The following is a 57671-nucleotide window of genomic DNA, read 5'->3' as shown; positions in this document are numbered from 1 at the left end:
ACTTCCCATGATTTTTTCATTGAGTGGTTTGCTTTCGTATAAGTCTAATTTTTCAATTTGTGCAGTTTGATAGTTATAGGTTGCTTTATTTCGTGCACGCTCATGTTGTGGAATAGCATCAACAAAAGTGAGTTCAACTTTACCATCTGGCTTTTTAGGGATCGAAACAGTCAGTGTCGAATAGTCACGATTAATTTGAGCATTAAACCCATTCCATGTTTGAGTAAGTACATGTTGAATTTGTTCTGGTTTTAAACCTTCTTTATTCTCATGCTTATTTTCACGGTCTGGTTGTTGATGACCTGTCGTTTGATTTTGCTTTTCGCCACGTTGTTGTGGTTGTTGTTGAGGATTGCCAGAAGCCCCTTGACGTCCTTGACCTTCTCCACCACGTGCCGCTTGCATTTCAGGCTGAGGTCGTTCAACCCCCATTACTTTAAACATACCATTACGCCACCAGTCATACGACCAATACAGCCCAGTACATGCTAAAAGTAAATAAAAGATCACCACCCACGTTCCGACTACAGCATGTAGATCCCAAAGAAAATTACGACCTTTGAGTTTAGGCTTAATGGCAAACCATTGTTTAAAAGAATGCTTTTTCGGCCAGCGTAAATAGAGGCCACTGAGTACAAAGAAAATTAACATCAAGGTACTGGCGCCAGTAATTTGTTTACCGACTTCACCGACAGTTAAGTTACGATGCAGTTGCTGTATAAATTGAAAAAAATCTTTGCCTTTCACTTCTGGAAGAACTTCGGCCGTGTAAGGGTTTACCATCATGGTATAACCTCTACGAGCGCTTTCTTTGACAATATTAATGTTTGAAGCTTCTTCAGCGGCTTTTGCGACAGTAATACTGTTGATCTTCATTTCAGGGTTTTGGGTTTGGAAATGTTGATAAATTTCAGCAGGCGTGAGTTTTGCCTGATTTTCAACTTTTACCGTGTAGCTGTCTGGGTTTAACCATCTTTGAATAGGTTGTTCATAAGAATAGATTGCACCAGTCACTCCCATAATTGAGAGAATTAAACCAGCTGTAATCCCTAGAAACCAGTGAATTTGAAAAAAAGTCTTTTTAAACATGGCAATGCAAAGGGCAGAATATTTTTGATAGCAAATTATAGCTGAATAAATCGGAGAGATAATGAATTTTGCAGATAATATTTATTCTCATTATCATTTTTATTAAAATAACAAAGTACAAAAAACCTCCAAAAATGGAGGCCTTTTAAAATTTTAAATTAAAGTGTCTTGGGTTCACCAACAACTTCTTTTAAATGTTTACGCAGTGTTTCAAATGGAAAATTCTTGCTATCCATACGCTTAGGTAGAATATATGCGCCTTGTTGGCCTTTTACTTTAAAGTTTACCAGTAAGAATTCAGGGGTGTTGTACCATTCATAAATGTCTTTCCAAGCCACGGTTCCAACACCTTCTTGTACACCCATTTGTTGACGCATCACAATACCACTTGGCTGCACCCCTAATTTTACCCCTTTGATTTCCTGAACTGGAAATTCATTCATCTTGCGTTTTACATACCATTCAAGACCGAACTTGCGAACCAAAAGATAGATGGCAACTGCAGCAAGAACCACCCAAAAAATAATGGTTGAATAGTTTTTAATTAAAGCGATGCCAAGTAATGAGAGTACCACTGCTACACCCATGATTGCCCAAGCTTTAATCCCAATTTTATTGGTACTACGCCAAATTGCAAGTTGAGCGCCGCGTTGTTCGGCTTCCGAAACTTCGTACGGAACAGGTTGTAAGGTATAAGCGTAAATATTCTTGGCAGTCATAGTGTCAGTAATGTATGTAAATCTAGTCAGAGTTTAGCACTAAATCTCAAGATTTAGTGCACCTATTGTACCAAATAACGATGCAATTTTGATGCACATTTATAAAGAAGCCAATTCAGTAGATTGATCATCTCGTTCATGGCTTAAATTCTGTTTCAAGCTACTTAGTTGCTTTAAAATACTGAACATTAATGACAATTGTTGAAGAATAATGAGTGATTTAGAGTCTTCTGACTCGGATTGGCTTAAACGGGTACGAATGGCTTTCAACATATTGTGCGCGGTTAAATCAGGCATTTCATCCCGTAATAAAGCCCCAGAGATATCATCTAAAGCTTGATCCAATAAATTAAGTACCTGTTGGTCTTTCACTTGCTCACGATGTGCGCCGAGTGCTGCAATATAGCTAAGAAAGGTATGATTTAAACATAAGAACTCAAAAGCTAAGCTTTTTTGACTTGGGTCAAAATCTGGTTCAGTGGCAAGGGTTGAAATCAGTGAGGCAACATCTGCATCCCGATTATGTGCAGCACGGCGAACAATTCGATACTCTAAACTATTATTGCGTCCCTGATGATATTGAGCGACTACATTTGCCAAATAATTGCATTGAGCTTCCAATGAGCGTTGAATCGTGCGGGGTAAACGACGAAACTTCCAGTCAGGGAAAATAAAGCTGACACCGAACCAGGCGAGGGCACAGCCAATCACTGTATCAATCATACGAGGTAGCGCTGCCTCATAGCCAAGCCCATCCAAGTTAAAATTGATCAGCGCCATGATGGTAATAAAGGCAGTGGCTTGGGCATATTGTTTACTGCGTAAATCAAAAAACAATACACCACTGAGTACGAGTAATAAGAGTTGTCCTTCAATAGAGGGCACAAAATACAAAATTGCATAGCCTAAAATAATGCCGCCTAATGTTCCAATAATCCGTAATCTTAAACGTCGTTTGGTCGCATTAAAGTTCGGTTGGCTGACAAACAGTGCGGTTAATAGAATCCAGTAACCATATTCAATATTGGTGAGTTGCACAAAAACATAGCCAATAAACAAAACAATCGAAACACGAATTGCATGTCTAAAAAGTACAGACTCGGGAGTTAAATTTTGTTTGATTCGAATGACAATATCATCCCAACCTTTGAGGTCATCATCTTTAAGTTGGTTTTCGAAATTTTTACTTTGATCGTATTTTATATGTCGTTCAGTTTCGAGATTTTGTAATTGGGCATCAATCGACTTTAAGTTTTGATAAAGTGCAAACAATGAATTGATCCAAATTAAGTCATAATTTTCTTCTTTTTTGAGTTTATCCAGCGAGTATCTGAGGTTTTTAAAAGCATGCTCAAAACGGACATTATGCTGGTAAGTGGTACGGTGTAAGATACTATCGCTTAGATCCTTACAGGCTTTGCCTTGCAGCGCTAAAATGCGTTGAAAACGAAATAACACATCGCTATGTTCAAACATTTTGGCCAGCTTTTGATAATCAATATGTGCTGAATCGGCCCGTTCATGAATATCTTGTGCAACAAAGTAATATTGTAAACTACGACGTGTATCACGTTGTCCTCGGTCACCCTTTAAACGCGTCAACAAGGCGGTACGCATATCATTAAAAATGCTGATGAGCTGCCCATTTTCCATAGACAAACTAATCATACTGTCTTGATAGCTGGTTGGTGTCATATCGACATCAAACAAATTGGATTTGGAAAATAGAAAATTACCTAATGAGGAAAAACATTGAGACAGCTTGTCTTGAACTTGCCGTACTGGGAACAGTAAAAAACTGATGGTTGAAATAACCCCATACCAAATTGCACCAACCACCAATAGACTTGGCTGGATATACCATTGATCAAATAAATGCACCCCAAGCATGGAATACACAGAAACCACCAGACAGCCATAAGAAATGGTGGCATAGCGACGTCCCAAAGAACCCAATAAAATCCAACCGATACAAGAAACAATCAAACCTAAGGCAAACAGAATAGGGTAAGGAAAGAGCAGGCTCACTGAGGCAGCGGTGATAAAGAATCCGATATAGGTATAGATCAAATTCATGATACGTACAGAGAAGCGATCGTCTATATCACTGAGACCTGCTGCAACCACCCCTAAGGTGAGAGGAATGGTCATTAACTGCTGTCCCAACAGATAAGGTACAAATGCAGTCCCTGTAAAGGCAATGATCATTCTCAAGTTATACATGAAACTTGTGTTGTAGGTTGCTTTTCTGAGTTTTAACAGCCAAGTGTTCAAAGGAAATCCTTGTTAAATCAATAGGGTGTTATTTACTTGGGAAATGCGATTTGGCTTATATGACTTTTCACTTATCTTTGTGACAAATCATACAATGGACAGTGTAAACTTGTCTGCAACATTCCTTATCAAATTATAAACCATCTATGTCTGAAAAAAACGTTGGTCAGCAGTATTCAACGGGCTGGATTATGCTTTTGGCTTTATTTACTTCTTTGGGTCCATTATCCATTGATATGTATTTGCCAGCATTACCACAAATGGCGCAAGATTTTAATGTGACGACCCAGCAAGTCGCCAATACCTTGCCGGCGTATTTTTTTGGTCTTGCTGTTGGTCAATTGATTTATGGTCCAATCAGTGACCGTATTGGGCGTAAGAAACCGCTTTATTTTGGTATGACCTTGTTTGCTTTTGCCAGTTTGTTGTGTGTTTTAGCACCTGATCATTGGTCATTGATTGCCGCACGCGTTTTACAAGCTTTGGGGGGCTGTGTGGGTGTGGTGATGGCACGGGCTGCAATTCGAGACCGTTTAGATGTGCAAGGTTCAGCACAAGCTTTTTCCAGTATGATGATTGTGATGGGGATTGCCCCAATTCTTGCTCCAACCTTGGGTGCCGCCATTCTACAATTCTTTAGTTGGCAAGGTGTCTTTATTGCCTTGTTTGTGATTGGTCTGTTTTGCTTATTTTGTGTACATTTTTTATTTAAGGAAACACTCGCACCAGAACGTAGGCTGCGTCTCAACTTTAAACAAGTTTTTATTTTATATGCTGCTATTTTTAAAGATCGAAGCTTTCGCTTTCCAATGTTGGCAGGTTGCTTTACTGGTGCAGCACTATTTTGTTATATCAGTTCCGCGGCAGCAGTGTTGATGGATGGTTATCATTTAACTCAGCAACAGTTTGCTATTGCCTTTGGTTTTAATGCTTTTGGTATCATTTTACTGTCTTCTATCAATAAGCGTTTAGCCAACAAACTCTCGGTGATCCTGCGGTTAAAAATTGGTGGTTTGATTCAGGTCACAGGCGCATTGATTATTGTCAGCGCAGGTTTCATGTCTGATGCACCATTGGCGATTGTGATGTTGGGCTTATTTTTCTCTGTTTCAGGGATTGGTTTTACTGGACCGAATGCGATGGCATTGGCGATGTCTGAACAAGGCTCAAGAGCAGGAACTGCAAGTGCAATTATGGGCAGTATGCAATTTGCGTGTGGTCTATTGGGTGGTGTGGTATTGAATTTTCTCATATGGAATCATTTATTAAATATGGGAATTTTGATGTTGGCTTTTACTGTGGCTGGATTTATGGCAATTTTAAAAGTGGCTCAACAGTTCAAGATGAAACAAATTTAAGCTTATATCGATACTGAACAAGAGATCGTCTTGTTTATTTACAAGACAAAAGTGAATTTTGTTTTATTGAATCAAAGACGATCTGTATTTTTTATTCAAGTATGAGGAAATTGACAGGTTCTAAGAGATTGTATTGTTAGAACAAGTACGCGATACACATACACGCGGTCAAAGCAGAAACGATAAAAACACAAACGCCAGAAAAACAAAAGCCGACGATTCGAGTGATGAGTAAATCGTCGGCCAAAATACTTCGTTATAAAGATTCAGGCTGCTAAGTTGAATCTTAAGAAGCATAAGTTTTTAGTTTCTCTGAGAGAAGGTCTCCAAATTTCTTTGCGGATGCCGTGCAATCAATTTGGTTGCTGCAGACCTTATACTTATATAACGACAACAGTTTCAAATTGGTTGACAAGAAAATGAAAAAAAGTTGAAAAAAAATTATAATATTGTTCTTTATGCAATCTAGGCTGTCGTCATGGTGTCTTTAAACAAATATTTTTTGTGGTTTTTGCTGCTTTGTTTAGTCTTGACCATGGTTGCAGGTGTGTTAGCAGCATTACTGCCCAATGAAATTGCTGGCGTGTTAACCGCAATACCTTATTTGATTGCGATGATTATCGTGTTATATCGTTTTCTCAAACAACAACGCCGTGCACCTACAGACCAAGAGCGTAAAAAACTGACCCTTGGTTATACTGCAATATTTTGGGGCTATAATTTACTTGGGGTATTTGCGGGCGTTTGGTTTTTTTCTCAAAATGATCCAGAAGTGTGGAAAACTTTTGTGATGTATCTGCAAAATACTCAATTTTTGCTCACTGCATTGATCATGTTGTTGATGTTGGCAATCCCTTTATATTTAATTACCTATTGGTTTTATGGAAAGCAAGCGCAGCGTATGGCAGTTAAAATGTTTGGTCAATGATCTGTTTAAATTGTTGACTTTACTTTGAGAAATCAAAGTCATTGATGAAATCTGTATCAATACAAATAAGCAAAAAATAAATCTTATTTTTAAGCTATGGATATGCTGTTAGTGTACGAACATATCCATAAATTCGCGTAATTCTTGAATCGCAATTTCAATGTCTGTGGTTAACCACGTTGGTTCAAAGATCCCTGCATAATGTTCTAAACGATCTTGAGGAACAACAAGTCGTATCGGGCAGTCTTCTTCAAGTAAACGCCATGGCACGATTGGAACTTCATTATCCAGAAATGGTACGACATTGCGAATATCAATAATCATTGCATTGACACATTCTGGGAACGGCATGACCGACAATTCATCTGTACGGCGACGGAAATACTCTAAATCGCCCCATTTTAGAATATAACTTGGCTTGTTAAATTCAATAATTCCAATGAGATGATCATCTCTTGAGGTATGTGTGAAGCATTGATGCGTGACATCAGTGTCCAAGTCCAACCCGACACTTTGTCGTTGATAAGCCATATCTACAATAGCCAAAAAATGGGGTACATATTATAGCTCATTTATCTATCAAGAACTGCTCGAATTAAAATTTACTTTTGCTTAAAATATTTTTACACACTGATCACAAATAGCCTGTTAGTATAAAAATACATCAATTCGATGGAGGTGGACGTCATGAAACACGATTTCAATAAACCATCTTATGTAACAAGTACTGAAGATATAACGCATAAGAATCGCTTACCCATTTATATGCTTATTCTTGTGGGGTTATTTCTTGTTTCCTTGCTTGTTTACATGATCGCCGATTGGGTTTAATCCCATCTATCATCTATAAAGATTATATTGATCAGACAAACTCTAGCTGCAAAGCTGGAGTTTTTCATTTTTGCATGCTTTTGTTGTATTTATGCAGTTAAATTTGCTCGTTATATAAGCAATAGATAAAGTAGAAGAGTAATTCATCAAGTATCCAATTCAAATAAAGAATGTTGCTTAAAGTCATTTGAGCACGCTCAGATTGTTATAAATCTATAACTTGAGGAAATAAAAATGAATGAAATTTTACAAACAAGGGGGAGATTTGATGCCATGTATTATTGGGATCAATTCCACCCGATTCTCGCCGCTGTTGCCATCCTTATTGTGGGATGGATTATTGCACTGATTGTTGCAGCAGGAATTAAAAAAATCCTAGAAAAACTAGGTACAAATACAAAATTGTCTTCAGCAACAGGTCATCGTTCAAATATTGAAAGTATTCTTTCTCGAATTGTTTTTTGGGTGGTGATGGTGATCGCGGTGATTGGTGCATTAAATGTGCTGAATCTTACCAGCGTAAGCAGCCCATTTAGTTTAATGATTCAGCAATTCTTATTGTTTATTCCACAATTACTGGCTGCCGTGGCCATCGGGTTTATCGGCTGGATTGTGGCAAATCTGGTTAAAGTCGGCTTAAAAAAAGCCTTGGATCGGACTCAACTTGATGAAAAATTAAGTGCCGATGTTGGGGTCAGTCCGATCAGTCAGAATATCGCTGATATTGTGTACTGGCTAATTTTATTGCTGTTCCTACCAATTGTATTATCAATTTTAGGTTTGCAAGGCTTATTGCTTCCAGTGCAGAACATGCTGAATGAGGCAGTCTCTTATATACCAAATATTTTCATTGCGGGTGTCATCGTTTTTGTCGGTTATATCTTGGCAAAAATCCTGCGCGGGATTGTTGAGGGTTTAATCAACAGTCTAAATTTACAAACCCAAATAGAAAAAGTAGGGCTATTTAAAAACTCAAACCAAGGTTTAGCGAAGTTTTTAGGCTCTTTTGTTTTTGCCGTTGTCATGATTACTGCGTTAATTGTGGCTTTTGAAGCACTTGGTATACAGGCTATTTCACAACCAGCAACCGCAATGCTGGGTGAAATCATGTATGCAATTCCACATATTATTGCAGCCGGATTAATTTTAATTGTGGCCTATGTGGTGTCTCGTTTTGTGGGGCGTTTGGTTTCAGAAGTTGTTGCTGGAACAGGTGTTGATGAAATTCCTGCAAAATTAGATTTGCAACGCTTTTTAGGTGACACGAAAGTTTCTTGTATCATTGGTTATCTGATTGTTTTCTTTACCATGTTATTTGCTGTTTCCGAAGCGGCAAATCGACTGGGCTTTGAGCAAGTTAGTCATTTGATTTCAATGTTTATTTACTTTGGTGCCAACATTTTGTTAGGCGCAGTGATTTTGGTGATCGGTTTCTGGTTGGCCAATATCGTGGCGAATGTGGTACAGCGTGGTGAGTACAATAGCTCAAGATGGTTAGGCAACTTGGTTCGTGTTTTGATCATGGGGCTGGTGATTGCAATGGGTTTAAAAGCCATGGGAATTGCCGATTCGATCGTTAATCTTGCTTTTGGCTTAACCTTGGGTTCTGTGGCAGTTGCTTTTGCATTGGCCTTTGGTCTAGGTGGACGTCAACCTGCAGAACGCGTTTTAACGGATTTAATCGATAAAGCCAAGAAAGAGGCAAATCAACCGAATCCATTAAAGCAAGAAAATACTTATTCATCACAGCCAAGTGGCACAGATGCTACGCAAGTAACCGCGGATACCCCTGCGATTGAAAATGAGTACAAGTCACTTACTGATTCATTGAAACAGGACAAAGATGACCCGAATTAACATTTAAATTCTTTTAAAGATCGATCAGGATTGATGCTTGATCGATCTTTTTATTTTTAGGTCAAAAGTGAGAGGGAATAGAGATGTCTAAGAAAAAGCCAAATAATTTCATTGCACCCATTGTGATTGCAGGAATCACTGTGGGTTTTTTAGCAAGCGCTTATAAATTTGTGTTTGCAAAACCGAAAAAGCAGCCATCAGAAATTGTTAAGCAACAACATGAATCTCAAAACAAATCTCAAGAGTGATTGTGTTCGCAAAGCATGAATTTTATCGGTTTTTTTATAGAAAACAGATAGACATCAGATGATTTATTGTCTAGATTGAATGGGTGAATATGTAGGCAATATAAAACACACTCATCTGATAAATATCATTTTCAAAGGAATTGAAATGAAGATCATCTATTTTTTACACAAAATTCATCAGTCGTTATTTGCAAAAAACCATGATCTAAAGTCGATGGATTTGGCGATTCAACGTGTGACCCAGAAGCAGCAAATTCAGAATCAACTTATCTTATTTAAAACAGATTATCTGGAATAAGCTTTCTATTAGACTTCTTTCATAAGTTCGTTTTAAAACCATAAAACAACATAAAAGTGTCCTCATCCTAGCCTTCTCCCAGCGAGAGAAGGCGCTTTCAATACCCAAATGATTCACTCCACATGATCATTTTTTGATTTATAAAAGATCTTTATTGATCAATTTAAATTAGACATATTCTGAAGCTGCATGTGCTGAAGCCCATGCCCACTGGAAATTAAACCCGCCTAAATGACCAGTTACATCTAAGATCTCACCTATAAAAAATAAACCTTTTTGTTTTTTACTTTCCATGGTTTTTGATGAAACTTCAGTGGTGTCAACACCGCCTAAAGTGACTTCTGCAGTCCGATAGCCTTCAGTACCAGAGGGTTTGACTTCAAATTGCTGTAGTTTATTGGCAATCGTTTCAAGTTTTTCATCACTTAATTGCCCAATCGCCGTTTCAGCCCACTCGGACCAAATGAGATTTTGTAGTTCAATCACCACACTTTTCGGTAAAAGTTCAGTCAGTAAGGTTCTGATTAACACCTTGGGTTGGCTTTGCTTTTTGCGCTTTAAAAAATCAAACAGCTCAAGACTTGGTAAAAAGTTAATATGGAATGCTTGTCCTGCATTCCAATAATTTGAAAGTTGTAATGAGCTTGGACCACTTAAACCACGATGTGTAAACAACAATGCTTCAGTAAATGCAATCAGTTCGTTAGATAGTGTTGCTTCAACTGCATTGCCGCTTAAACGAGTGGTAACTTCTTTAAATTGATCTGAAAAAGTGAAGGGAACTAAACCTGCGCGTGTAGGATAGATGTGGTGACCAAATTGTTTGGCAATTTCATAGCCGATGCCAGAGCCACCCAATGTTGGAATAGATAAGCCACCTGATGCAACAACAACAGATTCAGCCTGAAAATAGCCTAAATTGGTGGCGACTTGAAAAGTCTGTTCGTCAACCGTGTTGATCGCTTTGACTTCACAACTGGTTTTAATCTCAACATGATGTGTTTTTTCACATTCGTTGAGCAGCATGCTTAAGATTTCTTTTGCGCCATTTAAGGTAAACAGTTGTCCATGTTTGCGTTCTTCATAGTCAATGCCATATTCACAGACCATCCCAATAAAGTCCCAATTGGTATAACGCGTCAGGGCAGAGATGACAAAATGTGGGTTATGTGAAATAAAATTTTCAGGCTCAACATAAAGATTGGTGAAGTTACATTTACCACCACCTGACATGAGGATTTTTTTACCAATTTTATTGGCTTTCTCAACCACTAAGACTTTACGACCTCGAGCAGCTGCTTTTGCCGCAAGCATTAAACCTGAAGCACCCGCGCCGAGGACAATCACATCATATTGGTTAGAAGACATATCACACTCATGGAAACTTTGAGCAGGGGATTATAGACAAATTTAAAGTAATTTTCAGGACAATTATAAACTGATGAGATTTAGCTACGTCCTTGCAAGCCACCACTGTGCAGGATCAAAATTTTTGCATTTTCTTCAAAGTAACCTTTTGAAATTAAGTCAAAAATTCCATAAAACATTTTTCCAGTATAAATCTGTTCAAGCGGAATGTGATATTGTTGCTCAAAGTTGTTTATAAAGCTAAGTAATTCAGCAGTGGTTTTGGCATAGCCCCCAAAACAATAATCATCCAGTATTTTCCAATTGCTTTTATGGGTGAGTTGACTGACATCTTGTTGTAAAAAATCACCTTTAAGTGCTGAAAATCCTAAAATTTCCTGCTGTGGTGAACTGGCGTTAATCAGCCCAGTGATTGTGCCACCTGTTCCTACCGCACAGCAAATCACATCATAATGATTTAAATCTTCTGTCGTTAAAATTTCCTGACAACCTTGTATAGCAAGCTCATTGGTTCCACCTTCAGGAATAATATAAGTGTTTGGATAATGTTGTGTTAATTCATCGATCCAGTCATGATTATTTTTTTGTCTATATTTTTCACGTGAAACAAAAACTAGCTGCATGCCCAACTGCTGTGCTGTCGTTAGAGTAGGGTTGAGCGGTTTATGCGCTAACTCCTCGCCCCGAATAATCCCGATGCTTTTAAATCCAAATAACTGTGCTGCATAGGCTGTGGCAGCGATATGATTGGAATACGCACCACCGAAAGTCAGAATGTGTTTTAGGCCAAGCTGACGTGCTTCAATCAAATTATATTTGAGTTTAAAAAATTTATTGCCAGAAATTTGTGGATGGATTAGATCAAGCCGTTTAACTGTAAGTTGAACAGATCCAGCAAAATCTAAACTTTGGTAGGGAATAGTTTGGGCAATATGATCAAACATGCTGATTTTTTAACTGAATGGGGGTATATGAGTAGCTTTGCTTTGAATTAAGCCTGTTCAAGATATTCTAATCAAACATGTAAAGCAAGACAGGTTTGATTGAGTTTCATGTCTATTATTGGGGATAAATTTCTAGGCTTTAACTCAAGCCTTTTTAACTCAAGCTTTTCACTTAGGCGGATCATTGAGTGTTGGTATCGACAGAAGTCACCACAGACATCCCCGGTCGTAAAAATTCTAAACCTTTTTGATTGGGATCAATAGCAATCCGCACAGAAATACGCTGTACGACCTTGGTAAAATTACCTGTGGTGTTGTCAGGCTTAAGCACACTAAACTCAGCACCTGCAGCAGGTGAAATCTGTTCAATACGGCCAGTAAATTTTTGATGTTTCATAGCATCTACCGTAAATGTTGCTTTTTGCCCGATGTGCATATCAGCAATTTGTGTTTCTTTGAAATTGGCAATCACCCAGGTTTGTTGCGGAATTAGATACATTAACTGGGTACCAGCTGCAACATATTGTCCCACACGAGGAGTAACTTCGCCCAACTGTCCATCCATCGGTGCTGCAATCACGCTGTAGTCTTTTGTCGTTACCGCTTGATCAAATTGTGCCTTGGCATTGGTGACTTGTGCTTTTAAGCCCGATTGAGCCACTTGAGCTGTTTTTAACACTTCTTGAGCAACCAATACATTGGCTTCCGCTTGTTTGAGTAAGGCTAAATTATTTTTTACATCCGCAGCCGCTTTGTCTTGTTCTGTTTTAGAGGTTGCGCCAGTATTTCCCAATTGTTGATAACGATTGAGTTGTGCTGTTGAAAGTTCATAACTTGCTTTGGCTTGTTCAACTTTGGCTTGTGCAGCCACAATATCTGCTTTGCGTTGTTCAATCGCTTGGGTTTGATTGGCTAAAGTGGTATTGGCCTGATCAACACCTGCTTCAGCTTGAGTCACTTTCTGATCATAGGTTGTGGTATCAATATGCATTAACGGCTGCCCCTTTTTGACATGGTCAAAATCAGTCACCAATACATCTTTGACATAACCATTGATTTGAGAAGATAAAACTGTGGTTCTGCCTTTGATATAACTATTGTCGGTGGATTCTATGCTGCTATCAAAAGGGCCAATTTTCCATGCGCGCATAATCACAGCAATCCCCACCAACAAGACCAAGAGCATCAACAGCAATGTTCTTTTTGCAGTTGGGATAAGCTTACTGGATGGTGGTGGCGCTGCTGCTGTTGCAGGTGCTTGTGGTGGTGTAACTGCTGCTTGCTCTGTTGGTTTTTGATCTTGCGACATAAGAATTCTCAAATATTTTTTAATACATAGCGTGACATCATGGATCATCTGATTTCGGAATAGCCTGAGATCTGTCTAACTGCTATTGAGGACCTGTTGCTGTTTTTTGAGTTGATAGCGTGTCCAAGCAATATTAAAACTACTCCAAATCAACAGTAAAATGGCGAAAATTCCATTTAATGCAATCACATCATTATAGGCACGCACTTGCGCTTCTCGTGTCACAATCTGGTTTAAATTGCGATAAGCTTGGTTCTGTTCGAGTGATGCATCTAAAGTATATTTATTGGCTGCTTGCTGATAGGCTGCAAGTCGTTGCACCACCAATGGATCAGTGGGTGACAAGTCACTGACAATTTCAGCCCGATAATTTTGGGTGCGTAATTGTTGATAGGTTGAAAAGAATGAATTTCCAATTAAACCACCAAAGCTTTGTGTTGCAGAGAACAACACCACAAAAGTGACCATGTGTGATGGGCCTTTTTGTAAGGCGTTAATAATCCCTGTCAGCAACAATGGTCCGATAAACATACCACTGGCAAAGCCAACGATAAATTGGCTGCGGTAAAAGTTTTCTGGTCGTACATCACTGGTGAGGTGATAGTCTAAAGCGCAGGCGATAAGAACCAAGACCACAGCACCGACCAAGTGCCATGAGATGCGCTCTCTTTTAAAGGTCATGGCGCTAAAAACAGTGCCGAGCACAATGCCAAGAAAAATCACGCTATACAAGGTAACGAACTGATCAGGTCCCATGCCCATAGTTTTTAAAAAGTTAACAGCCGCGTAACTTTGCTCAGACATGAGCAAGCGAATCGCCAACGCACCAAACACAAATTTAAGTGTGGTGGCTGAACCTAGCCAACGGGTAATGATAAGCGGATTGACACGGTAATGTTCATAAGTCAGTCCGATAATAATAAGACAGAATCCTGCAATTAAGGCATACCCTAACCATTTGACTTCAAACCACCAAAGGATTGGGCCTTGGGTCAGGACGATACATAGCAGGGCAAAGCCAGGTGCGAGTAAGGCAAAAGTAAAGAAATCCTGTTTTTCAAAGACTTCGATTCTTAAGCTACGCGGCAGTTTTAAAGAAACCACCATAGCCAAACAACATATCGCTAAACCCAACTCAAAGGTATAGAGCACAATCCAGTCATTTACATCGACCAGAGATGGGGAAATGATCCATGCCAGTGGAATACCCAATTGTTGAAAGCCCAGCGCGAGATAAATTCCTCGCCCAAAGTTTTCTCGTTTAAAGGCCTGCATGATGTAGTACATGCCTAAAGAACTCAGGGGGGCGGCAACCAAACCGCTGATCACACGGACAAACAATGCCATTTCAAAGGTGTGCACAAAGATATGCAGCACCAACACACAAATAAAAAGCACTAAACCAATTTCAGAAAAAAGCCGTAACCCATATTGTTGCCGAGCTTTAAATAGAATCATGTTGGAACTAATATTTGCCATCACATAAGCTGCGGGAATCCATGCAGCCTCTGAAGGCGTTAGCGAGTATTCACCCTGAATAAGTGGTAAATTTGCGGTAATAAAACCATTACTTAAACTACCTGAGATCGCAACAAACAGGCCAATAAAAAAATAAATCAGCTTCTTATGTGTTGGATGTGCAATAGCCGCAGGCGAGCCTGGTAATGTTGGACGTTCTTCAGGTGTCCAATCTGGGGCAGGTTCAAGTAAACGTGGCGATTTATCCATAATTGCCTCAATTATGCCTTGATGCCATCAATCAGTAAGTCAACTGCACGAGTGGCCAGTTGAACCTGTTCTTCATCGGTTAGTCCTTGAAAGGAAGCTCTTAGAATACCGGTAATTAGCGCATAATCTTTTGGGGTGAGATCTGGTCGGCAAATATGATGGGCAATGGCTTGATCAATCAGCGGTTGAAGAATTGCGTCACGCCGTTGATAAATATCCACCATACTTGGGTCATTACGATCAATCACACGCCAATATTCCATCAATGCGGTGAGATAAGGCAGATTCTCGACATGATTACGAATTAACCGAATCAAACCGTCAGGATATTCTGAAAAGCTTTTTGCCCGTTCATCTAGACGAGTTAATGCTTGTTCCATCAAGGCGATGACTAACTCACGGCGATCTTGAAAATTACGATAAAAGGTTGCTCGTCCAACGCCAGCTTCATCAATCACGAGCTGTAATGGCGCACGAATCCCTTGTTTACGGAATATTTTCAGTGCAGCATTGAGCAAATCTTCGCGATTTTGTGCCGCTTGTTTTTGACGTATACGCATAGGGAAAATTGCATTAAATTTTATTCTGATATTTAACGGACATTTTTGTCCGTTGTAAATTGCTAACTCTGTGGATTTTTGTAAATAGCAGCTTTAAAGTGAATGAGATTGGTTAGAATGACTTAGGTCAATGATTAATAAATCGTATAAATAGGTTTAGATTTCTAAATATTTACCCTTTAAAATAAAACAATAAGTGTGCTGAAATTGTGAAAATTTTTAAAAATATTGTTATTTCGATCTGCTGCATCAGTGTATTGGTGTTAAATGCCTGTACGCCATCTGAGAAAAAAGCAGATCAGGCCGCATCTTCAAGAAAATCATCAGATCATCAGATTGAACAACAATTCAAGCTTTGGAAGGCGCAACAAGACCCCCAATTATTGGCAGATTATTATCAGTTTATGTCGCAGTATTTAAAACATCCGCCTAGTCTGATGGAGCTGACAACCAGCCGAAACTATATGCCAGAACAGTGTTACTCAAAACGTTTTGCCATTCCACCTAAAGCCTTTTGGAAAAATGTGGTGAGTAGTTTGCAATTGGTGGAAAAGTTAAATCGAAATGAATATTTTAAAACATATACGATTTCAGCAATCTATCGTGCCCCTGAATTAAATAAATGCATAGGTGGGGCGGAAAAAAGTAAGCATTTAAGTAATTATGCCGTTGATTTTCATGTGCTATCACCCAAAGAAACCATTAAAAAAGATCGCGAATTATTGCTTAAAAAAATGTGTCATTTTTGGCAAGTGGAAGGCAAAAGTTATAAAATGGGTTTAGGTGTTTATGGTAATAATCGCTATCATATTGATACCCAAGGATATCGTACTTGGGGTAAGGACTTTAAATCGAAAAGTTCGCCGTGTCTAAAAAGTTAAAATTGTATTTTTGAGCAAGAATTGAACTTGAATCTATATTAAAAAATGTTGAGAGATTGGGAACGTTATGTATGTTGAACATAGGGGCTGCTGACAATTCGTCTATGTTTGCGACTACGTGTGTTTTTTAGACGATACTAGGCGCGAAATACGAAATTTAGTCATTCTAAATGAGTAGTTTGTAACGACGTAACGTCAAAAACACGCTAGTCCCGAAGGGTTGTGGCTAAAATTATCTCAGCCTACGTTATGAAACTCGAAAATAGTCTCGCTATTCTCTTCGTTTCCTGCCTTGACTGCTCAATTTTAACCTACAACGCAAGCCATTTATGAAATGTCTACAGACCCTAATAAAGGGTTGTTTATTTGCTCTGCCTTTTTTCAGTAGTTATTCTGCTTTTGCGCAAGCTGATGCTGCTGTCGAAGTTGACCCTGAATACGAAGTATTGGGGCGTGCAGGAAAACTGAAAATTCAAAAAGAGTCTTGCACTCAGTATGGTTCTAGTTGTGACTATGTACTCTATGATGCTAAAGGAAAGAAGCAGGTATTAATGGAAAAATGGAGTAAAACCGCAAATGTTTATCAATTTAATCCAAATTTAATGGGTTTTTTGTTGGGGCTAACAGGAAGTGAGTATAATCTCACTGTGATTAACGATAAAAATCAACAAAAAGATTATGGCAGTTTTCTTGCGATGAATGGGCAGCAAAGTTGTTTTGTAACTTTTGAATCGAATTTAAAAAATATGCCAAATTCATTGGTATTTTATAGTATTCCTGATTTTCGGGTACGTTTAGTGCTCAACAACAAAGTGCCACAGTTTAAAAAGCTGAACTATCCTGCAACGGCAAATTTTGAGGATAATGGTGATTTTTCATTTAACTATAATATCAAGATCGGAAACGAGATGGGGGTACAGGATGTTATCATTCAAAACCCTTGTCAGTCTGATTATCGGGTGATCATGAGTTAATATAAATAAAATAAAGTTATTAATTTTATTAAAATTCATCATTTTTATTTTTGAATTGAGTTGTCTATTGTCGTTTTATTCAACAAGAGGACACGACAATGACCACTCAACAGCAAGTTAATCAGGCACAATATCAAAATAAATCAGAAGCATACTTAAATAGCCAAGTACATGCACAAGGCATTGAGTTTGAAAAAATGCAAAATTTAATCCAACAGCATCAATTCAAACGAGTTTTGGATCTAGGCTGCGGTGGTGGGCATGTCACTTATCAGATTGCAGCATTCATTGAGCAAGTAATTGCCTATGATATTACGCCTGAAATGGTCAATCTTGTGACCATGCAATCTCAACAAAAGGGATTCGATCATGTCATAGGGAAGGTTGGTGCAGCAGAGCAATTGGATTTTCCTGTTGAGCATTTTGATTGTGTGATCAGTCGTTATTCTGCGCATCATTGGCAAAGTATCACTCAAGCAATTCATGAAATTTATCGTGTATTACGTGCTGATGGCAAAGTGATCCTGTTTGATATTATTGGCAACTCTAACCCTATTTTAGACACCTTTATTCAGACCATAGAAACCATTCGTGATCCAAGCCATGTTCGAAATTATAGTTTGGCGGAATGGGTACAAATCGTAGAACAAGCAGGCTTTAAGGTAGAAACCATTGAAAAGCAAAGTTTAAAGTTAAATTTTCAAAGTTGGGTGGAGCGTATGCAAACACCAGTAGAGGGCATCAATACCATTCGCTATTTGCAGTCCAAAGCCGCTGATCAAGTACAACAGTATTATCAGATTCAGCAAGATGGCACATTTACCAGTGAAGCTGTATATTTGGTATTGAGTAAAACTTGATTAGAAATCTGATGTCAAAAAAAATAATCAATACAATATTTCCGATATTATTTAGCATGATGGTCTATTCCAGCAGTAGTTATGCTGAGCAGATTCATCGAATAGTGGCCAAGATAGGGCAATTTTCAGTCATTCAGCAAACATGTGATGAAGATGCAAATTATCATTGTGATTTTGTACTCTATGAAGGCGATGACTATAGATTACCTTTGGTCATGGACTGGGAGCGTGGTTTAAATGTTGAAAACCAAACCGAGGATTTCTTGCATTTAAGCTATGGCTATACCTTTAATGTTCATCATAGTCTTTTCATCTCGAAGGCGGGGATCGTTCAGGCTTTAGACAACGTTGTTGCTGTGGATGAAAACACTGAGTGTATCGCCCGATTTGAATTAAAAAATGCGCCTACGATTATTTTCCAAAAAGTATTTACTGCAAAAGTTTTAAATAAAATTCAATTTCAACCAGAGCAATACTCTAAAATTGAGTCTGTAAGCGTAGATGCTTTTCAATATTTTAGTGACATGGAATTTGATGGAAATGGTGGCTTTCACTATCGTTACAAAAATAAAAATGGTGAAGATCAAACTGTTTTAATGATAGATCCTTGTGAGGTATAGCAACTTTCTATAGAGATAGACACCTTTTGAAATAAAAAATAGCTGTATTTTTAATCAGAACTGTTATGCTCGAACTATAAATAAAACAAAAAATGGAGGAGATGCCATGAAAAAGCTATCCATCAGTTTGAGTGTAATACTTGCAGTATTTTTGGTTGGGTGTGAAAAGAAACCACCTACACCAACAAAAACTGAAGTTCGTTCAATCCATATCGCTGGTATGCCTGTGTATGAAAAAGACTATCGTCTCAGTGTTCGTTCAGTGGATTCACAACCCTGATTTTTATTCAAAATATAAAAACGAGTGCATCAAAAGAGGATGCACTCGTTTGGTTTTAATTCAATTTAACTCAGTTGATTTTAAATGAATTAATGAAAAACAGTTTCTAAAGCTTTTAGTCCGACTTTAGGATCAAGTAATCCATTATAGATATCAGGAATTTCACGTTCTACGTCAAAGAACTCATAAATTGCAATCATGGCACCACGAACAGAATATTCAACTGTAAAAACCACATCATCTTCAATTTCAACAAATTGTCCCAAGAATGCGAAGTTTTGTGAGCCTTGTGGAATAACCTGTGGGCGGTCACCAGGCTTACGGCAAGCAAATAAAGCTGATGCATAAGGCATCATGGCTGTTGTTACAATAGTGTTTGCTAGAACATGTTCAAGAATGTCATCAAAGCCGAGTTGTAGAATCAGTTCAGTGAGTATTTCATTGCCTGTTGCTTGTGACATCGGTTTTTTGATGTAGTCACCTGTTTGATCAATTTGGAAACCATAGCCCCAGAGGGTAAAGGTGCCTTCTGGTAAATTTGCAAAATGCGGTTGAGCTGGCACCACAATCGATAAATGCCAACCAGATTCAAACCAAGTCATCAGTGCCCCAGTACCTGGCTGGTTGCCTGTGTAATCAATGATGCGATTTAACAGAACATCGTCTTTCATGGTGAGTGTAAAAGACTCCCATTTATGTTCATCAATGTTGCCATAAAAGGTCATTGGTCGGCCAAAGTCCAGTGCTTTTTTCGCAAGGGTTTCCCATAAGGTCCAACCATGATCAAGTCGATCACGAATAAGCGCTGGAATATCATCATTCCCTGCATAACGAGAATCTGCTGTAATTGAACCTAAAGTAAATATTGCAAGATCATTCTCTTGAAGGTTGATTTGCTCAGTACCTTCAGGAAGGTTGACATACAAGCGTGTTGCACGACGTTCTAGGGTTACATCATCGGTTTGAAAGTCTGCATCTGTCACATAATTACCAAAACGAACATCTACGCCTTGTTCAAGCAACCAACGTTGTAGCGGCAAAATCATGGAATCATATTGGTTGTATTTGGTTCTTTTTACCCCAGCGAGGGTATGAATACGTGGTAACTCTTGGATAAAACGTAAGAAATAGCGACGAAGTTCTGCTGCACTGTGCCATTTTTGGAAGGCAAATGTCGTACGCCACATACGCCAAAAGTTTGTTTCAAAGAAGGTCTCATCGAAAAATTCATCAATACGGCGGCTGCCAATTTTTTCTTCTTTCGCCGCCAATAAGTGTAACATTTGCGCACGATGGCGTGTATTTAAACCCAGTTTAGCGGCATCTGAAATCACATGCTGCGCATCAATTAAACGGGCTTGTGCATGGGTTTTGACTTGTTGATTGAACTCACGACATTCTTCACGAACAGAAATTTCAGGATTTTCTAAGGATGGAATACTCGAAAATAAGTCCCAAAGACATAAATATGTTTCATCTGTCAGCATCCGCCCACCACGGGTAACCCATGCTTGTGCAGCATGTGGCATGTGACCGCCATCCATTGAACCACCTGAGACATCTAACTCTTCGAGAATGTGAATATTTTTAGCTGGTACTTTGGCATCACGTATGGCAAATGCGGCAGCTGCCATTCCAGCAATTCCACCGCCAATGATCCACAAATGTGCTTGGCTTGCATCTAAGCGGTTGGTTTTATTGTTGTGCATTTTTTACCCCTGAGTATAAATGTTGATTTTGGATAATTTAAAACCATAGTTTTATTATGGTTTTTTTATAGCCTATAAATACATGAAAATGGAAGTTAATTTTTGTGATTAATGTGGTCTATTTTATGGCTTTTTAGGATATTTTATATACCTTGATGATTTTGTTGATATAATTAAGATATTGAAAAATAAATTTTTTATTGAGTTTTTACTCTAAAAATATTTGTTTACTCTGTTTGTGATGATAATACACAAGTGTATTTAAATTTGTGATTGAAATTTTGATGAATTTGCATTGAATAAAAGTGTAATCGCGAAATAATAAAGATTTTTATATCTTCAAAAATCGGTTGTAGCGTAAAATATCTATTCTTAAAAATAGTCTAGGTCGGGGTGTCTCTTGGAATCATTATTGATTTTAGGTTCAATTGCATTGGCATTAATGCTAGGCGCAATTAGCCCTGGTCCTACATTTGTTTATGTGGCTAAAAATTCAATTGCGATTTCTCGTAAACATGGTCTGTTTACCGCTTTAGGGACAGGCACGGGCGCAGCTTTATTTGGTTTTTTAGCTGTAATGGGATTACAGGCAATCTTATTGGCTGTACCTTCTGCATATTTAGCTTTAAAAATTTGTGGTGGTCTATATTTACTTTGGCTGGCTTATAAAATTATTAAACATGCTAAAGATCCTATGGCGCAGGCATCTGACTCATCCACGGTGATGAGTTATCAACAAGCGTTTCGTTTAGGTTTAATTACCCAGTTAAGTAATCCTAAAATTGCGATTATTTTAGCCAGTATTTTTACTGCGCTTTTACCCAAAGAAATTCCAACATATTTTTATTTTGTTTTGCCTATCTTGTGCTTTTTTATCGATGCAGGCTGGTATTCACTGGTTGCAGTGGCGCTTTCAGCGGAAAAACCGCGCCGTGTTTATTTAAAGTTTAAAAAAGTCTTCGATCGAGTCGCAGGCGGTGTCATGACCTTACTTGGTTTAAAGTTAATTTTTGGTATGAAATGATTGTTTTTACGAGTAAAAATAGTCATACATTTTATCAGTAGATTCCATTTGTTAAAAATTAATTAATAGTGTGTTTAGTTTGTGTTGTATATATTCATTATAATGGTTTAGACCTTAGAGAGATGTAATTTTGAAAAAAATATTATTGATTGCTGCCTTAAATGGCTTGGTACTTACAGCTTGTTCTACCACTGAAAGCTCTAAAACCATCCAAGCACCTCAAGTGGCTGTAGCGACTTCAGCGGTTAAATATTCAGGTGCGAAAACAGCAGTTTCGATTGGTAAGTTTGATAACCGCTCAAGTTATATGCGTGGAATCTTCTCTGATAATGTCGATCGTTTAGGCGGTCAAGCAAAAACGATTTTAGAAACGCACTTGCAACAAACAGGATATTTTTCAGTCTTAAATCGAGACAATTTATCAGAGCTGCAACAAGAGGCTGGTTTTGGTAAAGCATCTCAATCCATTAAGGGTGCACGTTATGTGCTCACTGGGGATGTATCTGAATTTGGACGTAAAGAAGTGGGTGACCATCAATTGTTTGGGCTATTAGGGCGTGGTAAAACTCAAATTGCCTATGCAAAAGTCAATATTAATGTTGTTGATGTAAAAACAGCAGAAGTTGTCCATTCTGTGCAGGGTGCAGGTGAATACGCGCTCAGTGAACGCGAAATTTTGGGTTTTGGTTCTACAGCATCTTATGACTCAACCTTAAATGGTAAGGTTTTAGATCTGGCTGTACGCGAAGCAGTTAATCACCTTGTCACAGATATTCAAACAAACAAGTGGTCCGCACAATAGGTTTGAATAAATGAAACGGGTTTTATTATTCTTAAGTTTTTTTACAACGTTAACTTTGGTTGGGTGTGCATCTGGACCACAGTCTTTATATAGCTGGGGCGGATATCTACAGCAAACCTATTTAATGCTGGCGGTTCCAGAAAAAACTTCGCCTCAGCAACAAATTTTAGCGCTTGAAAAAGATGTTGAGAAAGCAAAAGCAAAAAATGCCGCAGTGCCGCCAGGTTTATATGCGCATTTGGGCTTGTTAAATCTGAATATTCAAAATGGCCCACGTGCAATTGAATATTTTGAGTTAGAGCGCCAAATTTATCCTGAGTCAACCGTTTTGATGGATCGTTTATTGAAGAAAATGACCCCTCAATCGACTGAGGTAAATCCCAAATGAAAAATATGAAACAATTATTGGTACTTGGTTTGCTGATGATGCTTTTCACCGGTTGTGCGGTATCACCTAAACAAAATCGTGATTTAGCAGCATATCGTGAGCATATCCCTAAGTCGATTTTGGTACTTCCTCCAATCAATGAGTCTCCTGATACGCGTGCAACCTATGGGTATTGGTCAACAGTAACATTGCCTGTAGCTGAAGCTGGTTATTATGTATTTCCAATTTCTGTTGTTGACACCATGTTTAAAGAGAATGGGGTGACCAATGGCTTTGATGCCCAAGCAATCCCACCACAAAAGTTAAAAGAGATTTTTGGAGCGGATGCTGCGTTATACATTAAAGTTAAAGAGTATGGTTCTAAATATCAGGTGATTCAATCTGTAGCTGCAGTTTCAGTAGAAGCCAAACTTGTAGATTTGCAAACTGGAACATTACTCTGGCAAGGTGAGCAGCGACTTCAGCAAGCCAATGATAATAGCAATGCAGGTTTGATTGGCGCGCTGGTCGGTGCTTTAGTTGATCAAATATCCAATCATTTGTCAGACAAAGCCTATACTTTATCCAGTACTGTAAGCTCGCAATTATATTCACCGAGTCTAAATCAGCAAAAAGGTCTGTTATATGGACCACGATCTCCAAACTTCACCCAAAATGCGGTGAAACCTTAAGCACTGGTACTGTTTGCGAGCATCAAATAAAAACCCCAATTTAAAAATTGGGGTTTTTATGTTTAAAGCATATTGCTGATTAGTGCACCATAGAAATCTTGTCTAAGAAGAATTTGGTTCTTTCATGACGCTCATCCGGCTTATTAAAGAAGTCATCTGTCGCACAGTCTTCTAAAATCTTGCCTTGATCCATGAAAATAACTCGACTTGAGACTTTACGAGCAAAGCCCATCTCATGAGTTACACACATCATGGTCATGCCTTCTTTTGCCAATTGACTCATGACTTCAAGCACTTCACCCACCATTTCAGGGTCTAATGCCGAAGTAGGTTCATCAAATAACATGCACACTGGATCCATACACAGACCACGGGCAATCGCAACACGCTGTTGCTGACCACCAGACAGTTGACCTGGGAACTTATTTTTGTGGGCTGCCAAACCAACGCGATCTAAATATTGCAACGCTTTTTTCTCAGCCTCTGCTTTAGAACGATTTAAAACCTTAAGTTGCCCAATAGTTAAATTATCCAAAACAGTCATATGTGGGAACAATTCAAAGTGTTGGAATACCATTCCCACACGAGAACGGAATTTTGCCAGATCAGTTTTTGAGTCTTTTAACGCTGTTCCATCAACAACAATATTGCCTTCTTGGAACGGTTCTAATGCATTTACAGTTTTAATCAGTGTAGATTTACCAGAACCTGAAGGTCCACAAACCACCACAACTTCACCTTTTTCAATTGAAGTGGTGCAATCTGTAAGAACTTGAAAATCTCCATACCATTTTGAGATATGTTGTATTTCTATCATTGGCATATTGATTCTCCAATTATCGAATTATTGCTATTTTTTGATGTAAACGCTTCACAAGTCGTGAAAGCGCAAAGGAGATACAGAAGTAAACAACTGCTACAATCAGGTAGAAAGTTGCTTTGGTTTCAGCACCGTAGGTATTTGCTAAGGTATTGGCATTGCCCAAGAAGTCTGGCGCACTAATCACGTAAACTAATGATACATCTTGGAAAAGTACGATAGATTGAGTCAAAATGACAGGTAGCATGTTTCTAAAAGCTTGTGGCAACACCACATTGGACATGGTTTGTCCATAGGTGAAACCAAGTGCATAACCTGCATTGACCTGACCTTTAGAAACAGACTGAATCCCTGAACGTACAATTTCTGAAAAGAATGCTGCTTCAAAAATTGCAAAGGTCACCACACTTGAAAACAGTGGGCCATAATAGGTATCTGACTGAAACTCAAAAATCTTTGGCAATAAGAAATAGAAAATGAAGATCACTTGAATCAGTGGTACACCACGGAAGAAATCGACATATACTTTAGCAAAATTACTGGCGACTTTATTGTTGGATAAACGCATCATGGCCAAAGGTGTGCCAATCAGAATCCCGCCAATAATCGATAAAATCGTCACCGTAACGGTAAATTTAAAACCTGCGATCAGCGTTTGAATAACATCTTGATTTTGTAAAATACTAAAATCCATGACTATTTACCCCCCGAGCCTAGACCAGGAACAGCCATACGTTTTTCAATCCAAGCCATGATCAACTTAATGGTATAGGTAATGACTAAGTAAACTGGTGTCGAAAGAATAAGAATAACAATATCTTGGGATGTTTCTTCACGCATGGTTTTGGTATAAGCAAAGAAGTTCAAAACACTCAGTGCATAAAGCACGGCAGAGTTTTTGAAAATATTCATTGCTTCAGAAGTGAGCGTTGGCCAAACAATACGATAAGCGACAGGGAGAATGACATAGCGATAACTTTGGCTTTGATTTAAACCAATTGCAAAAGCTGCATTTTTTTGTCCATTTGAAACCGTATTAATACCTGAACGTACTTGTTCAGCAATACGTGCCGCAGTATATAGACCGAGTGCAAATACCCCAACCACTGCAGGATTGTCATTGAGAATATTTTGCCACCATCCACCATGAACCATCTCTCCACTACCAGTACTTAAGCTGAGTGGCAGTAATTGTGGGAATACAAATGCCCAGAAAAACAGTTGTACGATCAAGGGGATATTTCGGAAAAGTTCGACGTAGCAGGTACCAATAAATGAAAGTGGTTTATTGGGTAATGTACGTAAAATCCCGATGAGAGATCCAAGAAGAAATGCAATGAAAAATGCAGCAATCGCGGTCCAGACCATGGTCCAAACACCTGAGCCTAGAAGTTGTAGCCAGGTTGGTGCATCTGCAACAGGGGAATAACTTTCACCACCAATCGCTTTACAGACAGATTCAGCCCATGCAGCTTTATCAAGACTATATTCATTCGAGGGGAGACAATATGCTGTCCAGTTAAGTGAGCCTACGGACATGTGTGCTCCTTGTATTTTTAATTTTATAAAAATTTATAGACCAGACTTTAAACCTAATCTGATCTATAAACCGTTGTTTTAAACTACGTTATTAGTTAATACCAGCATCCGTAGGATTAGCTTTAAGCTTTAAATATGATGAGCTCATTGGCATATTTAAATTGACATTTTTAGGTGCGATTGGTGATTGGAACCATTTTTTATATAGCGCCGCCATTTGACCATTTTTCCACATTGTTGTTACTGTTTTATCTGCGATTGCTTTATATGCTGCATCGCCTTTCGGTAACATAATGCCATATGGTTCAGAAGAAAGTACTGGACCTACAATTTTAAAGTCTTTTGGATTTGATGATTTTGCAATTAACCCTGCAAGAATATTGTCATCCATCACAAATGCTGCAGCACGGCCAGAAGCGACCATGGCAAATGAGTCTGAGTGGTCTTTACCATAAACGTTGTTTACGTTCACTTTTTCGCCTTTCTCACCCATTTTGATGTATTTGTCAGATGTAGTCCCTTGGGTGGTTACAACTGCTTTACCATTTAAATCTGCAATTGTTTTAATTGGTGCACTGGCTTTAACTGCCATGCGTACTTCTGTTGCATAATAGTTGGTTGAGAAGCTTACCTGTTGTTGGCGTTGAATAGAGTTTGTTGTCGTACCACACTCCATATCGATATTGCCTGCCAACATTTCTGGAATACGCGTAGAAGAGGTAACTGCTTTATATTCAACTTTAAGATTTGGCATCTTGAGCGTTTTTTTCAGCTCATTGGCAAAGTTATTACAAATATCAACAGCGTATCCCATTGGTTTACCACCAATCACATAAGAAATCGGATCAGATGACTCACGGTAACCAATGATCACTTTCCCTGATTGTTTGATCTTTGCTAATGTATCTGCTGCTTGAACCTGTGAAAAAGCACCGCCAGCCATAAGTACACCAAGCGCTGTGGTTAAAACTTTTTTTGATAGTGTTTTTGTAGATAGTGTCATTTGAGTTCTCCATTACATGATTTTTTTGGCAGTTTAAGCCGCTCGTTTCTAAAATTAAGCAGTTATCGTGCCAAACCTTTTCCTTGAAACTACGATTCATCATATTTCTTTATATCATTATTTTTATACTAACTATTCCAATAAGTAAAGGATAAAAATAATAAATTTCACAAACTAGAAATGTGACTGGTCTCACAAAGTGGAACCTATTTTATTTAAATATTTTGAAATAAATAGCCCTAAAGCCATTTATTTTTGCTTATAGGTTTTAAATCTCTATTTATATAATTGATGACTATTTCAACAGATCTGGATCGAAGGTCTTTTTAAAAAATTGAATAAAAAAACGACATAATTAAAATTTATCTTTAATTGATAAATAACAAACATTTTTATGTAACGTATTCATTTTTTTTACTAGTCCTAATCCCTTTCCTGTGATATAAAAAATCAGTAGGCATGAATTTTGCATTGCTTATTCACATAAGATGAAATGAAATAATACAGTGTGGGAATTATGGGTATGAAGTTATCGGTTGGATTAAAAGTTGCAAATTCGTTGTCGCTTACGCCACAACTGCAACAAGCCATTCGATTACTGCAATTATCGAGTTTGGAGCTTGAGCAAGAAATTCAAATTCAACTTGATAGTAATCCTTTGCTTGAAAAAGTTGAAGAAGAGACACATGAAAGCCCTGAAAATGTAAAACAAGAACAACAAGAATATGAGCTTTCAGATTCTTTAAATGCCAACCACTTACCTGATGAACTGCCTGTAGATACAGATTGGGATGATGTCTATACCCATCAATCAACTGCAATGGAGCGCCCTGAGTTTGAGGATCGTGAAGACAATCGTCATTCAGAAGCATCATTAAAAGAACATATGTTGGGGCAAGTCAATTTATTGCATTTTTCTCCAGTGGATAAATTGATTGCGTATTGCATTGTCGATGCTTTAGATGAAAAAGGATTTTTGGCTGCCGATATTGAAGAAATTGTTAGCTCAGTACAGCATCTACTACAACAAATGGATTATGACATTGAAGTTGAAGAGGATGAAGTTCTAGTTGTTTTAAAACATATTCAACGCTTAGAACCGATTGGTATTGGTGCTCGTAGTCTTGCAGAATGTCTTTTTGTGCAAATTGAGGCTTTAGCTACCACCACACTGTTTAGGAAAGAAGCGCTGATGTTGTTGAAACATTATGAGCTTTTGGTCAGTAATGACTTAAATAAACTGATTAAGCAAACGGGTTTAAATGCTGAGTTATTAAAGTCAGCAATTGATTTATTGAAAACCCTTAAACCTTATCCGGGTGCTGAATTTGAGCAAAAAGAATCAGATTATCAAATTCCAGATGTGATGGTGTCCAAGAAAAATGACCATTGGTATGTTCAACTGAACCCAGATATTTTACCAAAACTTCGAATTAACTCATTTTATTCAGGCATGATTAAACGTGCTGATCAAAGTGATGATAATCAATATTTACGCAATCAAATGCTTGAAGCGAAAAACTTTATTAAAAGTGTCGATGAACGTCACAAAACTTTATTAAAAGTCGCAAGTTGCATTGTGCAACATCAACGTGAGTTTTTAGAAATCGGTGCTGAAGGAATGAAACCTTTGGTATTGCGAGATGTTGCAGAAGAAGTTGAATTACATGAGTCAACAGTTTCCCGTGTCACTACCAATAAGTTTTTACTGACACCTCGTGGTCTATTTGAGCTGAAATATTTCTTTTCGAGTCACGTTGGAACCACTTCTGGAGGAGAAGCATCCTCGACGGCCATTCGAGCAAAAATCAAAAAGCTTGTTGCAGATGAAAACCCGCGTAAGCCGTTGTCAGACAATACAATTGCCAATTTATTAAAAGAAGAGGGGATTGATGTGGCACGACGGACAGTCGCAAAATATCGTGAATCGTTACATATTCCGTCTTCATCTGACCGAAAAGTGTTGATCTAAATTTTAAAGTGTGGCTATTCTAATTGTTCATTATGACGAAATAATGAATCGCTTTTTGTCTTTTGGAGTAACTTAAATGATTGCATGATATTGAGCACAGTTTTTTCCTTGGTGAATGCTGTCATGAGATCGTTTGGGTTATGACTTTCATATTCCTATATAAGGAGAGGGATAAAGTTATGCAAATTACAATCCGTGGACATCACTTAAGTATTACACCAGCAATAGAAGAAAATATTCGAGATCGATTTACCCAGATGACCAAGCATATTGATCAGGTCAATAGTATGCAGGTCAAGCTGAGTAAAGATCATCAATTGGATAAAAGATCAAAAAAAGGCAGTGCAAATCATATTGCTGAGGCAATTGTTCGTTTGCCGGGTATAGAGCTTTTCGCCCAAGCGAGCGCTGATGATATGTATAATGCGATTACAAAATTGACAGATAAATTAAAAAGGCAATTAGATAAGCATCGGAAAATGCAGTTGGATTATCAACCAATGGAAATTTTAGCGACATAAAATTGATATTTTAAAAGAGGTTGAAAAGACCTCTTTTTTTTATCTATATTTTTTGTACAAGTTAATGAATTATTTCGGTGAGTTATAGTAAAATATCCGGTTTTTACACTGTCAGTCCTATAAGAGGTCGATGCAATGAATAGTGAACAGCTCACTGAAATCTTAAAAGCAGCTTTTCCTGATGCTGAAGTTGCTGTCAGTGGACAAGCAGGTAAATTTGACCTCCGTATTGTCGACAATCAGTTTGAAGGGAAACGTCCTGTTCCTCGTCAACAAGCTGTTTACGCGCCACTTAATTCTTATATTGCCAGTGGTGAGGTACATGCGGTAACTATTCGTGCAATGACTAAAGAAGAATGGCGCAAAGCCAGTATGTTTGGAGCTTAAGCGTCAATGGATAAATTTGTCATTCAAGGTGGTGTAAAACTCGAAGGTGAAGTTCGTATTTCTGGTGCGAAAAATGCGGCTTTACCTTTATTGGCTGCAATGATTCTTGCAGATACACCGATTACATTAAAAAATGTTCCAGATCTAAAAGACGTTCGTACTTTAGTTAAGCTGATTGGTGGTTTAGGTATCACCATGAGTTATGAGGGCGAAACGGTTATCGCGAATACCTCTACACTGGATAATCAGTTTGCACCTTATGAACTGGTTAAAACCATGCGTGCATCTATTTTGGTGCTCGGGCCACTGTTGGCGCGCTATGGTAGTGCAAAAGTTTCACTTCCTGGTGGTTGTGCAATTGGTTCACGCCCTGTTGATCAGCATTTAAAAGCCTTAGAAGCTTTGGGTGCACAAATTGAGGTCGAAGCAGGTTATGTTCACGCCAAAGTGGATGGCCGTTTAAAAGGCGGTGAAGTCATCTTCGATATGGTGACTGTAGGTGGAACCGAAAATATTTTAACTGCTGCAGTATTGGCAGAGGGTGTTACAACAATTCGTAATGCTGCGCGCGAACCTGAAATTACAGACCTTGCACTAATGCTTATTAAAATGGGTGCAAAAATTGAAGGTTTAGACACAGATACCTTAGTGGTCACTGGTGTTGAAAGTCTCCATGGTTGTGAATATTCAGTGGTTGCTGACCGTATTGAAACCGGTTCATATTTGGCCGCGGCAGCAATTACGGGCGGTAAGGTAAAAACCACACATACTGACCCAAATCTTCTTGAATCTGTTTTAGATAAGTTTGAAGAAATGGGTGCAGAAGTCACACGCGGTGAAGACTGGATCGAATTGGATATGCTGGGGAAACGTCCGAAGGCTGTCAGCTTCCGTACCTTGCCACATCCAGAATTCCCAACGGATATGCAAGCACAGATCATGGCGGTAAATGCCATTGGACGTGGTTTTGCAACAATTTCTGAAACGATTTTTGAAAATCGTTTTATGCATGTACCTGAGTTAGCTCGTATGGGCGCAAATATTCAGGTTGAAGGTAATGATGCTGTTGTGACAGGGGTGGAAAAATTATCTGCTGCACCTGTTATGGCAACTGACCTACGTGCTTCGTTTTCTTTAGTTTTGGCTGCTTTAGCTGCTGAAGGGGAAACTATCATCGATCGTATTTATCATATTGATCGTGGTTATGAAGATATCGAAGCAAAGTTACAAGGTCTAGGTGCCCAAATTAAGCGAGTGAGCGAGTAAGTTAATGAGCGATATGAGAAACGATGATCCTAACTTTGACGTAATGGGCAATTTTGATCATGGTTTAACTTTGGCATTGAGTAAAGGGCGTATTTTAAAAGAAACGTTGCCTTTACTTGAAACTGCTGGAATTAACTTATTGGAAGATCCTGATAAATCTCGTAAGTTAATTTTTCCAACCACACACAAATCCGTTCGTATTTTAATCTTGCGTGCTTCTGATGTGCCAACGTATGTTGAGAATGGCGCCGCGGATATTGGTGTGGCGGGTAAAGATGTGTTGATGGAACATGGCGCTCAAAATGTCTATGAACCATTGGATTTAAAGATTGCCAACTGTAAATTAATGACCGCTGGTAAAGTCGGTATGGTTCGCCCTAAAGGACGTTTAAAAATTGCCACCAAGTATGTAAATTTAACTCGCCAATATTATGCGAGCTTAGGTGAGCAAGTTGATGTGATTAAACTTTACGGCTCAATGGAATTAGCACCATTGGTTGGTTTGGGTGATTATATTGTCGATGTGGTGGATACCGGAAATACTTTGCGTGCCAATGGTCTAGAGCCTTTGGAAGAAATCTGTAAAGTATCTTCGCGTTTAATTGTCAATAAAGCCAGCTTTAAGCGTAAGCAAACTTTATTAAATCCAATTCTTACTCAGCTTGAAAAAGCAGTAGAAGAACGTCAAAAGAGCAATTAATTCATTCATGTTTGTTTGATAAAGATACCGTCTAATTTTAGGCGGTTTTTTTATGCAATTTATGTTAAAAAATAACCATCCATGATTTAAAAAAAAGAGTTTATGAAAACACCTGAACAGCGCAAAGAACAATCTATTTTAAAACTTAAAAAGTATTCAATTCCTTATATTGACTGGTTACCTGTGATCGAAGCTGCTGAAGACGTGCAAGCGCGCAGTGCAGAACAGATTGCAAAACGCGCGATTGCTTGTTTGTGGGTGATTCAAGTCGCATGTGATCTGAATAATGATCAATATGATGATGAAACACAGCTATTTGTATTTGATATTTTGAAGAAAATGCAGGTGCTAGATGCTTTAACCGAGAAAGAACAGGCAATTTTAAATCGTGAGGCTTCAGCGCAAGATATCATCAATATGGTGTGGAAATATGAGGCCTATTGGGTATTGTTATGGGCTTTGGGGATTGTGGATAAATTAAGTTATCCAGCAGATATCGTTGATTGTGATTTTGCCATTCAAGCCGTATCGTCGTGCGATACCTTTGCTGAGTTTATGGCAAAAGTACAGTTGCGGGATAGCGAAGAAATTTTAGATCAGGCTGATTTAATCTATCGTTATGATTGGGCATGTGTAAATGCGCGCTTAAAGCAACAGGATGCACCTGAAAATTTAAATTCATCTATTGTTGTGGAAAGGCATGGTGCATTGAACTGGCTGATTCAGGCTGATAGTGACTGGGATCATCCTGATGTGAGTACCTAAATAAAAATTTGCTGTGTCAAAAGTTTTTTGCAATCAAACTTTCCTATTAAAGTAAGTTGAAATGTTGCGGTGATGTTGCCCACAAGATACTCAAAACAAGGTAAACTAAATCTTTCTTAAACAACCTTGTGGGTAAATTGATGCGACGTTTATCGACTCAAGAGCAGAACTTTAAACAAGTCTTTGCTGACTTGTTAGCTTTTGAAACAGTCAGTGATCCTGAGCTTTTAAAAACAGTAGACCAAATTATTGCAGATGTGCGTCAACATGGCGATGCACATGTACTTAAACTCACTCAACAGTTCGATCGACATCCAGCGCATCAATTTTCAGATTTAGAACTGACACAAGAACAACTTAAAGTTGCATTTGAGGGGTTAACCGTAGAAGTACGTGAAGCTTTGGAATTGGCGGCCAATCGTGTTCGCTCATTCCATCAGGCTCAAAAACAAGACGGTTGGTCCTATGTGGATGAATTAGGAAATACCCTGGGTCAAAAAGTTACCCCTTTAGACCGTGTTGGTATTTACGTTCCAGGTGGTTTGGCTTCTTATCCATCCTCTGTGTTGATGAATGCTTTACCCGCGCACGTGGCTGGGGTAGCAGAAATTATTATGGTGGTACCTGCGCCAAATGGTGATTTAAATCCTTTGGTATTGGCAGCTGCTTATTTAGCGGGTGTAAGTCGTGTCTTTACGATTGGCGGTGCGCAAGCAGTTGCCGCACTTGCTTATGGAACAGAAACGATTCCAGCGGTAGATAAAATTACAGGACCGGGTAACCGTTTCGTTGCTGCCGCAAAACGTGCTGTTTTTGGTCAAGTCGGTATTGACATGATTGCAGGACCTTCTGAAATTTTGGTTTATGCAGAAGGTCACAATGACCCGAAATGGTTGGCGATGGATGTTTTGTCACAAGCTGAACATGACACAGTTGCGCAAGCAATTTTTATTACACCAGATGAACAATTGTTAAATGATGTTGAGCAAGCCATCGAAGAACATTTGGCTGCATTACCCAAAGCTGAAATTGCACGAACTTCGATTGCAAATCGTGGTGCTTTGGTTTTGGTTAAAGATCGCCAAGAAGCCATTGATTTGATTAATCAAGTTGCGCCTGAGCATTTGGAATTGTGCTTAGATGACGCTGAGCAGATGTCAGAAAGTATTCGCCATGCAGGTGCAATCTTTATGGGGCGCTATACACCAGAAGCGATTGGTGATTATTGTGCGGGACCAAACCATGTCCTACCTACTTCTGGTACAGCACGCTTTTCATCACCTTTAGGTGTTTATGATTTTCAAAAACGTTCAAGTTTAATTATGTGTTCTGAGCAAGGGGTAAAATCGCTTGCCAAGGCCGCAGATATTCTTGCACAACAAGAAAATTTAGATGCGCATGCCCGATCAGCAAGATATCGTTATCAGTAATTCACCAATGGCCCAGTATCCGTAAAAAATCCTTCTCCTTGAGGGAGAGGGTGTGGATGAGGGGGTAAAAATTTAACTGACTTAGTTTGGGGATTCTATTGAAATACCCAAACCCTCTCCTAGCGTGAGCGCGCTTATATAAAGTAAGTCAAGTGAGAAAAAATACGAGATAAAAATGCCAAATATTAGCCCTGAGCAAATGCGTTTTTGGAGTCCTGAAGTACGTGAGTTAGAACCGTATGTCCCAGGTGAGCAGCCTAAAATCCAAAACTTATTAAAACTGAATACCAATGAAAACCCATATCCACCATCGCCAAAAGTGGTTGCAGCGGTTCAGTCCGTACTTATAGATTCAGCAGATGTATTGCGACTTTATCCAGATCCAGATGCATCGGCACTCAAACAAGCGATTGCGAAACAACAACATGTAGATGTCGCAAATGTTTTTGTTGGTAATGGGTCTGATGAGGTTTTAGCCCATATTTTTAAAGCATTTTTTGTTCAAGATAAACCGATTCTATACCCAGATATTACCTATAGCTTTTATCCTGTTTATAGTCAGTTTTTTGGAATTTCAACCCAAACTAAAATCTTGCCGTTAAATGATGATTTTGAAATTGATGTGGCTGATTATAAGCAGCCGAATGGTGGGATTATCATTACCAACCCCAATGCACCAACCAGTATTGCATTGGGGCTGTCTGCAGTTGAACAGGTCTTGCAAGCCAATCCAGATTCGGTGGTTGTGATTGATGAAGCATATGTGGATTTTGGTGCTGAGTCAGCTGTACGTCTGGTTGAAAAATACGAAAACTTAGTGGTTTGCCAAACGACTTCAAAATCGCGGTCTTTGGCAGGTTTACGCGTTGGTTTTGCAATTGCACAGCCACATTTGATTGCAGCATTGGAAGCTGTTAAAAATAGTTTTAACTCCTATCCAATTGATCGTTTTGCAATAGCTGCAGCTGTCGCATCATTTGAAGATCAAGAATACTTTGTAGCACAATGTCAAAAAGTTATTGTGAGTCGTGACAAACTGGTGGCAGATTTAGCGGCGCTTGGGTTTAACGTATTGCCATCTTCAGCCAACTTTATTTTTGCGTGTTTACCCTCAAAAGATGCTGGTGAATTGGCGAAAGCGTTGCGTGAACGTGGCATTATTGTTCGCTACTTTAATAAGCCACGGATTGATCAATTCTTACGTATCACTATTGGTACAGATGAACAGAACCAACGACTTGTTGATACTTTAAAACATGAGATTTTAGTCTAGGATTCATGTAGGTTGATGCCATGTATTGAGTAAATCAAGCATGGCAGAAACTTTATCAAAACATTCTTGATATTCTGCATCACAATCTGAAGCGATGGTGATTCCACCGCCTGCCCATAATGACACTTCATCTTGATATTTTTGAATTGAACGAATCAAAATGTTCCAAGAACCGGTTCCATCAAAATTAAAATAGCCCAGTGATCCGCAATAAGCGCCTCTTGGTGCACTTTCGAGTTCTTCAATAATTTGCATCGCACGAATTTTGGGTGCACCAGTAATTGAACCGCCTGGCAATGCTGTAAATAAGACCTCAAATGGATTGACATCTGGTTTTAGGGTGGCAGTCACCTCACTCACCATATGATGTACTTGGTTAAAAGATTCAATATTAAACAGTTTTGGGGTTTTTACTGAGCCAGTTTCAGCGTAGACACTTAAATCATTACGTAATAAGTCCACAATCATGACATTTTCTGCTTGATCTTTTTTAGATTGAATCAAAGCATTTTTTGATTGCGCATCTAAAGTTGGATCGTCATAACGAGGCATTGTCCCTTTAATTGGTCTGGTGATAATTTTACGATCAGTTTCAAAATCAATAAATAACTCAGGTGAGCAGCTCAGTAATTCAAAATCATTGATTTTTAAATAACCCGAATATGGGGCATCTGTGAGTTTCCAAAACTTTTCAGCGGTATCTAAAAGTGAACCGTGTGCCTTTGCAGTGAATTCCTGAGTTAAATTAATTTGATAGCAATCACCCGCTTTTATATATTCTTGGACTTTTGTAAATGCTTGATCGTATTGTGGCTTTGTCCACGTCGCAGTACAGTTTGATACAAGTTTAAAGCTTTGATGAGGTGTGGCTGGTATGGTTAATAAATCTTGTATAAAGTTGAAAAACTCTTCTGCACAGGCTTCTAAACTATAAAAAAAGAATTGCTCATTTTCTCGTTTGATAAATGTTTTATAAACACCCATGTAAAAATTAGGCTGAGATTTGGTTTGAGCATCAACATATTGCTGACTGGCATAGTTATAGTCAATAAAACCCATATATCCACCCTGAAAACTATGCTGTTTCGTGGCTGATTGGGCTGTGAAGTTAAAGAAGTGATTTAAATGAAGATCGCTTTTATCTTTTTGATAATGGGTAAAATGATTTCTTGTATAACGATAAAGTTTTTGTTGGATTGAGATACAGTATTGTTCAGGTGAAAAAGCAATAATATCGTCACCCGCGTTTTTTAAATAGATACAACCGAATAATGAGTCAATACGGTGTAATAAATCTGTAGTGCTATTTGATGAAAAATCTAATAACTTCCGAAACATAGGGAGGATTAACTCAAGTGTGAAAAAGGTTTATAAAGCACTATTCTACCTGAAAATAGTACTTATAAAAGTGTTTACCGTTTATCGGTTTAATTGGGTTTTTGATAAACAGCAGTTGAACAAAAAGTAACATACCGTTAATTTAAAAGGGCAAAACGGACTACTCAAGGATTGGTGTTCTAAGTTGTAAAACAACTAAAAACAACAGGGAACTATGGAGAGTGGTTAAAAATGAAAAAAAATGCTCTTGGGAGAGTACAGATTATGAAATTATTTACTAAACTTGCTTTAGTTTCCGCAGTGGCTATGAGTTCAAACGCAATGGCGATGCAAGCAATGGATGATGCAGCGCTGAGTGCTACTACTGGTCAGGATGGTATCAGTATTGGTATCGATGCAGATAAAATTGAAATTGCAAAACTACATGTTTTTGATGGTGATGGTTTAGCTGCTACAGGTACTCCTGGTGTTACTGCTGGTTCTGGTGGTTCAGGCAAAGCAGGTGCGATTACTTTAAATAACGTGGTTGTAACTAAAACTGGTACAGGTAACTTAGCTGATTTGGTTATTGATACTGATGGTAGTGCTACGGCTGGTGCTACTGGTACACCATTCTTAAATGTTGCTGCTGCAATTAATGCATTAAAAATTGAGTTAGGCAAAATTGAAGTGAATAATGTTACGGGTTCAGCAGGCGCATATAAACCTGATGCTGGATCAGCTGAAATTTTGAGTGGCTTGACTGTGAATGTAGGTTCTACTACAGCAAATATTCAATTGGGTAATACGCCTCAAGGTGCAATGATTAAATTGAATGGTTCGATGATTGGTGGTTTATCAATCAGTAACTTGGCCTTGAAAGATGCTTCTGCTGCGGGTGGCGGTTATATCGTACTGGGTGGCATAAAAGTGACTGACAGTGGTTCAGCTAATTTGGCTTTAGATGCTGATGTTGCTGTTACAACGAAAGGTTTGGCTGTTACGGCAATGAAAAGTACAACAGGTACAGATATTTACCTAACTAAAGTTGTATTGGGTGGTGGTACTGGCTTTGTACCAGGCACACCTGGAACTGTAGGAACAGGAACAGGTTCAGGTTCGATTGGTGATGTTGCGATTACAGGCATGAAATTCTTTAATGGTGGTTCAGCAACAGCAAATGGTGTAAAACTGTCGATTTCTGGTCACTAAGTTTAGAATTAAAATCTTAAAAAAGACGCATGCAAAGCATGCGTCTTTTTTTTACAAAAAACTGAATAAAAAGCGACAAAAGTTGAAAAAAAGACTGTTTTTTTTTCAAAAAACGTTATCTTCATAATCACAGGGACGTAGAGTGTTCACTCTAAAAATAAAATCAGCACTTTAGGCAAAATACTGCCGACACTTGATAGTTAAAATTATGATAGAAATTACTTTAGGTTCGGCATTAATGTATTATTTTGCCAACCACGCCTTAGATGTGAAACCCAAGCCAAAGGATGCGATTTACTACACTGAGCTTGCGGATTCCAGAGATAAATCATTTACACGTAATCATCGTGAAATGGTGCATGTTAAACCTGCCTTAGAAAACCAATTCCGTGGCATCGTACGTCAAGGATATGACTATAGTTGCGGTTCTGCTGCGTTAACAACATTGTTAAATGGCTATGTTGGGACAAATTTAACCGAACAGCAAACCATGGAAGGCTTATTACGGTTTGGAGAATACAACCGGATTATTGAGCGGCGAAGTTTTTCATTGCTGGATATGAAGCGCTTTGTTGCTGCAATTGGATATGAAAGCGGTGGTTATAGAGGTGAGTTCACAGACCTAATTAATCAAAATCAACCGGTGATTGTGCCAATTTCTTATGCGGGTTTTAAACATTTTGTTGTGTTTAAAGCTTATAAAGATGGGCGTGTTTATGTGGCAGATCCAGCCTTGGGGAATATTAGTTTTGATCAAGAGCGATTTAAGCAAATTTGGGAAAATAACACCTTATTTGTGATCAATGCGCCAAAAGATCAACAACGTAACTTGTTGGCACTACAAGATGCAGATATGCGTCATGTCGATGATGCAACAATCAATCGTTATGCTTTAGTTGAAGCGCAATATTCAACAGATTATACCAATAAATTAGCAGATAAGGCTTCGACAATGCGTAAGGTGATTGACCAAGATACCAAGTCTGCAACATACAATCAGCCAATTACATCTTATATGCGACTCTATTATAAACGTAAGTAAAAGATGGATTAAAAAATTACATAACTGAATTGGAATTTTTGGAATAGGAAGAATATGAATAATCAATGGATGAAACGGACTTTACTTGCAGTGAGTATTCAGTTTGCAATTGGAAGTTTATATGCAGCTGAAACAGAGGCAAGTGCGGATGTAGTAGCAGATCAGGCTGCGAGTACAGACAATGCCAGTTCTGCAACCAGCAGTCAAACAGCTCCAGTTGCAGATGTTGCACAGGCTACAGAAGATGTCAAAATTAATAAAGATGAAACAAAATCTTTAGCACCTAAACCAGGTACACAAGCTGCAGAAGCATTGCAGAAGAAAGAAGGTGATGCTTCTCAAGAAACCAATTTACAAGAAGTTTTTACATCCAATGAACGTCAATACTCTTTAATTAAAAAGGGTGAGTTCTCAACTTTTTATGATTTAGATTATTCCTACTATCGTGATTCGCAGTTAAATTTAGGAATTAACGAAGGCACAGCTTACCAGCTCCGTGTTGATGAGGATGCCAGTCATACCATCAGTAATACATTTACCGCACAGTACGGGATACGTGATAATTTAACCTTTACCGCATCTATTCCATTTATTGCTAAATCAGATAGCTTAAAAGATGCCACGGCTGCGGGCCTAGGGGATATTAACTTTGGTGCACGTTGGGAACCGTTCCCGCTGAAAGCAGGGCGTTTACCACTTATTTTATTTGGTAGCTTATCTACCAAGACAGGTGATAGTCCATATGAGATAAACCCAGAAAAAGACCTTTCAACAGGTAAAGGCTATTATTCTGTAGGTGTTGGCGCAAGTACCCGTAAATATATCGATCCTGTTGTATTGTTTGCATCGGTCTCTGCCAATTATGGATTTAAAGAAACTGGCTTAAATCAAGTGCGTGGTGGGGGTAATGCCAATGGTCAAGGTGGTGATCAGACCTATCAACGCGTTTTAGAAGAGTTTGATCCTGGTATGACCGGTGGTTTTTCTTTTGGTTTTGCTTATTCATTTAACTATGATGTTTCAATGACCATGTCATACCAACAATCATTCAATATGAATACTTCGTTTAAGTATAGACCTACAGCAGGACTTGCAGACTCATATAAAGCAGCTGACCAATCTAGCGGGATGTTTTCTATCGCTCTAGGGGTGCGTGTCAATCCAGATACCATTGTCAATGGTACATTGGGGATCGGCTTAACTGAAGACTCACCAGATATTTCACTCGGTTTATCTTTCCCATTGGATATTTTAGGCTTTGGTAAGAAGAAAGCGAACTAAAGGAGTGTGAAGTATGAAAAACATACGTTTGCGCCCATTAGTTACAGCGATTTTATTAACAGGGTGTTCAACTCAAGTATTTGCGGCGTTAGGGCTCAACCTATCGGTAGATATACGTTCACTAACCATGGGGAATGCAGTGACTGCAGATCCGCCTGGGATTAGTGCGATTCATTTTAACCCAGCAGCATTAACTAAACTCAAAGGCTTACAAACTGACGTACAAGGGATTGTTGCAAACTTTGATATACAACGTGAATTTTCTGCGCCGCCTGGTTATAACGTATTTGGTTATTCTGATGATCCATTGATCTGTAATGATGCACCAGATAATCCTTCGGGCCTTTGTACAGATTATAAAGATTCAGTACGTGGTGATGTAGAGTATGCAAGTTTATACATTCCTATTCTAAAGAAAGTCGTGGATTTGGGACCTGGCTGGCCAGTGTTAGCGCCAACGGGAGGTATTTCCTATAACCCTCCTGGCTCAAAACTGACCTATGCAACTGCCGTATATGCACCAATGGTGGCAGGTTTTGGATCAGAAGATGGTAACCCAGGTAACTATATGGGGCAGCAAGTTGCCATTGAGCGTATAACCTATTTGTCTCCATCTATTGCATACCAAGTCAGCGATGAGTTGTCTATTGGTGCTTCGATCGGGATGTCATACAATGCAATGGCATTAAAAACTGATCTAAGATTTCCAAATGAAATGATCGGTGTTCTACGATTAATCGATGAGTCGGTTTGTGGACCTTTTCGAAATAATTCGAATGTGATTACGGATCTCATATTATTTGGTATTTGTAATGCTAATGAGGGAATGGATCCATTTGGCCAATTCGGCAAAATGCAGGTCAGTCTTGAACAGAGTCTAAGTCCAAGTTATAACTTAGGTTTAATGTGGGAACCTACGGATAACTTTGGTTTTGGTATGGTCTATCAAAGCTCCGCCAAAATGCGTATGAAAGGTAAATATTTTATCGATAATGCCAACGCACCACGCGAGCTTATAAAGGGCCTCAACTCTTCAGCAACAGGACAAATTCTTGCGGCGATTTTAGGTTTTCCAGGCTATATCCCGCCGACCGAGTCAGGTTTGATTTCAATGGATTTGGAATATCCTGCTCATTTTCAAACTGGTATAAAATATAAGATTTTACCTGATTTACAGGTAAACTTTGATGTGGGCTGGACTGACTTTAAAGCATGGGAAAAATTTCAGTTTGAATTTGATCGACAAATTTCAGCATTAAAAATTGCCAAATTATTATCCAATCAAGTCACAGATACCTCATTGGCTTTCCCACTAGGCTTTCAATCACCGTGGAGCTGGGGAATTGGTATTGAGTATTCAGCAAATGATCGTCTAAAACTTCGTGCTGGTTATGAACCTCGTGCTAGTGCGATCCCCGATGATAAACGTAATACCATGGTGCCGATTAACAATGCGCAATTATTTGGTTTAGGTTTAGGTTATCGTTTTGATGAAGATAGTGATATTGACTTATCGATCGGTTTCTTGCGTAGCCGAGATAATATTCCAGCAAACAGCAGTAGTTTGGCCAATAAAACAGGGGTGGATAACTTGTTACTCAACCCATATGCTGGTTTAAATGTAAAGACCAATACAAAAGTTACAATTCTAGGGCTTAACTACAGAACGAGATGGTAATGCGTTTGAATGTTGGAAAAAAAACAGTTGTAACTTCTTTGTGGCTAGCTTTAAGTTTTAGTCTAGCCACATCAATTTCTTATGCTGCCAATTTTTATACAATTATTGGCCCTGATGGACATCCGATGATTGTTCAGAAACCTGAAGCAGCTCCAAAAGTAGATGTAAAGCAAAAAAATAAACCAGTACAAGACGTTAAACCAATACAAGAAGTCAAACAAATACAAGAGACTCAAGCTGCCAAGCCTAATGTACCAGTAATAGAAGCTCCAGCCATCGTTAAACAAAGTCAAAAAGAGAGGGCGCCTAAAAATACGCCATCAGCGGTTACTACTGCTCAGCCTGCACGGCAATCCGCTTTAATGGAGCATAAAGCTAAAATTCAAAGCCCTGTTCAGATACCAGATCAGCCTTTACCACCAGCGTCACAGACGAAAGTACCTCAGCTTGTTGTGGAAAAACCGCCACAGCAGCCCGCTGATATTACTCAAAAAACCAATAAGGTTGAGAAACTAGAGAAAATAACGCCAGTAGACCAAACTGCGGTCAAGACCAATAAAGAAGTTGCCCCAAAAAGTACTCAAACGATAGAAGATCAGCATTTCACCGTTATTGATGGTGAACAATATGTCAATAATGAGTATTTAGAAGATCGTGAATTCAATTTAGAAGGTAAAAAAAGATTTTATATGACGCCTGAGATCGGCGCAGTACATGGTCGTTATGAAACCATCGAACGGCAAAAAGGTTTAAGTAAGAGCCTTTTAAATAGTATTCGTGGCAATTCAGAATCGAAAGAAAAAAAGCCAGTTGTTTTATCATCAACCTACTTTCGTTTACCTAAAGATGAGGTTGTTCATAATTTAGAACAAGCGTGTTTTTCGGGTAAAAAAATAACTAAAGCAAAAGATTTATCCATAAAAAATCAAGAAGTTGGCTTGTGGCCAGTTGCACCAATCAAAGAGACTTTTGCTTATGAAGTGGTGAAATTAGATTCTCAAGTGCAAAATATTTTATTAACATCCTATGCATCTTCTTCAAAGCTTCAAAGTTATTATTGGCCTTTGGTGGTATTTTTAGATGGACAAGGTTGTGTCCTCGAAGGTGTAAGTGGTTTTAAAAATGAAGAATCCCACGGCAATAATTTACAATATGCGGCTATGGAAGGCGTTTTAAGAAAACCTGATCAAGCTGTATATCTATTTTTAACACCACTATCCTCAGCATTAGATGTTGAAAATAAGCAATTAACAAATCATGGACAAATTAAGCTGAGTGTAATTCAGTAAGGATGAAGATATGAAAAAAAGATTATTCGCCCCTTTGGTTTTAACAAGTTTAGGCCTGGCACTCGCAGGGTGCGGCGGTGAAAGTGCAACAGTCAATGAAGACCCAAATAAAGGTATTCCAACCTATTCAAATGGTTGTGATGCAGATTCTACAGAAAAATGTTTAGGTTTTTATGTTGACTATCCTGTGGATGGTTTAAATTTTGATTGTAGTACAGATACCAGAAATCATTATGCGACTAAACTAGAAGGTGGTTTGGCACTTGGTGGCTGTTTAATTGGCGATAAAGCAAAATTTTATATAAAAGGTTCTCAATCAGAAAGAAAAATTGTTTTAGGTGATGTTGACTTAGCAAAAGTACGCCCTTTAAAAGTGCGTGGTCAACCTGCAGCAATTGGTTTGATTGATATTGCAACTGCTATGACAGGTAAAGAACCAACCAGTATGACCATGAGTGATGAGACATTTAAAGTAATGGTTGGATTGGTTCGCGTTTTCCAAGCGATTGGGTTGCAGCAGGATGCCAATCAGGTTGGCGATGTACAACCCCTTGAGTTAACAGATAATATTAAAAATAATTTAACAACAGTCAATGCAGATATTGGGGTGGCTGATTTTATCAATGGTAGCTATGTTGAAAAATTAAAACCGTGGGTCAATATTGAAGCGGTCGATGAAGCTTCTGCAGTCGCGACTGCGCAACGCTTGGTTCAACAATCATTGGTAAATATTTATTCAACAAACTTCCTTATTTTCAGTGGTGCAAATGTTGATATTCAGGGCTTTACAGGTAAAAGTGAATTAAGCACCAAGAATGAATCTATCGCCAATATGTATTTAGTCACTGACCGTCAAGGTTATACCTCAGGTTATGCAATGCAATGGGTTGGTGTACCTCAAAAAGTAGAAGGCAGTACAATTGCTGATTCACTGTTAAAGTTTTTATTGCTCAATCAGGTTGTTCCACAAAAACTCAATGTAAATGGTCAACAAGGTTGGATCAATCCACTCACCCGTAAAATTACCTCTCCACTTGTATTTAAAAAAGATCAAAGTTCAACGGATAAACTTGAAATTTTTCAGGGCGCTTTGCTGAATAATACCAATGTCGCTGGTACTGAATATATGTATAAGCGAACAACGGGTGCAACCACGGCACCTGCGGATCCAACGATATATGGGAAATGGCGTCAAACTATAAATGCTGATCAGCTTTCTGGTGGAATCGATATTTATAAAACCAATCCTGCCAATTATTTAGATCGAAAAGTTTTTCTCACTAAAAATACAGTAAAAGCTGGTGAAAAATACTATTTCCCACTGTATGCAAATATTACATTTGCTTTTGATAACAAAGAAGTTAATCCAAATACCCAAACACTCGGTATTGTGATTGATGAAAATGGAGATATCCGCACCAATTTAGGTAAAAATAGTGCGTTAAATTCAGATACATGTGCTGATGTAGATCCAAACACTTATGTTGATAAAGAAACAGGGGTACAACAATATCGTATTGGTACTACGGGTACAGCTTATATAAATGGTAATGTTGAAAAGTCGATTACACTTCGTATGATTTTGGCCAATCCTGTATTTGGTAGTCTTGATGGTGCATTAGCCGGTTTAAATGAAACATTAGTTGTTCGACCAACCAGTGGTACATCAGCAGAAGAAATAGCCAATGCTTCAGTTTCCTCTGGCGGTATTCGCTTAAACCTGCAACGATTAATCAATGAGCAAAATACAAACAATGGTGTCAATATTACCAGTTGGGATGGGGATAAGACGATTACTGCAACATGGGTAAATTTGCATGCATTTTATCAGTCAGTTTATAACAATATAGAGGCCAATAAGGATAAGACCACTCCTGAGCAAAAAGAGCTAGCAAAGCGTTTATCAGGGACTTTAACTGTAAGCTTACCGCAGTGTTATACCATTAAAACCAAGTAATTTATCTTAATTAAAAAAGCCTCAATTCAAGTGATTTGAATTGAGGCTTTTTTTGTGCTCATATTTTTAATGCTCAACCATTGGTCGAAGCAATATCTATTTGTGATTATCCTGTCTGATCTAATCGGGTGCCTAATGTTTCAAGATGCATTGGAAAGGTATTGGTTTTACGGTCTTCAAAATAATGTCTTAATGTGCGCTCTACACTTGGGAAAGCTAAATCGTTCCAAGGAATCTCATGTTCTTCAAATAAACGACTTTCTATGGTTTCTTCACCAGCACCAAATACACCATCTTTTATTTGTGTTTTAAACAAAACATAAACTTGCCCAATCCGTGGAATATTATACATGCAGTAAAGTTGTTCAATTTCAACCTCAGCCTCAGATTCTTCACGTGTTTCGCGTGCTGCACCTTGTTCCATGGTTTCAAAAAGTTCCATATAACCGGCAGGTAAGGTCCATAGTCCATAACGTGGTTCTATTGCACGACGACATAGTAAAACTTTATTTTCCCAGATCGCCAAAGCGCCACAAATCACTTTAGGGTTAACATAATGAATGGTGCCGCAGTGTGTACAAACTTTACGGATTTTTTGATCACCTAAAGGAATTTTTTCTATGGTTGGATGTCCACAAGCACTGCAAAAACTCATAAGCTTCATTAAAAATGTGAGATAACTCAGCATAACTGAAAAATTCTACTTTCGCATCATTTATAGCCTTATCGATAAAATTTCCTATATGATAGAACGAGAACAAAAAAGATAGAGTGAGATCAATGAAGGATGATGAGCTAACCCAAGTGTTGCAAAATCGATTACGTTTTGGCAAAAGAACCTACCCGGCCAATGCCGCAGTACTCATTGCAATTACTCAAGAAGCTGATCCTAAAATTTTACTGACCAGACGCTCTGCCTATTTATCAAATCATGCAGGAGAAGTTTCCTTTCCAGGTGGAAAACGCGATCCAAATGATACCAGTAATATCGTTGTGGCTTTGCGAGAAGCATGGGAAGAAACAGCACTCAATCCCTTTGATGTCAAGCTGATCGGTGATTTACCCATGGAACGGGCTAAAAGTGGAATGACGGTAAAACCTGTTGTTGGATTAATCCCGCCAGATATTCAATTGATTGCTCAGCCAAGTGAAATTGATCGTATATTCTATGCCCCGATTAAAAAAATGATGGAATCACAGCCTATTCCTTATGAGGTGCGTTTGGCACATCAATCGGTTTATTTTCCCAGTCTAAGAATTGAAAATGAAATCATTTGGGGTTTAACCGCCAGAATTCTAATTTCATTATTTAAATATGGTTTGGACTATCAAAAAAACTGGCCATTTTTATTGAATTCTCCATCATTTAAATCACAAATATTCAATAAAAAGTAATGCTGAAAAGCTATGATCAAAGCGAATGGTCTCAAAGTATCTCAAAGGAATGTAATGCCATGATGTATAAATTTAAAGGTTTTGTGCCAAAAGCGTTGCATGCACCTTTTGATGGTTGGATTGCGGATAATGCGACGGTGATTGGTCAGGTCGAACTGGGGCAACAAGTCAGTGTCTGGTTTGGTGCAGTCATTCGTGCTGACAATGCCAAAATTCATATTGGGAATTTTAGTAATGTTCAAGAAAATGCCGTTTTACATACAGATACAGGGATTGAATTAACCGTTGGTGATTATGTAACCATTGGGCATCAAGCCATGTTGCATGGTTGTGCGATAGGCGATAACAGTCTAATTGGTATTAATGCCGTGGTTTTAAATCATGCTGTAATTGGTAAAAATTGTATCATCGGTGCAAATAGTTTGATCCCGGAAGGTAAAGTTATTCCCGATAATTCCTTGGTGGTGGGTTCACCGGGTAAAGTCGTGCGAACTTTGGATGAGAATGCGGAGAATTTATTAAAAATGAGTGCCTTGCACTATGCTGCCCATTACAAGAATTTTATTGATTTAGAAGAATTTAAATTTGATTAAAGTCGTGGTTTTAAAATTATCACTTAAATGCCAAGCACAATGTCTTGGCATTTTTATGGATTATTTTGATCTAATGGATTTTATCTGGCAGGCTTTATCTCTAAGCCCTCGCGCTATTGAAATGAGTGGAGTATCATAGGCAGCATTTTTAACACAGTAAGGTTGTGCATGAAATTGCTGGCATTGGAAACTGCCAATGAGCAGTGTTCCGTTTCGATTGTTGATGAAACTCAAACACTCTATTTTCAACTTGATACGCGAGCAAAAGCACAAACTCAAACCATTTTGCCGATGATTGAGCAAGGTTTTGAGCAAAATCAAATTTCCAGTAAAGACTTGACTGCAATTGCATTTAGTCGTGGACCAGGCTCATTTAGTGGTGTACGTATCAATGCCGCAGTGACTCAAGCTTTAGCCTGGGCAAATGATATTCCTGTGATTCCAGTTTCAACCTTGCAAGCGCTGGCGCAAGCTGCTTATCATCAAGCCCAATTGACTGAAGTCACCGCTGTTTTAGATGCACGTATGCAAGAAGTTTATATGGCAAGTTTTAAGCTTGACCCAAATAACATTATGCAACTTGTAGACGAAGAAAAATTATTAGACTATCAACACGCTGCAGAATATCAAAAATATACCTTGATCGGTTCAGGTTCAGCTTTGGTGAATGTAGAGGCTGTCGCGTTTCAACAGATTACTGCTTCCGCTAACGATATCGCCACAATTGCGCGTCAAAATGCACTGCAAAAACAATGGTTCAGTGCAGAACAAGCTTTACCTGTATATTTACGTGATAATGCATGGAAGAAAATTCCAGAACAAGGTAAACCATAATCGTTTTCGCTTTAATTTTTAGGATTTCATCATGGATCTTTTACTGCTACTCAAAGCAGCCATTATGGGTATTGTTGAAGGTATTACCGAATTCTTACCTATCTCAAGTACAGGGCATTTAATTCTTGCATCCGAGCTCATGAATTTCTGGACCAAAGAAAAGAGTGACTTATTTGTCGTTGCTATTCAAATGGGCGCAATCGCTGCGGTGATTTATGAGTATTGGGGCAAGCTTTGGGGCGCAGCAATCGGTCTATTTTCAGGTGAGCCGAAAGGGCGTCATCTTGGGATCAGTATTATTGCAGCTTCAATTCCAATTATGCTAGTTGGCTTAACTTTTGGTGATATCGTAAAAGAGCTGTTGTTTAATGATATTTCTGTGGCGATTGGTTTAATCGTCGGTGGTTTAATCATTTGGTGGGTTGAAAAAAATCCACCAAAAGTCAATGCGGTGGAAGTGGAAAATATCTCGATTAAAGAAGCGATTTATATTGGTTTAATTCAGGTATTGGCGCTTATTCCAGGGACTTCACGTTCAGGTGCAACCATTATTGGCGGCATGATGCTGGGAGTATCGCGTAAGGCTGCAACAGAATTTTCGTTCTTCCTCGGTATACCTGTCATTGTTGGTGCGGGCTTATTAGATCTTTTTAAAAATTACCATATTTATGAAACAACACAAGATTGGACCGTATTCTTTGTGGGGCTAATTGTTTCTTTTGTTTCTGCTTTAATTTTGATCCGTGTTTTGGTGGCTTATGTTTCTAAGCGTGATTTCATGGTCTTTGCTTGGTATCGTATTGCTTCAGGTTTGTTGATTTTATTGTTTGCATTAACAGGTTGGAAATTATGGTAAGCGAAATTCGCTTATTTACTGAATCCACATTTTTTGAGAAAGCACAGTCCTACCAAACTGTGCTTTCTTTACGTGGTGTCGTGGTAAACATTGCAACGATTGAAAAACTCAATGCACGGTTTTTAAGATTGAACCCTGAACTTGCCTTGTGTGTTGATGAGCAAGGGTTAAGCCTGTGCGCCAATGGCATGAAAATGCAACCTGACTGGAAAGCTGAGATCCCACGTTTAAAACGTGCGAGTTTAAAATCTGAAATGATTGCACGGGCATGTAATATTTCAGAAAAACCAAACTTAATTGATGCAACTGCTGGTCTAGGGCATGACGCATTGTTGATGGCACACTTAGGGGCGAAAGTAACCCTGATTGAACGTCATCCAATTTTATTTACTTTACTGGAAGATTCAAAAAAACAGCTGGAAAACGACCCGTTTTTAGCCAGAGTTGTTGAGCGTATTGATTTGATTTTTTCTGATTCAGCTGAATATTTACAACAATTGATCATCACCCATCAAACTGTCGATGTTGTTTATTTAGATCCGATGTTTCCGCAACGGGATCAAAATCAGCAAGCCATAAAAAAGCAGGCACAAGTGAAAAAGCAAATGCAGCTATTACACATGCTTTTACCTGAAGATGGTGAAATGGATTTAGGCGATCATCTTTTAGTCTTATCACGTCAAATTGCTAAGCGAGTTGTGGTAAAACGTCCTAGACTGGCTGTATTTTTAAATGATCAGGCAACCGATCATCAATGGCAAGGTGATGCTTGTCGTTTTGATGCCTATTTTAACAGCAATCTTATTGAGTAATTTGGTAACTGTTTCAATAATAGTCGAATTATTGATATATAGTTAAATCAAACATTGATAATTTTTTAGCCAAGCCTAAACTAGATAGGCTGATTGAAGCCACTGCCTTAACAGAATCTTTATGATAGATCTTAAACCCTCGATTAACTTTTGGCATGATTTGAAAAGTAACCAACGTGCAGGGATTTGGTTATTCTTAGGTTCGCGAAAGTCTTTACAAATTGTTCGTCCATCGATTCTTCAATTGATTTTTTGGGGACTGTTGGGTGCAGGTGCCAATACACTGTTTAGCTGGTTAGTTGCTGGTGATGGTGGTGTTTTTAATCGGCAGGGTCTAGTCAGCTACGCATTGTGGCCTTTTATTGCCTTGATTGTGGGGATTTTCCTATCACAACGGACCAATAATCCGCGTTTGATGTTGGTTCCAGCACTGTTATGGCTGGTGCTTGATACGCACATCATGTTGTTTCAATGCTTGCTGCAATATTTAGGCAATCAAGATCTGCTGCCTTATTTCACTTATGATGTGATCCCACTGCTGTTTTTTGCTTTGTTTATTTGGCAAAGTCTTGCTGTGGTGTGGGTATTTTCAAGAGAATTACAATGGCCATGGTGGGAACGTGCCTTAATCATGTTTGCTACCGTTGCAACTCTGTTTACTTGGCAAGTTTCGATTAAGGAACAGCCGATTTGGAAAGTAGAAGATGGTCCTCCAACGATCAGTGAAAATGCTTTTTATGCACAAAGCCATTTACTCAATAAGGCATTGGAACAGGTTCAGTTTGGTGAGTTTGCTCAAACGCATTGGTACTTTTTAGGTGTTGCTGGTGCAAGTTATCAAGACGTGTTCAAATTTGAAATAGATCGAATTAAAGAACAATTTGATACCCGCTTTGGAACCTTTGGGCGTTCTGTTGAATTGGTCAATAACCCACAAAGTATTAAAGATACTCCTATTGCATCTAAAACCAGTATCGACCTTGCTTTACGCCGTATTGGCCAACAGATGAATCGCGAAAGTGATGTATTATTTCTTTATATGACTTCTCATGGCTTACCTAATCGTTTTGAACTAGAAAATGAACCGATTAATTTGGATGATGTCGATCCAAAATGGTTAAGAGAAACCCTCGATAAATCGGGTATTCGCTGGAAAGTGATTGTGATTTCAGCCTGTTATTCAGGTAGCTTTGTTTCAGCACTCCAATCACCAGATACTTTGATTATTACTGCTTCAGCAGCAGATCGTGCCTCATTTGGATGTTCAAATGAAGCCGATTATACTTATTTTGGTCGAGCTTTCTTTGATCAGGCAATGCGTGAGCAAGGTTCTCTCAAAGCCGCATTTAAAGAAGCGACTGAAACAGTTGCAAAATGGGAAAATGCACAAGGTTTTGATCCATCTGAGCCGCAATGGGTGATTGGGAAAAATATGGAAATGATGTTACCGCAGTTGGAACAACATTTATTTCCACAACAGGGTGTTATCACTTCTGCACAAACCCAAAATGTAAAATTGGATACGCAACAAAAGCCATGATAAATAACGGCGTTTTAAATGCGAAAGCAAAAGCGCTTTAATTTATATTGAGTTGAATCTATTGATGCTATAAGACGGTAGCCCTAAACAATTTAAAGATCAAAATGTGGAGCGATGCGCTGATGGAACTTTTAAGTAAAAATATCTGTTTTGATGGTGAACAAAGAATTTACCAAACTCAGTCAAATTATTTAAAAGGGGCAACGAAGTTTGCGACATATCTTCCGCCTCAAGCATTAAAAGGGCAGAAATGTCCTGCATTATTCTATTTAGCAGGACTGACCTGTACGGAAGAAACCTTTATCATCAAGGCGCATGCACAGCGCTTGGCATCTCAGCTTGGTTTAATCTTGATTACACCTGATACATCACCTCGTGGTGAACAGGTTGCACAAGGCGATTCATGGGATTTGGGGCAGGGTGCAGGATTCTATCTCAATGCAACTCAAGCACCTTGGGCTGAACATTTTCAGATGGAAAGTTATATTGTAGATGAACTTTATCCATTGCTAATAAAAAACTTACCGATTCAATCTGAAGCTGTGGGAATCTTTGGTCATAGTATGGGCGGGCATGGCGCATTAACGCTGGCTTGGAAATATCCAAATTATTTTAAATCAGTATCTGCATTTGCACCGATTTGTGCACCGACAGAATGTCCTTGGGGTGAAAAGGCTTTTTCTCATTATTTAGGCGCTGATCAGTCTGAGTGGACAAAGCATGATGCGACTCAATTACTGCTTTCTAAAGGTCAGTTATTTGACGAAGTGCTTATCGATCAAGGTATAAAAGATCAGTTTTATAGTCAATTGAATCCCGAGAAATACCAACAAGCTTGTCATAAAGTTGGGCAAAAACTCACCTTAAGATTTCATGAGGGGTATGATCACGGTTATTATTTCATTCAAAGTTTTATTGATGACCATTTACAATTTCACGCTTTGCAACTACAAAAATAATTGAATCGTCTAACAAAAACTGAATTTTGAGTAAAAGTAAATCGTTGTTTGCTTTTACTCTATTTCTTTCAGCGCAGAAAAAATATAAACTGCTTTTTGAGGTTTTTTATTTCATATCATTTTAGATTGTCATCAAATAATTTGAATAAAGAGAAGAATATGCAAGAACAAATACCGCCTCCCTTTCCGAGTCATTTGAGTTTGGAAAAAGGCGCTACACCACCAGAAATACAGCAGCCCGCAGACCAGCAATATCCAAGAATTCACCGTTTTAAATTTCACGGTGATGCGATGGAATATTTTGGTATATGGATTGTGAATATCTTATTGACCATCATTACCTTAAGTTTGTACGCGCCTTGGGCAAAAGTACGTCGTTTACGTTATTTTTATGGTAATACTGAATTCTTTAAAAGACGTTTTGACTTTACTGGTATCCCCACCAAGATTTTAGTTGGACGTTTGATTGCATTGGGTATTTATGCTGCCTTTTCAATTTCCTCGCAGTATTCCATGATTGCGACGGTGGTTGGTTTAGTGGTGCTGTATGCAGCAGTACCGTGGCTGATTCGGGCAACAATGCGCTTTACCGCAAGAAACAGTAAATTCGGCAACAGTCGGTTTTATTTTGCGGGAACCACAAAAGAATCCTACAAAGTCTTTTTTCTGAGTATCTTAATTTATATTTTTAGTTTAGGGATATTTGCTCCTGTTGCGATCTGGTTGTATAAGAAGTACTACATCGATCATTTATATGCAGGGCAGTTGGATTTTAAATTGAATGCTGATTGGTCAGCCTATATGGCGGCAGTTTACATTCCAATTTTTATGTCTTTTGGAATCATGCTGGCATTTGGCATTATCTATTTCGGTATTATCGGTTTTATTGCAGGGTATACGCCAAACTTTTTTATCTTTGGTGTCTTTGCAATGTACGCTGTGGCAGGGTTGTTTATTTATCCATTGATCGCAGCACGTATTTTTATTACCACATGGAACAATACAACGGTTGGAAGCAGCCAATTTAAAACAGATTGTAATCAATGGCGTTATGCATGGATTGTGGCATCAAATTGGCTGGTTAAAATTCTAAGCATTGGTTTAATGTCTGCATGGGCGGCAATTCGTATTCACAAATATCAAGTTGATTCGATGAGTTTAATTTTGCATGATGATCCAGATCAAATGATGAATCTTGCACAGCAAGAGCAAAGTGCTTTAGCTGAAGAAATTAGTGACATCTTCGACATTGATGTTTCTTTATAATGATATGAGTTGAATAATTTATGTCACGACCAATAGAAGTCATTTTCTATGATGGTGTGGTGTCTAAACCACACCATGCCCAACTTTCCGCTCAATCTGAGTCCGAGGTGCTGATTCAGTATGGTGAACGTTTAGAACATCAACGCCGTTATGCATATCGCGATATGGAATTAATTGGCGCACTGGGGCAATTAAATCCTGCGATTGAGCTTAAAGATGATGCTAGGATTGAGTTTCAGGGGGCTTTACCAGAATGGTTTAATTTTGGGACTAAAAATGTTCAGCATTCGATCTGGAAATTAGAACGTTCTCCAAGTTTAATTGTATTCAGTATCATCTTTGTGGTGGCTTTTGTTTTTGCTTTAGTGAAATGGGGTGTTCCAGCAGCATCACATTATGTTGCTTTTCAGCTGCCTGAAAATAGTTTGAATAAATTAGGCGATGAAGCAGAAAAATATGTGTTGAACAATTGGACTAATCCTAGTCATTTGGCACAAGGTCAAAAAGATCAAATTTCCAAGCAATATCTAAGTACTATCGCTGAAGGCAGACCAGCAAAATTGGTCTTCCGTGAAGGTGGGCGATTGGGCGCTAATGCAGTGGCTTTACCTAACAATACGATTATTATCACCGATGAACTGATTGAAATGGCGCATAGTGATCAAGAGATTTTAGGTGTATTGGCACATGAGCAAGGGCATTTGGTGGAACGGCATAGCTTACAACAAGGCTTGACCAGTTTGGGGTTGAGTGTGTTGTATATTGCCATGACGGGAGACAGCTCAGACCTATTGACCTCGTTACCTGCCGCGATGATTGGTGCGAATTATTCACGCAAATTTGAAGCTGAGGCTGATATGTATGCGCTGAAATTGATGGATCGTAAAGGCATTGAAGTGTCTCATTTTGCGAATTTCTTACAACGCTTAAGTGATGAAACTGCACTGGAAGAAAAACCAAAGCAAGCGGGCAAAACAGCTGAAGCTGATAAAAAAACTGACCCAAATAAAAAACAACCTCGAAATGAGTCTAGTGAAAAAGAGAGCTCTTTAGAGATTTTTGATGCCTTGTCTTCACATCCTGCAACTGAAGAACGCATTAAAATGGTTCGTGATTTTGAGAAAAAACAACAGGCTAAACCTTAAATAGTATAGATAAGCGATGTTTATCTATAGATTGTGCAAGGTGGCGGTGACTGGATCTAGGGCTTAATGAAGCCCTTTATTTTTGTATTGTTCTCAAAAGATCAGATTATTCGTTAAAACCCATATCATCAAGTAATAGACAGTCGTTGATTCAACCAGATGATTGCTATGACCTGATAAATGAGCAAGATAAGTAAAACTGTTGCTTTTTAAAACAACCCAATAGGGTAAGTTTGTTATAATGGGAAAAATTTTTATCTTTGCCAGGTTGTTTCATGTCCAAGCCATATCTGATTGCACCTTCAATTTTATCTGCTGATTTTGCCCGTCTGGGTGAAGATGTGGAAAATGTATTGGCAGCTGGTGCAGATGTTGTCCATTTTGATGTTATGGATAACCACTATGTGCCAAACCTAACTTTTGGTGCGGGTATATGTAAGGCATTAAAGAAATATGGGATCAAAGCCCCGATTGATGTGCATCTTATGGTTTCACCTGTTGATCGTATGATTGGTGATTTCTTAGAAGCAGGCGCAGATATTATTACTTTTCATCCTGAAGCAACGCATCATATCGACCGTTCATTGCAATTGATTAAAGATGGTGGTGCTAAAGCAGGTTTGGTGTTTAATCCAGCAACACCTTTGCATTATCTCGACTATGTTTTAGATAAAGTAGATCAAGTGCTTTTAATGAGTGTAAACCCTGGCTTTGGCGGTCAAAAATTTATTCCTACCACTTTGGATAAATTACGTGAGGCACGTAGAATTATTGATGCTTCAGGTCGTGACATTCGTTTAGAAATTGATGGCGGTGTTGGCCCAGCAAATATCCGTGAAATTGCTGAAGCAGGAGCTGATATGTTTGTTGCTGGTTCGGCGATTTTTAGTAAACCTGATTATCAAGCTGTGATTAACGAAATGCGCGCTGAGTTAGCAAAAGTGGGACAAGTTTCGGCTTAAACTTTTCCACAAATGTATTGTGTGAATTGTGGATAACTTTGATGATAACTATATGGATAACCATGTTGATAAGCATATGGATAAGCTGGGTATAGATTAATCAAAGCGTGATCAATCGTTTATGATACATGCAATTTCTGTTTAAAAAGAGCCCAAATGGGCTCTTTTGTTATAAAAATCATCCGCTATTCATCGATTTAATTATTCATTTTTTATTCAAAGTGCAGTTGATGCAAAATTATTCAGTGATATTGGCAATCTTTCCGCACGATATTTGCCAAACTCGTCATTATTGGCTATGCTCTTAGCTCCATCATAGATTAAAACATAGGTTTTAGTTTTGTTTAGACAACTGCACAAACAGCTTTGGTTTGTTTGTCTTATGGTTTTTGCCATAGGCTGGAGCAGTGTGTCTATTGCATCTGTAAATGTGATGCAACATGAGCAAATGATGAATTCATCACTTTTAGATGAACATCAATCAATGATGAAAAACAGTGTTGTACAAGAAATGAAACAGCATTGTGCCGATATACAACAAAAACAAAATGATCAAAACTCGCATCTCAATCATGAGCAACAGCTGCAAAATCTAAAAGATTTCCATAATCAACAGGTTCAATCTCAAGATACGCAGCAGAGCAAATGCCCAGATTGTGCTGCATTCTCATGCCAATCTTCAGTGGTTTGGTTTAATCCTGATATTCCCAAATTGATTGCACCCGATCATCTGCACAATACTCAAGCCTATCAAATCAATTACCAAGCTCAGCACCTCGCAGGGCATTGGCAAGAAATCTTACGTCCTCCAAAAGCTTAATCTGATTTTAGACACTTTTTTATTCAAAGTTGCTTGTTAAAATTTAGGTTAAGTTATGTTTATTCAGTTATCTCAAAAGCGATTAGCTCAAAGCTTGGTTGCGACATTGTGCTTGGTTTCCTCAACTTGGGGAATTGCCGCAATCAAAGAATATCAACTCAGCATTGATGAAGGAATCGTCAATGTAACAGGTAAACCGGTAAAACGAATTACTGTAAATGGCCAGTTTCCCGCACCACTTTTAGAATTTGAAGAAGGTGATGAAGCGGTGATTCGAGTTAAAAATAATTTAAAGAATCAGGATTCATCGATCCATTGGCATGGCCTATTATTGCCCGGCATTATGGATGGTGTACCTGGCTTTAATGGTTATAACGGGATCAAACCCAACGAAGAATTTGTCTATAAGTTTAAAGTTCGTCAGAGTGGAACCTATTGGTATCATGCCCATTCGAAAGGCCAAGAACAGGATGGTTTATATGGTTCTTTAGTGATTTATCCAAAGAATAAAAAACCGCTGGCAGCGCATGAACGCACAGATCGTGATTATGTGGTGATGTTGTCGGATTTTCATGAGCAAACCAGTGACCAGATCCAAAAAAATCTAAAGGTTTCCGCAGAATATTATCAAAATCGACGTGAAACCTTAGGGGATGTTTGGAAACAGTTACAACGTGATGGTCTAAAAGCAACGTGGTCTGATCGCAAAATGTGGAATCAGATGCGTATGTTAAAAACAGATATGTCTGATGTGACAGGTTATACCTTTCTTGTAAACGGAAAAACCCCTGAACAAAATTGGACGGGTCTGTTTAAGCCAAATGAAAAAGTTCGACTGCGCTTTGTGAATGCATCAGCAATGTCGTTCTTTGATGTACGTATCCCTCAGCTAAAAATGACACTGGTCAGTGCAGATGGGCAGCCTGTAAAGCCAGTGAATGTAGATGAGTTTCGTATTGGTACTGCTGAAACCTATGATGTGATTGTTGAACCTAAAACCAATCATTATCAGATTGAGGCTGAGTCTATTGACCGTTCAGGATTTGCAATTGGAACACTCCACAATGAATTAACAGCAAAAAGTGCTGCTATTCATATGCCTGCTGCTCGTCCACGTGCTGTGCTAACTATGGAAGATATGGGAGGTCATGGTGGCGGAGGGATGGATCACTCCAAGATGAGTATGGGTGATATGTCAGGCATGGATCATTCAAAAATGAATGTGAAAGATATGCAAGGCATGGACCATTCCAAAATGAATGCGAATGATATGCAAGGTATAGATCATTCAAAAATGAATGCCAACGAAATGCAAGG

56 protein-coding genes (1 of these 56 cut by a window edge) are annotated in these 57671 nt (G+C 38.6%); 40 read left to right on the top strand and 16 right to left on the bottom strand.

The features are described 5' to 3' along the window. From F981_RS17450 to yccS, 3 genes are all read right to left on the bottom strand, one after another. On the bottom strand, window positions 1–1089 hold the 5' end (the start) of the coding sequence (locus F981_RS17450) for a PepSY domain-containing protein (RefSeq protein ID WP_004723780.1). The gene continues 1560 nt to the left of window position 1, outside the view; 1089 of the gene's 2649 nt are visible here — the first part of the coding sequence; it begins with the start codon at window positions 1087–1089; the stop codon falls past the left edge of the window. Between the two features lie 158 nt (window positions 1090–1247). After that, window positions 1248–1808: an SdpI family protein gene (locus tag F981_RS17445; RefSeq protein WP_004723779.1), complete on the bottom strand. Its 561-nt coding sequence runs from the start codon at window positions 1806–1808 to the stop codon at window positions 1248–1250. Window positions 1809–1907: 99 nt separating this feature from the next. Continuing rightward, window positions 1908–4082: a YccS family putative transporter gene (gene yccS, locus F981_RS17440; protein ID WP_081401077.1), complete on the bottom strand. Its 2175-nt coding sequence runs from the start codon at window positions 4080–4082 to the stop codon at window positions 1908–1910. Between the two features lie 146 nt (window positions 4083–4228). Between yccS and F981_RS17435 the strand changes: the two genes are divergently transcribed. Together F981_RS17435 and F981_RS17430 are read left to right on the top strand one after the other, a co-directional pair. Continuing rightward, a complete protein-coding gene (locus F981_RS17435; RefSeq protein ID WP_004723774.1) occupies window positions 4229–5440 on the top strand; it encodes a multidrug effflux MFS transporter in 1212 nt (403 codons plus the stop codon). A gap of 478 nt (window positions 5441–5918) precedes the next feature. After that, entirely contained in the window at window positions 5919–6368 is a 450-nt protein-coding gene (locus tag F981_RS17430) for an ABZJ_00895 family protein (protein ID WP_004723773.1), read from the top strand. A gap of 108 nt (window positions 6369–6476) precedes the next feature. Here the strand turns inward: F981_RS17430 and F981_RS17425 are convergent, their stop codons facing one another. After that, window positions 6477–6899 (bottom strand): hypothetical protein, encoded by a 423-nt coding sequence (locus F981_RS17425; protein ID WP_004723771.1) that lies wholly within the window; start codon window positions 6897–6899, stop codon window positions 6477–6479. Between the two features lie 534 nt (window positions 6900–7433). Between F981_RS17425 and F981_RS17420 the strand changes: the two genes are divergently transcribed. From F981_RS17420 to F981_RS24005, 3 genes are all read left to right on the top strand, one after another. Beyond that, the gene (locus F981_RS17420; RefSeq protein WP_004723768.1) at window positions 7434–9056 is read left to right on the top strand and encodes a mechanosensitive ion channel; all 1623 of its coding nucleotides are present in this window, start codon (window positions 7434–7436) and stop codon (window positions 9054–9056) included. Between the two features lie 83 nt (window positions 9057–9139). Continuing rightward, window positions 9140–9304, top strand: coding sequence for a hypothetical protein (locus F981_RS24010; protein ID WP_004723765.1), 165 nt, complete (start codon window positions 9140–9142; stop codon window positions 9302–9304). 145 nt (window positions 9305–9449) lie between these two features. After that, window positions 9450–9602 (top strand): hypothetical protein, encoded by a 153-nt coding sequence (locus F981_RS24005; protein ID WP_004723764.1) that lies wholly within the window; start codon window positions 9450–9452, stop codon window positions 9600–9602. A 168-nt stretch (window positions 9603–9770) separates the two neighbouring features. Here F981_RS24005 and F981_RS17415 read toward each other — a convergent pair whose 3' ends face one another. The 5 genes from F981_RS17415 to F981_RS17395 form a co-directional block, all read right to left on the bottom strand. Further along, window positions 9771–10970 carry a BaiN/RdsA family NAD(P)/FAD-dependent oxidoreductase gene (locus tag F981_RS17415; RefSeq protein WP_004723762.1) on the bottom strand — a complete coding sequence of 400 codons (1200 nt, stop codon included), beginning with the start codon at window positions 10968–10970 and terminating at the stop codon, window positions 9771–9773. Window positions 10971–11050: 80 nt separating this feature from the next. Beyond that, complete coding sequence (locus tag F981_RS17410; protein WP_004723760.1) at window positions 11051–11914, bottom strand: 1-aminocyclopropane-1-carboxylate deaminase/D-cysteine desulfhydrase; 864 nt, start codon at window positions 11912–11914, stop codon at window positions 11051–11053. 181 nt (window positions 11915–12095) lie between these two features. Next, complete coding sequence (locus tag F981_RS17405) at window positions 12096–13223, bottom strand: HlyD family secretion protein (protein ID WP_004723758.1); 1128 nt, start codon at window positions 13221–13223, stop codon at window positions 12096–12098. 75 nt (window positions 13224–13298) lie between these two features. Beyond that, complete coding sequence (locus F981_RS17400) at window positions 13299–14951, bottom strand: MFS transporter (RefSeq protein ID WP_004723756.1); 1653 nt, start codon at window positions 14949–14951, stop codon at window positions 13299–13301. A gap of 11 nt (window positions 14952–14962) precedes the next feature. Further along, entirely contained in the window at window positions 14963–15511 is a 549-nt protein-coding gene (locus tag F981_RS17395) for a TetR/AcrR family transcriptional regulator (protein WP_004723754.1), read from the bottom strand. A 209-nt stretch (window positions 15512–15720) separates the two neighbouring features. On the opposite strand from F981_RS17395, the gene F981_RS17390 reads away from it, so the two are divergent. The 5 genes from F981_RS17390 to F981_RS24000 all read left to right on the top strand — a co-directional run bounded on the left by F981_RS17390 (window position 15721) and on the right by F981_RS24000 (window position 19126). Then, window positions 15721–16392 carry a D-Ala-D-Ala carboxypeptidase family metallohydrolase gene (locus tag F981_RS17390; RefSeq protein ID WP_004723753.1) on the top strand — a complete coding sequence of 224 codons (672 nt, stop codon included), beginning with the start codon at window positions 15721–15723 and terminating at the stop codon, window positions 16390–16392. A 329-nt stretch (window positions 16393–16721) separates the two neighbouring features. Further along, window positions 16722–17366, top strand: a complete 645-nt coding sequence (locus F981_RS17385; RefSeq protein WP_004723752.1) for a hypothetical protein — start codon at window positions 16722–16724, stop codon at window positions 17364–17366. A gap of 98 nt (window positions 17367–17464) precedes the next feature. Next, on the top strand, window positions 17465–18226 hold the full coding sequence (locus tag F981_RS17380; protein WP_004723751.1) for a class I SAM-dependent methyltransferase: 762 nt from the start codon (window positions 17465–17467) through the stop codon (window positions 18224–18226). 56 nt (window positions 18227–18282) lie between these two features. After that, a complete protein-coding gene (locus F981_RS17375) occupies window positions 18283–18846 on the top strand; it encodes a hypothetical protein (protein ID WP_004723750.1) in 564 nt (187 codons plus the stop codon). A gap of 106 nt (window positions 18847–18952) precedes the next feature. Beyond that, window positions 18953–19126 (top strand): NF038215 family lipoprotein, encoded by a 174-nt coding sequence (locus F981_RS24000; protein WP_004723748.1) that lies wholly within the window; start codon window positions 18953–18955, stop codon window positions 19124–19126. Between the two features lie 89 nt (window positions 19127–19215). Here F981_RS24000 and F981_RS17370 read toward each other — a convergent pair whose 3' ends face one another. Further along, window positions 19216–20835, bottom strand: a complete 1620-nt coding sequence (locus tag F981_RS17370; RefSeq protein WP_004723746.1) for an oleate hydratase — start codon at window positions 20833–20835, stop codon at window positions 19216–19218. 400 nt (window positions 20836–21235) lie between these two features. Here F981_RS17370 and F981_RS17365 point away from each other — a divergent pair, with 400 nt between their 5' ends. The 4 genes from F981_RS17365 to F981_RS17350 all read left to right on the top strand — a co-directional run bounded on the left by F981_RS17365 (window position 21236) and on the right by F981_RS17350 (window position 23720). Further along, a complete protein-coding gene (locus tag F981_RS17365; RefSeq protein WP_016539406.1) occupies window positions 21236–21859 on the top strand; it encodes a LysE family translocator in 624 nt (207 codons plus the stop codon). A gap of 130 nt (window positions 21860–21989) precedes the next feature. Beyond that, entirely contained in the window at window positions 21990–22661 is a 672-nt protein-coding gene (locus tag F981_RS17360) for a CsgG/HfaB family protein (protein WP_004723743.1), read from the top strand. A gap of 10 nt (window positions 22662–22671) precedes the next feature. Beyond that, window positions 22672–23049: a DUF4810 domain-containing protein gene (locus F981_RS17355; protein WP_004723742.1), complete on the top strand. Its 378-nt coding sequence runs from the start codon at window positions 22672–22674 to the stop codon at window positions 23047–23049. Then, entirely contained in the window at window positions 23046–23720 is a 675-nt protein-coding gene (locus F981_RS17350) for a DUF799 domain-containing protein (protein ID WP_004723741.1), read from the top strand. The genes F981_RS17355 and F981_RS17350 overlap by 4 nt, the downstream gene beginning before the upstream one ends. Before the next feature lie 79 nt (window positions 23721–23799). On the opposite strand, the gene F981_RS17345 is transcribed toward F981_RS17350, so the two are convergent. The 4 genes from F981_RS17345 to F981_RS17330 all read right to left on the bottom strand — a co-directional run bounded on the left by F981_RS17345 (window position 23800) and on the right by F981_RS17330 (window position 27082). Continuing rightward, window positions 23800–24543: an amino acid ABC transporter ATP-binding protein gene (locus tag F981_RS17345; RefSeq protein WP_004723740.1), complete on the bottom strand. Its 744-nt coding sequence runs from the start codon at window positions 24541–24543 to the stop codon at window positions 23800–23802. A 13-nt stretch (window positions 24544–24556) separates the two neighbouring features. After that, window positions 24557–25234 carry an amino acid ABC transporter permease gene (locus F981_RS17340; protein ID WP_004723739.1) on the bottom strand — a complete coding sequence of 226 codons (678 nt, stop codon included), beginning with the start codon at window positions 25232–25234 and terminating at the stop codon, window positions 24557–24559. Between the two features lie 2 nt (window positions 25235–25236). Then, window positions 25237–26079 (bottom strand): amino acid ABC transporter permease, encoded by an 843-nt coding sequence (locus F981_RS17335; protein WP_004723738.1) that lies wholly within the window; start codon window positions 26077–26079, stop codon window positions 25237–25239. 91 nt (window positions 26080–26170) lie between these two features. Next, window positions 26171–27082 (bottom strand): amino acid ABC transporter substrate-binding protein, encoded by a 912-nt coding sequence (locus tag F981_RS17330; protein ID WP_004723734.1) that lies wholly within the window; start codon window positions 27080–27082, stop codon window positions 26171–26173. 523 nt (window positions 27083–27605) lie between these two features. Here F981_RS17330 and F981_RS17325 point away from each other — a divergent pair. The 8 genes from F981_RS17325 (at window position 27606) to hisC (ending at window position 35396) form a co-directional block, all read left to right on the top strand. Then, a complete protein-coding gene (locus F981_RS17325) occupies window positions 27606–29054 on the top strand; it encodes an RNA polymerase factor sigma-54 (RefSeq protein ID WP_004723732.1) in 1449 nt (482 codons plus the stop codon). Between the two features lie 179 nt (window positions 29055–29233). After that, window positions 29234–29575, top strand: coding sequence for a ribosome hibernation-promoting factor, HPF/YfiA family (gene hpf, locus F981_RS17320; protein ID WP_004723731.1), 342 nt, complete (start codon window positions 29234–29236; stop codon window positions 29573–29575). A gap of 135 nt (window positions 29576–29710) precedes the next feature. Beyond that, entirely contained in the window at window positions 29711–29962 is a 252-nt protein-coding gene (ibaG, locus tag F981_RS17315; RefSeq protein WP_004723729.1) for a BolA family iron metabolism protein IbaG, read from the top strand. A gap of 6 nt (window positions 29963–29968) precedes the next feature. After that, window positions 29969–31228, top strand: coding sequence for a UDP-N-acetylglucosamine 1-carboxyvinyltransferase (murA, locus tag F981_RS17310; RefSeq protein ID WP_004723727.1), 1260 nt, complete (start codon window positions 29969–29971; stop codon window positions 31226–31228). A 4-nt stretch (window positions 31229–31232) separates the two neighbouring features. Further along, window positions 31233–31928 (top strand): ATP phosphoribosyltransferase, encoded by a 696-nt coding sequence (hisG, locus tag F981_RS17305; protein ID WP_004723724.1) that lies wholly within the window; start codon window positions 31233–31235, stop codon window positions 31926–31928. Window positions 31929–32030: 102 nt separating this feature from the next. After that, a complete protein-coding gene (locus F981_RS17300; RefSeq protein ID WP_004723721.1) occupies window positions 32031–32693 on the top strand; it encodes a DUF4272 domain-containing protein in 663 nt (220 codons plus the stop codon). A 128-nt stretch (window positions 32694–32821) separates the two neighbouring features. Continuing rightward, a complete protein-coding gene (gene hisD, locus F981_RS17295) occupies window positions 32822–34123 on the top strand; it encodes a histidinol dehydrogenase (RefSeq protein WP_081401076.1) in 1302 nt (433 codons plus the stop codon). Window positions 34124–34298: 175 nt separating this feature from the next. Further along, window positions 34299–35396, top strand: a complete 1098-nt coding sequence (gene hisC / locus F981_RS17290; RefSeq protein ID WP_004723717.1) for a histidinol-phosphate transaminase — start codon at window positions 34299–34301, stop codon at window positions 35394–35396. A 3-nt stretch (window positions 35397–35399) separates the two neighbouring features. On the opposite strand, the gene F981_RS17285 is transcribed toward hisC, so the two are convergent. Next, entirely contained in the window at window positions 35400–36734 is a 1335-nt protein-coding gene (locus F981_RS17285; RefSeq protein WP_004723716.1) for an anthranilate synthase component I family protein, read from the bottom strand. Between the two features lie 264 nt (window positions 36735–36998). Between F981_RS17285 and filA the strand changes: the two genes are divergently transcribed. The 6 genes from filA (at window position 36999) to filF (ending at window position 45172) form a co-directional block, all read left to right on the top strand. Beyond that, window positions 36999–37925 carry a putative pilus system protein FilA gene (gene filA, locus F981_RS17280; RefSeq protein WP_004723714.1) on the top strand — a complete coding sequence of 309 codons (927 nt, stop codon included), beginning with the start codon at window positions 36999–37001 and terminating at the stop codon, window positions 37923–37925. Between the two features lie 208 nt (window positions 37926–38133). After that, a complete protein-coding gene (gene filB / locus F981_RS17275; protein WP_034613839.1) occupies window positions 38134–38967 on the top strand; it encodes a putative pilus system C39 family peptidase FilB in 834 nt (277 codons plus the stop codon). A gap of 54 nt (window positions 38968–39021) precedes the next feature. Further along, window positions 39022–40248 carry a putative pilus system protein FilC gene (gene filC, locus F981_RS17270; RefSeq protein WP_004723711.1) on the top strand — a complete coding sequence of 409 codons (1227 nt, stop codon included), beginning with the start codon at window positions 39022–39024 and terminating at the stop codon, window positions 40246–40248. 13 nt (window positions 40249–40261) lie between these two features. Beyond that, window positions 40262–41926 (top strand): putative pilus system OmpP1/FadL family transporter FilD, encoded by a 1665-nt coding sequence (filD, locus tag F981_RS17265; protein WP_004723709.1) that lies wholly within the window; start codon window positions 40262–40264, stop codon window positions 41924–41926. Then, on the top strand, window positions 41926–43215 hold the full coding sequence (filE, locus tag F981_RS17260; RefSeq protein ID WP_004723708.1) for a putative pilus assembly protein FilE: 1290 nt from the start codon (window positions 41926–41928) through the stop codon (window positions 43213–43215). Before filD ends, filE begins: the two co-directional genes overlap by 1 nt. A 10-nt stretch (window positions 43216–43225) precedes the next feature. After that, complete coding sequence (filF, locus tag F981_RS17255) at window positions 43226–45172, top strand: putative pilus system protein FilF (protein WP_004723705.1); 1947 nt, start codon at window positions 43226–43228, stop codon at window positions 45170–45172. Window positions 45173–45278: 106 nt separating this feature from the next. Here the strand turns inward: filF and F981_RS17250 are convergent, their stop codons facing one another. Next, entirely contained in the window at window positions 45279–45827 is a 549-nt protein-coding gene (locus tag F981_RS17250; RefSeq protein WP_034613876.1) for an NUDIX hydrolase, read from the bottom strand. Between the two features lie 125 nt (window positions 45828–45952). Between F981_RS17250 and F981_RS17245 the strand changes: the two genes are divergently transcribed. The 12 genes from F981_RS17245 to F981_RS23410 form a co-directional block, all read left to right on the top strand. Continuing rightward, a complete protein-coding gene (locus tag F981_RS17245) occupies window positions 45953–46567 on the top strand; it encodes a CoA pyrophosphatase (protein WP_004723702.1) in 615 nt (204 codons plus the stop codon). Window positions 46568–46626: 59 nt separating this feature from the next. Next, window positions 46627–47160, top strand: coding sequence for a gamma carbonic anhydrase family protein (locus F981_RS17240; protein WP_016539404.1), 534 nt, complete (start codon window positions 46627–46629; stop codon window positions 47158–47160). A 168-nt stretch (window positions 47161–47328) separates the two neighbouring features. Further along, entirely contained in the window at window positions 47329–47994 is a 666-nt protein-coding gene (gene tsaB, locus F981_RS17235) for a tRNA (adenosine(37)-N6)-threonylcarbamoyltransferase complex dimerization subunit type 1 TsaB (protein WP_004723700.1), read from the top strand. Between the two features lie 31 nt (window positions 47995–48025). After that, a complete protein-coding gene (locus F981_RS17230) occupies window positions 48026–48850 on the top strand; it encodes an undecaprenyl-diphosphate phosphatase (protein ID WP_004723699.1) in 825 nt (274 codons plus the stop codon). Continuing rightward, on the top strand, window positions 48844–49662 hold the full coding sequence (locus tag F981_RS17225) for a class I SAM-dependent methyltransferase (RefSeq protein WP_004723697.1): 819 nt from the start codon (window positions 48844–48846) through the stop codon (window positions 49660–49662). The genes F981_RS17230 and F981_RS17225 overlap by 7 nt, the downstream gene beginning before the upstream one ends. Window positions 49663–49783: 121 nt before the next feature. After that, the gene (locus F981_RS17220) at window positions 49784–51202 is read left to right on the top strand and encodes a C13 family peptidase (protein ID WP_004723696.1); all 1419 of its coding nucleotides are present in this window, start codon (window positions 49784–49786) and stop codon (window positions 51200–51202) included. Window positions 51203–51324: 122 nt separating this feature from the next. Next, complete coding sequence (gene fghA, locus F981_RS17215) at window positions 51325–52161, top strand: S-formylglutathione hydrolase (RefSeq protein WP_004723693.1); 837 nt, start codon at window positions 51325–51327, stop codon at window positions 52159–52161. A 159-nt stretch (window positions 52162–52320) separates the two neighbouring features. Beyond that, window positions 52321–53427 carry a YjgN family protein gene (locus F981_RS17210; RefSeq protein ID WP_004723692.1) on the top strand — a complete coding sequence of 369 codons (1107 nt, stop codon included), beginning with the start codon at window positions 52321–52323 and terminating at the stop codon, window positions 53425–53427. 20 nt (window positions 53428–53447) lie between these two features. Continuing rightward, complete coding sequence (locus tag F981_RS17205; protein ID WP_004723689.1) at window positions 53448–54572, top strand: M48 family metallopeptidase; 1125 nt, start codon at window positions 53448–53450, stop codon at window positions 54570–54572. Window positions 54573–54847: 275 nt separating this feature from the next. Next, a complete protein-coding gene (rpe, locus tag F981_RS17200; protein ID WP_004723688.1) occupies window positions 54848–55534 on the top strand; it encodes a ribulose-phosphate 3-epimerase in 687 nt (228 codons plus the stop codon). Window positions 55535–55943: 409 nt separating this feature from the next. After that, the gene (locus tag F981_RS17195; RefSeq protein WP_228129042.1) at window positions 55944–56354 is read left to right on the top strand and encodes a hypothetical protein; all 411 of its coding nucleotides are present in this window, start codon (window positions 55944–55946) and stop codon (window positions 56352–56354) included. Window positions 56355–56409: 55 nt separating this feature from the next. Beyond that, window positions 56410–57671: multicopper oxidase domain-containing protein (locus tag F981_RS23410; RefSeq protein ID WP_004723684.1), on the top strand; the 1262-nt coding region annotated here is incomplete at its 3' end.

This window comes from Acinetobacter guillouiae CIP 63.46, assembly GCF_000368145.1.
Classification (GTDB): Bacteria; Pseudomonadota; Gammaproteobacteria; order Pseudomonadales; family Moraxellaceae; genus Acinetobacter; species Acinetobacter guillouiae.
The sequence above is the reverse complement of the archived record's forward strand: the minus strand, read 5'-3'. Positions and strand labels throughout refer to the sequence as shown.

Bases quoted from the DNA above. Each gene is read 5' to 3' on its own strand.
- F981_RS17445 (WP_004723779.1), bottom strand. From the start codon at position 1,808: ATGACTGCCAAGAATATTTACGCTTATACCTTACAACCTGTTCCGTAC.
- F981_RS17435 (WP_004723774.1), top strand. From the start codon at position 4,229: ATGTCTGAAAAAAACGTTGGTCAGCAGTATTCAACGGGCTGGATTATG.
- F981_RS17430 (WP_004723773.1), top strand. From the start codon at position 5,919: ATGGTGTCTTTAAACAAATATTTTTTGTGGTTTTTGCTGCTTTGTTTA.
- F981_RS17425 (WP_004723771.1), bottom strand. From the start codon at position 6,899: ATGGCTTATCAACGACAAAGTGTCGGGTTGGACTTGGACACTGATGTC.
- F981_RS17420 (WP_004723768.1), top strand. From the start codon at position 7,434: ATGAATGAAATTTTACAAACAAGGGGGAGATTTGATGCCATGTATTAT.
- F981_RS24010 (WP_004723765.1), top strand. From the start codon at position 9,140: ATGTCTAAGAAAAAGCCAAATAATTTCATTGCACCCATTGTGATTGCA.
- F981_RS24005 (WP_004723764.1), top strand. From the start codon at position 9,450: ATGAAGATCATCTATTTTTTACACAAAATTCATCAGTCGTTATTTGCA.
- F981_RS17415 (WP_004723762.1), bottom strand. From the start codon at position 10,970: ATGTCTTCTAACCAATATGATGTGATTGTCCTCGGCGCGGGTGCTTCA.
- F981_RS17410 (WP_004723760.1), bottom strand. From the start codon at position 11,914: ATGTTTGATCATATTGCCCAAACTATTCCCTACCAAAGTTTAGATTTT.
- F981_RS17405 (WP_004723758.1), bottom strand. From the start codon at position 13,223: ATGTCGCAAGATCAAAAACCAACAGAGCAAGCAGCAGTTACACCACCA.
- F981_RS17400 (WP_004723756.1), bottom strand. From the start codon at position 14,951: ATGGATAAATCGCCACGTTTACTTGAACCTGCCCCAGATTGGACACCT.
- F981_RS17395 (WP_004723754.1), bottom strand. From the start codon at position 15,511: ATGCGTATACGTCAAAAACAAGCGGCACAAAATCGCGAAGATTTGCTC.
- F981_RS17385 (WP_004723752.1), top strand. From the start codon at position 16,722: ATGAAATGTCTACAGACCCTAATAAAGGGTTGTTTATTTGCTCTGCCT.
- F981_RS17380 (WP_004723751.1), top strand. From the start codon at position 17,465: ATGACCACTCAACAGCAAGTTAATCAGGCACAATATCAAAATAAATCA.
- F981_RS17375 (WP_004723750.1), top strand. From the start codon at position 18,283: ATGATGGTCTATTCCAGCAGTAGTTATGCTGAGCAGATTCATCGAATA.
- F981_RS24000 (WP_004723748.1), top strand. From the start codon at position 18,953: ATGAAAAAGCTATCCATCAGTTTGAGTGTAATACTTGCAGTATTTTTG.
- F981_RS17370 (WP_004723746.1), bottom strand. From the start codon at position 20,835: ATGCACAACAATAAAACCAACCGCTTAGATGCAAGCCAAGCACATTTG.
- F981_RS17355 (WP_004723742.1), top strand. From the start codon at position 22,672: ATGAAACGGGTTTTATTATTCTTAAGTTTTTTTACAACGTTAACTTTG.
- F981_RS17350 (WP_004723741.1), top strand. From the start codon at position 23,046: ATGAAAAATATGAAACAATTATTGGTACTTGGTTTGCTGATGATGCTT.
- F981_RS17345 (WP_004723740.1), bottom strand. From the start codon at position 24,543: ATGCCAATGATAGAAATACAACATATCTCAAAATGGTATGGAGATTTT.
- F981_RS17340 (WP_004723739.1), bottom strand. From the start codon at position 25,234: ATGGATTTTAGTATTTTACAAAATCAAGATGTTATTCAAACGCTGATC.
- F981_RS17335 (WP_004723738.1), bottom strand. From the start codon at position 26,079: ATGTCCGTAGGCTCACTTAACTGGACAGCATATTGTCTCCCCTCGAAT.
- F981_RS17330 (WP_004723734.1), bottom strand. From the start codon at position 27,082: ATGACACTATCTACAAAAACACTATCAAAAAAAGTTTTAACCACAGCG.
- F981_RS17325 (WP_004723732.1), top strand. From the start codon at position 27,606: ATGAAGTTATCGGTTGGATTAAAAGTTGCAAATTCGTTGTCGCTTACG.
- hpf (WP_004723731.1), top strand. From the start codon at position 29,234: ATGCAAATTACAATCCGTGGACATCACTTAAGTATTACACCAGCAATA.
- ibaG (WP_004723729.1), top strand. From the start codon at position 29,711: ATGAATAGTGAACAGCTCACTGAAATCTTAAAAGCAGCTTTTCCTGAT.
- murA (WP_004723727.1), top strand. From the start codon at position 29,969: ATGGATAAATTTGTCATTCAAGGTGGTGTAAAACTCGAAGGTGAAGTT.
- hisG (WP_004723724.1), top strand. From the start codon at position 31,233: ATGAGCGATATGAGAAACGATGATCCTAACTTTGACGTAATGGGCAAT.
- F981_RS17300 (WP_004723721.1), top strand. From the start codon at position 32,031: ATGAAAACACCTGAACAGCGCAAAGAACAATCTATTTTAAAACTTAAA.
- hisC (WP_004723717.1), top strand. From the start codon at position 34,299: ATGCCAAATATTAGCCCTGAGCAAATGCGTTTTTGGAGTCCTGAAGTA.
- F981_RS17285 (WP_004723716.1), bottom strand. From the start codon at position 36,734: ATGTTTCGGAAGTTATTAGATTTTTCATCAAATAGCACTACAGATTTA.
- filA (WP_004723714.1), top strand. From the start codon at position 36,999: ATGAAATTATTTACTAAACTTGCTTTAGTTTCCGCAGTGGCTATGAGT.
- filB (WP_034613839.1), top strand. From the start codon at position 38,134: ATGATAGAAATTACTTTAGGTTCGGCATTAATGTATTATTTTGCCAAC.
- filC (WP_004723711.1), top strand. From the start codon at position 39,022: ATGAATAATCAATGGATGAAACGGACTTTACTTGCAGTGAGTATTCAG.
- filD (WP_004723709.1), top strand. From the start codon at position 40,262: ATGAAAAACATACGTTTGCGCCCATTAGTTACAGCGATTTTATTAACA.
- filE (WP_004723708.1), top strand. From the start codon at position 41,926: ATGCGTTTGAATGTTGGAAAAAAAACAGTTGTAACTTCTTTGTGGCTA.
- filF (WP_004723705.1), top strand. From the start codon at position 43,226: ATGAAAAAAAGATTATTCGCCCCTTTGGTTTTAACAAGTTTAGGCCTG.
- F981_RS17250 (WP_034613876.1), bottom strand. From the start codon at position 45,827: ATGAGTTTTTGCAGTGCTTGTGGACATCCAACCATAGAAAAAATTCCT.
- F981_RS17245 (WP_004723702.1), top strand. From the start codon at position 45,953: ATGAAGGATGATGAGCTAACCCAAGTGTTGCAAAATCGATTACGTTTT.
- F981_RS17240 (WP_016539404.1), top strand. From the start codon at position 46,627: ATGATGTATAAATTTAAAGGTTTTGTGCCAAAAGCGTTGCATGCACCT.
- tsaB (WP_004723700.1), top strand. From the start codon at position 47,329: ATGAAATTGCTGGCATTGGAAACTGCCAATGAGCAGTGTTCCGTTTCG.
- F981_RS17230 (WP_004723699.1), top strand. From the start codon at position 48,026: ATGGATCTTTTACTGCTACTCAAAGCAGCCATTATGGGTATTGTTGAA.
- F981_RS17225 (WP_004723697.1), top strand. From the start codon at position 48,844: ATGGTAAGCGAAATTCGCTTATTTACTGAATCCACATTTTTTGAGAAA.
- F981_RS17220 (WP_004723696.1), top strand. From the start codon at position 49,784: ATGATAGATCTTAAACCCTCGATTAACTTTTGGCATGATTTGAAAAGT.
- fghA (WP_004723693.1), top strand. From the start codon at position 51,325: ATGGAACTTTTAAGTAAAAATATCTGTTTTGATGGTGAACAAAGAATT.
- F981_RS17210 (WP_004723692.1), top strand. From the start codon at position 52,321: ATGCAAGAACAAATACCGCCTCCCTTTCCGAGTCATTTGAGTTTGGAA.
- F981_RS17205 (WP_004723689.1), top strand. From the start codon at position 53,448: ATGTCACGACCAATAGAAGTCATTTTCTATGATGGTGTGGTGTCTAAA.
- rpe (WP_004723688.1), top strand. From the start codon at position 54,848: ATGTCCAAGCCATATCTGATTGCACCTTCAATTTTATCTGCTGATTTT.